Raw genomic sequence first — 49,607 nt, 5'->3', positions numbered from 1 at the left:
ATATTACCTATATATTTAGTAACATCTGTTCACAATTTGGTCAAATACTCCCATATTTTTTGTCGAATATTGTCTGTTATATTACTCCTGTAAATATCTTGAAATAAGAATGTTTTTTAGGAATAATGAATTAGAAGGAAGTAGTCCATTTGTCATTTTTTAATAGGGTTGGAAAAATATAACCAAAATTTACGTAAAACTTATATGTCAAAAATTACAATTTATAGGGCTTATTTATTATTTTTTAGTTTCTAACCAAAAATTAACATTGTCGAATAATGAAAGCGGTTTAGGGAAAACTAGTAAAACTGACCTAAAGAGTATTACCCGAAAAATGCAAAAAAACCGTTATCAGAGATGACAACAGTTTTTTTGCATTTTTGTTTATCGTTATTTACTATCTTCTTTGCTTCCATCACAGTAAGATGTGACAACTGCTGCCATAGCTTTCGCACTAATGATAAGACTTTTCTCATCAATATCGAATTTAGGATGATGATGTGGATAGGCTTCACCTGACTCAGGAGCCGCACCGACATAGAAGAAGCATCCTGGCACTTTTTCAAGATAATAAGCAAAGTCTTCGGATGGTGGCTGTGGCGGTGTTTCCAAAACAGCTTCAACTTCTGGAATAGATGCTTGTTCTAGAGCTTGATGTACATGTTCGGTTACTTCAGGGTCATTATATAGAACGGGGTAGTCATTCTTATATTCAAGAATAGACTTTACTCCATAAGAAGCTTCTAATCCTTCCGCAAAAGCACGCACACCTGTTTCTATGATATCTCGCGTCTCAGAAGACATGGACCGGACATCGCCTTCAATGGTCACGGCATCTTTAATGACATTGAATGTCCCTTTTCCATCGAAATTACCAATGGTAACCGAAGCTGTATCAAATGGGTTGATGCGGCGGCTAACGATTGTTTGTACATTCATGACGAATGAACTTGCTGCCACAATTGCATCATTTGCCAAGTGAGGGGACGATCCATGTCCACCTTTACCTTGAACAACTAATTTGAAATAAGATCGGCCTGTTTGTGTATTCCCGCTTCTATAATAAATATGACCTGTTTTCATTGTAGACATGACATGGATCCCAATGATTGCATCTACGCCATCAAGAACACCCGCTTTAATCATACCGATTGCGCCACCTGGAGGAGCTTCCTCTGCTGGTTGATGAATGACTCTTAACGTCCCTTTTAATTGATCTTTAAACTCAGCTAATGTCTCGGTTAATACCAACATGTAGGCTGTATGACCATCATGGCCACAAGCATGCATGACTCCTTCGTTTTTCGATGCAAAAGGAAGTCCCGTTTCTTCCTTGATTGGCAAGGCGTCAAAATCAGCACGAATGGCAATCGTTTTTCCCGGCTTGGAACCTTTAATGGTTACAACGATTCCACGCTGTCCTCCGAAATTAGTCTCTACTGAATCCACTGGTACTTCTTTATAAAAATCTGCTATATATTTAGCTGTTTGTTCTTCTTGGAAAGAAAGTTCCGGATGTTCATGAAGATAGCGGCGAATATCAATAATCCGTTCATTTTTATCATCTAACTTTTTCATTATTTCGTTCAGTAACATCAGTCTATTCTCCTTTTATTTAGTGACTAGGCTCTGGTTCCGGTTGACCAGGAGTTGGTATTTTTAGTTTTCTTGGCGTTTTTTCATTTCCTGTTTTTCCAGCATCCCCTGGTACCAAAAATATAATGGAAAGAATAGAAAGAACTCCGAAAATAACGTTTACGATAATCCCGGCTGATGCGGCCATTTCCAAACTTCCGGCTGCGGAAATGGCCCCATAAACAGTTGCTGATATCGAAACGCCGAACGCTCCGCCAAGAGAACTTGCCATTTTGTAAACCCCGGCAGCTGCTCCAACTTTATCTGAAGGTGCATTAGAGACTGAAGTATCCGTTGATGGAGTCGCATACAATCCAAGTCCAAGTCCGAATAGAACAAAACCAATGAAAACGGCTACTGTATATGGGAAATCAGGTAAGAAAGTGAGACCCATTAATGCTACACCAACAGTCGTGATGAGGGCTCCCCAAACCATTGGCTTTTTTGCGCCAATTCTCTGTAAAATTTTCTCTCCAACGCGAATCATCGCTAATACCACAACTAAATAACCAAGGGAAAGCATGCCTGATTGAAGAGCACTGAAGCCTCTGCCTACTTGAACATAAGTATTTGCCACGACAAGTGTTCCAGCAATTGCGTTTAACAGGAAATTGGAAATTGTCGCACCAGAATATGGTTTGTTTTTAAAAATTGAAAAGTCAATAAGAGCAATATCTTTACCTTTTTCAATTTTGATGAAAACCATAATTCCAATAATTGTTACAACTGCCAGAACGATTGTAATGAAGCTTGTCCAGCCTAAAGCAGATCCATAAGTAATAAATATGTTCAATGCAACCATAGTAATAATAAAAACGATTAACCCAGAGTAATCGAATTTAAAAGCACCTGTTGATTCACCTTTACTTTCTGGCGTATCTTTAATGAGCCACATACCAAGTAAAGAGAATATAATAGAAAAGATGAAAATCCATTTCCAGCCCATATACGTTGCGATGGCACCACCTGCGAAGGAAGCTGCTCCTGAGCCGCCCCAAGATCCGATGGACCAGTAACTTAAAGCACGCTGACGTTCTGCACCTTCAAAATAAGCTTTCATGAGAGCGATTGTGGCAGGCATAATACATGCTGCTGATAATCCTTGAAGTACACGACCAATGATCAGTAAAACAGCTCCTTGTGTTAATACAAGGCACAGGGAGCCGATAACACTTAGGATTAACCCGATATAGGTCATTTTTTTTCGACCAATTTTGTCTCCTAGCCCTCCAGCAGCAACGATGAATAATCCAGAGAATAATGCACTTAAACTTATGGCAATGTTTAATGTGCCAAGTGAAATGCCTAAATCTTTTTGAACAGCCGGAACTACATTGACCATCGACTGTGCAAATAGCCAAAACGCAATAACCCCAAATACAATACCGATAATCATTTTATTTGTACCTTTATAACTAGTTGCTTCCATAGTTTTTCCTCCTAATATTAGGATCATAAAGTGGCTCTAGCATAAGCTGAATTTTTTGGTTCACATTTAATATTTGAGATTTACTGCAAAATTATCATAAAATGATATATAAAAATGCAATAATCCTTAGCTTTGCTAAAGAAACTTCTTTCTTGGAAAAAGGAGACAGCCCGGGGTTTTCTTATCTTTATAAGATGGTTATTACTAAATAGATGTTTATCTTAAAATAAAAAATCACACTGCTTTATACTTTGCAGTGTGATTTTATCTTATTCCCCTACTATTTTTGCATCCTTCAATATTTCTTCAGTTAATGTAATCCCTTGAAGCTCAGCTGCCTTTTTATTAATGACTAGCTCTAAGTTTTCAGGGAAGCCAACTGGGATCTCACTTGGCTTTTTACCGTTTAAAATGTCTAATGCCATTTTTCCAGTAGAATAGCCAAGGTCATGATAGTCTAGCCCGTATGAAGCAAATGCTCCACGCTTTACGGAATCGCCTTCTCCAACAAACATTGGAATTTTCTTCTCATTTGCTACTGTGATAACAGATTCAAGAGCTGATACAACTGTGTTGTCCTTTGGAATATAGAATACGTCTGCTCTTCCGACTAAAGATTCAGCAGCCTGCTTAACTTCTGAGCTTGTAGATACAGATGTTTCCACAGCTTCTAGTCCTATTTCTGCAATAACCTTCTTTGCGTTTTCTACGTTAACGACTGAGTTTGGTTCACCTGAGTTGTAGATAATCCCAACTTTTTTGGCATCAGGGATGAATTTTTTAATAGCATTGATTGTATTTTTGATGGCGTCTGGATGTGTATCGGATGTACCCGATACATTTCCGCCTGGATTTTCAAAGCTTTCAACTAGTTTCGCGCCAACTGGATCTGTAATCGCTGTAAAGAGAATTGGAATCTCGTTAGTAGATTGGACAACTGCTTGTGCACTAGCAGTTGCAATTGCTAGAATGACATCGTTTTGATCAGCCACAAGGTTTTGTGCGATAGACATATTATTATTCATATCACCTTGGGCATTCTGATAATCAAGCTTCAGATTTTTTCCTTCCTCATACCCAGCATCCTTAATTGCCGCTACAAAACCTTCTCGAGCTGCATCTAGTGACGGATGTTCTACTAGCTGAATAATTCCAACTTTAACTGTTTTCTCTGCTTCTTTACTGCCGCCGCCATCCGAGCTGCTACTATCGCTGTTACTGTTGCTACTGCTGCCCCCACTGCTGTTAGACCCACAAGCCGCAAGCACGAGCAACGTACAGCATACTAGGGTCATCCAAATTTTTTTCATGCCATTCCTCTCCTCTACTCTACTTGATCTTATTAAACACCGGTTTCAAGTATTAATAATTGTTAATATTTCGATAATACCATGTCTATCTACTTATAAACAACTGAAAATTACAAAAAACTTTTAGGCTTTAAAGGGATAAAAAAATAGAGTAATAAAAAACACCTCTGTTTAAACAAAGATGTTAGTTTAGGTTATTTTAGCCAATGATCGGGAAACTTTAAGGAAGGAGGTAATTTTGTGTGCCTATCACCATTAGCCGAATTCACCTGTGCTTGAGTGAGAAATAGGCTTCCTGTCACATTAGCACCGCTTAAATCAGCATCTCTTAAGTCGGCGCCGATAAAATCAGTCCATCTCAAATCTGCTTGTCGGAGGTCAGCGGCTATGAGCAAAGCCCCCCGTAAATTAGATCCTCTCAGATTGGCACCTTTTAGCTTTGCACCAATAAGATCTTTTCCTCTGATCCATTTATTTGGCTTTGGATTTTTTGAAGTTTTTGCACGAACTAGTTCACTTGTACGCAGAAGCAGCTCATTAATAAGTGCTCGATGAGCTGTTACATCTATGTCTAAAATAGACTTCGAATTTAGATAGGTAAGGTTTTCGGTTTTTTCAATGGCTGTTTGTAATTCATCGTAGATGGATCTTGTTTCTTCTAAACGAATTGCTTCATATAAGTAATAAAGCATTTCATGAAGCTGCTGCATGATCGGAAATACGTCAAACATTTCTTTAGCTAGAGCCGGCTTGCCCCGCCATTCATTTCCGCCATATGTCACCTGAGAAACCTTTTGCCCAGCACCAAAACATTCATAAACAGTGCAGCCTCGAAACCCATTTTCTCTTAGATTGCTATGAATACTACAACGATAATCTGATTGTAGATTGGGACAAGGAGTACCCCCATCTTTATTATTTGCAAAATCTGCACACTTTGCATAAGGCAAAGCCACACAGCATAATGCAAAGCAATTTTCACAGTCTGCTTTTAAGCTTTTGTCATTCTTTAATAAATTAGACAAGACATACACTTCCTTAGAAACGATTAATATTCCCAAGATTGTATAGGATAAATGAGATTGGGAACGCAGCAGTCTATTGTTACTAATGAGATGATCCGTTCGTGAATCGTTAGGCGTAAGAACGTAAAGCGTAAGGCGGTTCCGTTCGCTTCACCAGTTGTAAAATGTTTAAATACTTTGTTACCCACAAAGCAATGGGTCGCTAACACTTCCCAACTCATTTGGTGCATAAGCACCCATGAAGGTATTGGCACAATACCCTCAAAGCTGCTCACGCCTCTAAATATTTACTTGCAAGTGGAACATCGATTTCAACAGTATAATTAACTCTATCAATTTTGCTAGACAGCAATTCCACTTGGCGTGATAGTTTATCAGATTGTTTTTTGAATTCAGCTGGATCAAATAAAGCAATTTGTTCCATTATGGCACCTGAATGGCGGTGAACTGTGAATTCGCGCTTTTTAGTTGTCGCAAGGGTTTTGAGAAGATTAAGACGTTCCCGCAGCTGCTTTGCAGTTTCAATCGCACGAATCATTGAAATGGAACAGCCATCCCATTCAACCAAATTACTTAAATTAGCTTGTTGGACGATTTCTTTCAATTCCAGTAAATCGGACTGAACCTCAGATAATTCTTTCAAAACATCTTCCACTGATCGTTCAAATGGAGTGTAAGTCTCTCCTTTTGGAACCTCAATTACGTGAACAGTGAAAAACTCACCTTGCAATTCATTGACCTTTCTATGCAGACTAGAAAGTAAATTAATCGCCTGTGCTAATGTAATTTTCATTTAATCCACCCTTTCTTTAGAATATTCATATTATGTACAAGAGTTTTCTACGAATGATAGATGATCACTTTTCTTATTCATTTTTTATATTATTGATTTTAACCCATTTATCTACTAAAGTTCTCGAAAAATGATTTGATTTCCTGTTTATTTTTCAACATAATAACCGTTTTAGAATCTCTGGCTTGAAATTCCTGAATTCGCTCAACCATTTTTTTCTTTCGTGGACTATAAGTGGTCAATATAAATTTGATAAAATCCCAATCTATTTTTTCCTTGCATCCCTTTCCCATATCCGGACGGGTCCTTCCTATGTTCTTTATCCATCTTTTCAAAACACGGTACAAACAGATATGCAGTGGAAGTTCTAAGTAAATGATTGTATCTGCTCGTTCCGTACGAACGCCAAAGGTCGGCGTGTAGTTTCCTTCTATTATCCACTGATCTTGATTGACGATTTCCTGCTGAGCCTCCGAAAATTCCTCTATCGAAGCTTGTACCCAATTAGGTTTCCAAAAGAAGGCATCTAAATGATAAACATTAATATCCAGTACTTCCCCTAACTTACGTGCAAAGGTTGATTTACCTACCCCGGAAGAAACACCAATCACCATAATGCGTTTCACAACTAATTAGCCCCCCTTTGCGTTTGCCTTTGTCTTATCCGAATCATCATTAGGACCTTAATCTAATTCCAATATAAACCAAGTGAGCACCAGCAGATAGCACTTCTTTTAACTCCATTCCACATACTTTCGTCCTTCGATAATCCAATAAGGGAAAAAAAGTCGCCCATTTGGACGGCTTTTTGTTCAAGGTAATAAGCACATTACATCATAATGGTAAATTTATATTATTCTTTAAATAATTTTTTATTGAATTGGTTGATAGAGTTTTGATTTAGTCAATCAATCCTAAAAAGTTTTTACCAAGTATATATTCCTTTTGGTTATCAGGAATTTGAAGCAAATCAATCCAACTTTTCTTTGCCGAATAGTCATATTTATTAAACTTTTCCATTCCATATGGTCCATCGCAACCAAAAAGAACTTTACGATATCCTAAAGATTCCACTGCCTTCTTTACAATAGATGGATTAAGATAATCACTTGATGTGTCAACAAATACATTCGGTTGATCCTTAATGTATTTCCATAGTTTTTTCCAAAATGGAAGACCGGCGTGGGCATAAATTAATTTAAGTTTAGGGTAATTTTCAGGTAAATATTTATAGGATTCTGGTTCTGAAGATAGATGAATAATCATAGGTATGCCTTTTGATTCACACATAGCCGCAACTGGATCAAGTGCCTTAATACTATATTCATGCATGAACGGATGTGCTTTCACTCCAATAAAACTAGGTTTATTAAGATATAATTCTACTTCTTCCATTGATTCAGGAATCATTGGATTCACTGCTACCCAGCCTAGAAACCGGTCTGGAAATCTATCAATTGCAGCAGCAACAATATCATTGCTCGGCTTGGTAAAAATCTTGTATGACTTGCCGTAAAGTTTCAAATAGCCACCTTTTACTAGACCATCATAAATTTCGAGCCCAATTTGAGGTGCATTTAATATTAGATACCGGACTAAGCGTTGTAAAATTCGTTGAAAAGTGCTATCCAATTCGAACATTGTTTCGTTCATGGGAGCAATTAGTGCTGTTTTAGTTACATCATTTTTATCCATACCCTCTATCATTTTTTCTAAAGTCAGCATTGTTTCATCCACATGAAAATGGCAATCAACAATCATATTAATCCTCCATTTCAACATAGAATCTGGTCGATAAGATTACCTACTTTTATAAGTTAAAATTTATGAAATTTTTCGCTTGATTAGACTTACTTAATTTGCTAATACAACTGAGGAAGGTTCTTAAAAAATTCGAGGTATTTTTTTTGAAAAGCACTGAAATTAAAGAGGCGGCTTTAAAATATTTTACAATTCGTATAGCATTTCGGTATAAGACATAACCATACTGCTAATCTCTGGATTGACTTTTTATCACGATTATTTCTTTAACCCTTCTAAAATTCCTCCTCTATCATTATTATTCTTCAGAAATAAAGAAAAGGCTTCCCGTAAGTTTACTCAACTCCTGGAAAACCTCTTGTTTTTATGTTCCTTTGAATTATTTTCTTTTGAAATGGCATTATAATTTTTCAGTTTTGAAAATGGTTTTTTCTTTTTTATGTACTTTTCATTAAGTACAATCACTTTTCCGTTTTCAGCAGTATTGTATTTTCGATATACAAATTTATATTTTTCAAATGCAAGGTGCCCCAAAATATAAATGGGTAAGATCATGAATAGGAGAATGACTATCTGCAGCATCCAATTGAATCCATTCCCACTGAAATAAATAGTCATTACAGCATTTACTACAAAAGCAGCCATTAAGATAATAATCACATTACATATATGAAAAGCGAACACATCTTTTTCTTCCCCGAACATCCGCTCTAGTTCAGACTTGATATAAAGTGTAACAAATATTGAAATCACAATGGCAATAAGGGTAACAAAATATGTAAGAACAGTGGACATTTTTTTCCGATCCCTTCACTTTCATAAATCCCCTAATATGAATGATATCACCATTGTAACACAAGAATTGAAAAAGAAGCTTATACACAATGCTTTATCCTCTATTGCTTTTTATACCCATCGATTTGATAGAGACTATTGAACATACGAATAAGAGCGTCTTAATAGGATAGAAAAAAGCTTTCAATTATAATGATGACTAGAATGCAAATAATTCTGCAGGAAAGTAGGACAATATATGCTATTTTATGTAATTGCAATCCTCGTTATTGTGATGGACCAGCTTTCTAAATATCTAATTCGTATTTACATTGACATTAATGAAAGATTTACATTGTGGGGAATACAATTCACACATATCGAAAATAGTGGGATGGCAGGAGGTTTATTTCAAGGCTATGCACGGCTCTTCGGAGTTGTCGCGGTGTTGTTCGTGATAGGTGTTTTATATTTTCGCAGAACTGGAGAATTTAATGGTGCTCTCATCGATAGTAGTTTTGGATTCCTAGTCGGAGGAGCCATTGGAAATGGCATTGATAGATTTTTATTCGGGCAGGTGACAGATTTTATCATTCGCTCTGGTGGAATTCTTAATTTGGCCGACCATGCTATCGAGATAGGGGTGTTACTGCTAATTATTTATGGAGTCATTAGCTGGTTGAGAAAAAGTAATAGATTCTCTTGGTAAAATGGAAATGGGTGCCTGACCCCATATAGCAATACCGTATTTGGGGTCAGAACTTTTTCAATCACCCTTCACGTTCCTTGTGGACGAGAGAATTTTTAAAACAACTCCCGTGCCAATAATCGATAAACATCTAGACGCTTCTCTTGTGAATGAGGAATGCTACAAATCATCGCTTCATCAAATCCATAGTGAGATTGCTCTTCTTGTAACAATGTTGCGATTTCATTTACTGCGCCCACTAAATGAATTTTACGATTTTCTTTAATGATCATGTGATCCATTTCCGTCAATGGATAATCACGGGCTTCTTCTGGTGTTAAAACTGACCCGATCCTGCCCCTCATAAACTGTAATCGCCAAATATCTTGAGGCTTTGCTTCAAATTCAGCTTCTTCTTTTGTTTCAGCTGTTGTCACCATATAAGAAACATTGATTTGCGGTTTCTCCATAAAAGCTGAAGGTTGAAAATTCCTTTTGTATGTATCTAAAATCTCTTTCGTCATTTCGCCATTGAAAAACTGTGCAAAGGAATAGCCTACACCTCTACGTCCAGCTTGAACAGCGCTATTGCCAGTCGACCCCAACAGCCAAGCTTCTGGCAAAATAACTTGGGAAGGTGTTGCGATTGTTTTATTATATAAGTCATCTTCGGGTACTTCATCGTTAATCAACTGCAGTGCTGTATCAAATTTTTCATACATATTATTTACCATTGGTTGGCGCCCTTCAGATAAAGCATAAATGGAATAGTTATCCCCTCCAGGAGCTCGACCAATACCAAAATCAATGCGGCCAGGTGAAAATGCACTTAACGTTTTAAACACCTCAGCTAGTTTCAATGGGGAATAATGCATCAACATCACTCCCCCGGTTCCGATACGAATATTTTTGGTTTTTGCAGCCAAATGTGCTGCCGACACTTCAGGAGCTGAACTTGCAAAAGTTGTGGTCGCATGATGTTCTGCCATCCACATTCGATAATAGCCTAATCCATCTCCTAAAACAGCCAATTCTTCCGCCTTTTTCAAAGCATCGGTAGCCGTATTCCCGCTTGTAATGGGGGCTTGATCCAATATACTTAATCTCATCCTATGAAACATCCTTTCTACTCGTTTATCCTATCAGCATATCGACTTTTTTGTCAGTCTGTCTATTTAAACTCATAAATTGTCGATATTTCCCCGGAAATTTGTTGAAATTTGAAATATATTGATTTCTTTTAATTGATTAGGTCGAGGGGGAAATTTTCAAAAGTATGAGATATCGCAATCTCTATTTCATTGGTTGCTTCTAATCTTTCTTTTTGTTGATTCACGAAGTCTTTGGTTGTATCGTCTTAGGGACTTGTTCGAATCGGGTAACGCTATAAGCGATCCGTTGTCTGATCGAACAAAGATACGCGGTTTGCTCTCTTTTAAGAACTTATATCCTTTCCACTCAAAAATGTGGCCATACTTTTGAATAGTGGGTGTCATGGAATAAAATGCTCGTTCATTCGATGTATATTATGTCACATATGAAATTCCCTTTTCTACAAGATGAAGGTTCTGAGGATTTTTTCGAAAGAGTATATCGCCCAGCGATACGAATCAAAAAAAGAACTGACCAGTTCCTTTCTTGAGGAACACTATTAAGGACATGATGAACTGTTGGAGCTGGGAAACCTTTATTTTAAACTTACACATATCGTTAATCAGCTGGATATCACTTCACAAGTGACTGAGAGTTTATTGGTTCATTCTAATCATTTTTTGTTGATTCATAAGGACTTTAGCTGTATCGTCTAGGAACTTGTCCGTATCGCGTAGCGCTATAAGCACTCCAATGTCAGATTGAACAAAGATACGTCAATCGCCATCTTTCAAAAACTCATATCCATTTCGCTCTAAGATTTGGCAATACTTTCGAACAGTGGGAGTAGCAATCCCAACTTCTTCATCCAGAATGCCCGTTCATTAGGTTGTATATCATCGCTTATCGGACCTCCTTTTCTATTAAATATGAAGTTTTTTAGATTTATTTGCAAGTTATATCGCCCAGCGATACGAAACAAACCTTTTTAAAAGTCTATGACTTATGAGAAGCTTCTTTTTTTGGTAAGGCGTTATTACATCATGCCACCCTTTAGGATGTTTTTTCCTATCCGTTCACATAGTCGTAATGTATTAGGCAATAAAAAGCTATAAAAATGACAGTAGCTTTTATAAATGTAAAAAGAGCCCAATTACGCAAGTAGTGTAAAAAAACTTGCATAATTTAGGCTCTTTATTTTTATTCCGTATTGTGTTAAAGCCCCCGATAGCAAAACTGGCCTCCACCTCTTGGATAGGTATGACGAAGGAATGAAAGGGCAAGACATAGGAGGGAAAGCCTCCAGGGGTGGCGTGGAGAATGTATATCACATGGTAAATCATGAGGTTTTATAATACTCCCTTATTTCACTATGCCTTCACTTGCATATATCGTATCTGTCCTCCCCTTCATTTAGTTCACTACTAATTATCAAGTTGTATGAAATCCTGCGAATAATTACGAATGTACGGTATCTGCATCTCTTGCTTTCTCCAAAATTGATATAATTTTACAATTTTTTTACACTACTATTTTAAATAGAATGCTATTCTAGTATCGACAGGCAGTCGGTCGATAACGAGGGGTGTGAAAATGAGAGTTGTCAAAAAGGCTGAGGAGCGCAGGAACGAAATACTGGATGCTGCAGATGAGCTTTTCGGTCAAAAAGGATTTGACGGGACAACGACAAAGGATATTCTCGATAAGGTTGGAATTGCGCGTGGAACGCTTTACTATCATTTTAAGTCGAAAGAGGATCTAATGGATGCGTTGATTGAACGCTATAATAACCATCTTTTAGGCGTAGCAAAGGAAATTTCCAAGGACAAACGAATCCCTATAATCGAGCGTATCGTTCTCGTTGTATTGTCCATGAATCTAAGGGGTGGAAGCAATAAGGAAATAATGGAGCACATTCATAAGCCACAGAATGCTCTTATGCATCAGAAAATACAAAAGGTCATTATTAACGGTATTACGCCAATTATGACGGAAATAATCCAAGATGGCATTGAACAGGAGATGTTCCAAACACCGTACCCATACGAGTGTATGGAAATGGTTGTGACCTATATGAATACCGTTTTTGATGATGATATGGTTGAAATGACTGCCGAGGAGCGTGCTTCACGGATTCATGCGTTTATTTTCAATGCAGAAAGACTTCTCGGAGCTAAAAATGGAAGTTTAATGGAAGTTATCCAGATGTTTGGCGGCGAAGAATAGGCCTCAGAATTCCATTATTGATAATAGGAAAAAAGCATAAAACAGAGGTGACTTATGTATAACAGAATAATTCGCAACGACATGTTAAAGAGCAAAGCAATAACACTGACTACCATGATATTTGTCGCTGCAGCAGCTATGCTTGTTTCACTCGCAGCGATTCTCGTTATCAATCTGACGGGAGCGCTGGATACACTTATGAAAAAGGCTGAAACGCCACATTTTATGCAGATGCATTCGGGTGAAAGCGATTTGAATCGGCTTACATCCTTTGCTGAGCAAAATAACAACGTCAAAGAATACCAGGTAGTTGAGTTTCTAGGCATTGACGGCTCGCAGATTATTTTAGGCGATAATTCGCTTACGAATAGTGTTCAGGATAACGGCTTCAGCATACAGAACGAAAAATTCGATTATCTTCTTGATCTTAATGGCAACATCATCAACGTATCTGACGGCGAGATTTATGTTCCAGTGGCCTATATGAAGGACAATACTACAAAGGTCGGTGACAAGGCCGTAATAAGTGGGAAGGAATTTACTGTTACGGGATTTCTCCGTGATTCGACCATGAATTCATCACTCTCCGCATCGAAGCGATTTCTTGTAAGCAGCAAGGATTTCGCGGAAATAAAAGACCTTGGAAGTATTGAGTATTTGATTGAGTTTAGATTAAAGGATTACTCAGGCCTCGGCGAATTTGAAACAGCTTACGCTTCCGCAGGTCTTGAAGCAAACGGACCAACGGTTACCTTTATGCTTTTCAAAACGATGAACGCCATTTCAGACGGGATGATGATTGCAGTTATTTTTCTTGTAAGCGCACTTGTCGTTGCAATTGCATTTATGAGCATACGCTTTACCCTCCTTGCGAAAATTGAAGACGACTACCGTGAAATTGGTGTTATGAAAGCAATAGGGCTTCGTCTTTCCGACATAAAGAAGATTTATCTTGCGAAATATGCAGCTATTGCAGCGGCAGGTAGTATTCTTGGGTTTATTCTTTCGCTTATGATCCAAGGTATGCTTCTTGAAAATATACGTCTTTATATGGGCGAAAGCGAAAATTCTTCTTTTGCCTTAGTTTTAGGAATCATTGGCATATTACTTGTATTTCTTGCAATTGTTACTTATGTAAACTTAGTTTTGAAACGCTTTCGAAAAATTTCCGCTGCGGAGGCTATACGTTTTGGTACTTCACAGGAAAAGAAAGCTGGTGTTAAGCGTTTTACCTTAATTAGAAACAGACTGTTTAGCACGAATATTTTTCTAGGAATTAAGGATGTTCTCGCAAGAAAAAGACTTTACGCCACAATGCTTGTGGTACTGGTGATTTCAGCCTTTATTATTATTGTTCCGCAGAACCTATACAACACGATTTCCTCAAAAAGCTTCATTCAATATATGGGGATTGGGAACTACGATCTGCGCATTCAGACCAATAACCTTGATAAAACCGGTGAAATTGTAAAGACGATTGAAAACGACAGGGACGTTTCAAAATATGCTGTTCTGACAACAAAGATTTTTAAAGTAAAAACGAGTAATTGGTCAGAGGAAAACATAAAAGTTGAACTCGGTGACCATTCGGCATTTCCTATAGAGTATTCTGAGGGCAGAGCGCCTACTACAGAAAACGAAATCTCACTATCGACTATAAATGCTGATGAGATGAGCAAAAAGGTCGGTGATGTCATTACACTGGTAATGGAAGGAAAGGAGCGAGATTACACAGTAAGTGGAATTTATTCCGATGTTACCAATGGTGGCAAAACCGCAAAGGCAATATTCACTGACAATTCGGCGAATGTCATGTGGACCATTGTCTGTGTTGAACTTTCAGATAAATCTCTCGTTGACAGTAAGGTTGTAGGATACTCGGAAGAATTTGATTTTGCAAAGACTTCAGATATCGATGAATTTGTTTTGCAGACCCTCGGCTCGACAATAAGTTCCGTCAAAACGGCTTCCTACGCAGCAATTGCGGTTGCACTGGTCATAGCGGTACTGGTTACATTGTTGTTCATGAAAATGCTTGTTGCCAAGGATAGATATTCCATTGCCGTTATGAAGGCGTTCGGTTTTACAAACTCTGATATTAAGGTGCAATATGTTTCCCGTTCGGTTTTCGTTTTGATTGTCGGAATTGTTCTTGGCACACTTCTGGCAAATACAGTCGGAGAAATGCTTGCGGGTGCAGTAATCTCCTCGTTTGGAGCATCAACGTTTAACTTTGCAGTCAATCCGCTATCTGCGTATCTGATAAGTCCATTGATGATGATATGCGTGGTGCTTATTGCAACAGTGATTGGCACAACACGTGCAGGGCAAATAAAAATATCCGAAAATATAAAGGAGTAAGGATATGAATAAGATTATTATTGGTGATTACATAGTTAAATCCTTCGGAGTGGGAGATGAGCAACGAAATGTTCTCGATGGAGTCTCTGTAGAAATAAAGGAGGGCGAGTTCGTTTCGGTTATGGGACCTTCTGGCTCTGGAAAATCTACACTAATGTTTGCACTAAGTGGGATGGATGGTATTAATAGCGGAAAAGTTGTTTTTGACAACAAAGATTTATCGGCAATCGGAGAGAAGCAGCTTTCAGATATACGCCGAACAGAAATGGGATTTATTTTTCAGCAGCCGACTATGCTAAAAAACCTAAACATTCTTGACAATATCATCCTTCCGTCAATAAAGGGCAATAGAAAGAACACCGTAAAAATTTTGAAAAAGGCAAGAAACCTTATGGAAAGAGTAGGTATTTCAGAGCTTGAAAAGCGTGATATTACCCAGGTTTCGGGAGGGCAGCTTCAGCGTGCGGGAATATGTCGAGCACTTATGAACAATCCGAAAATCATCTTTGGAGATGAGCCTACAGGGGCGCTCAACTCGAAGTCTGCTCAGGAGATTATGGATATTTTATCCGAGATTAACTCAGATGGTACTGCAGTTATGCTTGTGACCCATGATGCAAAGGTTGCAGCTAGGACGGAACGTATTATGTTTATGCGTGACGGAAATATCGTAAGCGAAATGAAACTGCCAAAATTTGATGGTTTGGATATAGATGGCAGAGTCGAGAAGGTAACAGCGAAAATGTTGGAAATAGGAATATAAGCTTTTAAAAGATGTTTGTGGTCTTCACTGAACCACAAACGTCTTTTTGCATTTCGCTAGCACGGAATCAATATTTGTGTATGAAGCAAGTACATGAATCATTAAATTACTAAAAAACTCAGAGAGAAACAAACGGTAAATGTTTTAAAATGTAAGAATGAGTTAACGAAGGCTTACAAGCTATAACCAACCTAGGAGTGTACAAAAATTAAAAAAAAAGACTTTAAAGCATTATTTTTTATTATCCAAGACAATTCCCTCTAACACTTATGTTTTACAATCTACTATATTTTAAATTCAGATGTTATTTAGGCAACTGGAATCGTTATTTGATTAACCTGCCCCGTTTGTTCGTATCGGGTAACGATATAAGCGATCCGTTTTCTGATTGAACAAGGATACGCGGTTTGCTCTCTTTTAAGAATTTATATCCATTCCACTCTAAAATGTGGCCATACTTTTGAATAGTGGGTGTTGCAATCACACTTCCTTGGAAGAGAATGCTCGTTCATTCGATGTATATTATGTCACATATCAGACTTCCTTTTCTTCAAGATGAAGGTTCTGGGGAATTTATTGAAAGAGTATATCGCCCAGCGATACGAATCAAAAAAAGAGCTGACCAGCTCATTTCTTGAGGAACACTATAAGGACATGATGAACTGTTGGAGTCGAGAAACTTCACAAGTGGCTGGGAGTTCATTGGTTCATTCTAATCATTCTTTTTGTTGATTCATAAGGACTTTAGCTGTATCGTCTAGGGACTTGTCCATATCGGGTAACGCTATAAGTACTCCGATGTCGGATTGAACAAAGAAACGCGGATTGCTCTCTTTTTAGAACTCATAACCATTTCACTCTAAAATGTGGCAACTACTTTTGAACTATGGGTGTTTCATTCCCACTTCATTACACAATTACGCTTAAAAATCTTAAACAGTCACCTTATTTTCGGAATATGGAGAAAAGCCCTCCCCATTTTTCTTTAGGCTTTTGTATCGCTTCTTCTAAACGTTTATTAAAGTCATTTTGTGAACTCCATTCTTTTTTCTGTTCATCCCGCATATTTTGTATTTCTTTTTGCAAGAGTTCACTTTTTTGTTTTTCTTGTTGCAGCAATGTTACGTAATGGATATTTTGTTGTTCGGTTAATTTTTCAATTTTAGAATTAGTTTTTTGAGCTGAATTTCCAATGCTAGAACTAATAACATGATGATCTTGCTGAAGTCGGGAAACCTTTGTTTTAAGATCTGACATATCGTTCGTCAGTTGAATATTCATTTCACGTGTAGCTGCGAGTTCATTGACTAAAAACGTTAAGACCTCTTTTAATTGATTGGGGTCATGAGGTAAATTTTCATATGTATCGGTTATCGCAATCTCTGTTTCATGCGATCCTTCTAATCTTTCTTTTTGTTGATTCACAAGGTTTTTAGCTGTATCGTCTAGCGGCTTGTCCGTATCGCGTAGCGCTATAAGCACTCCAATGTCAGATTGAACAAATATACGTCGATCGCCATCTTTCAAAAACTCATATCCATTCCGCTCTAAGATTTGGCCATACTTTCGAACAGTGGGTGTTGCTATCCCAACTTCTTCTGCCACTTCCTTAGTTGAGAAAGCTCGTTCATTCGGTTGTATATCACGTCGCATATCGGACCTCCTTTCCTATTAAATATGAAGGTTTTTAGATTTATTTGCAAGTTATATCGCCCAGCGATACGAAGCAAAAAGAGCTGATCTACACCCTTTTTGAAAAATCCGAACTCATCTTCTTAATTCTAAGCTTGTTATTTGTGTATTAGATAGCAGTGTTAGCTGGTCCATCATGTATTCCTTGCTGTAGCTGAAATTTGATTTTATCCAATAGTGGAATAGGCTAAGTGTTGCCTTTGTTTGATAATGGATAAAAATATCATAATTTAGATTGTCTTGCGGTGATTTCGTCTCTATATAGATTTTTTCTGTAAATATTTGATGGAATAATTTTTCTAGCCGCTTCTCAAAGTCCCTGTGACTCATAGATAAAGCGTAGAATGCTTGCTTATGGTCTTCAAAATATTGAAAAATCACTTCTGTAGTTGGAGTGAGCTTGTCAACGTTAATTTTGTTTTGATGACTAAAAGCACGCAATATCGCATTTTCAAAGCCAGCTAAGAGCTCGAAAAGCATTTCCTCTAGAAAATCCTCCTTATTTGAAAAATGTGTATAAAATGTCGCCCGATTAATGTCAGCCTCATCTGTAATCATGGATACGGTAATTTCATGTTCTTCATAATTTTTCATCAGTTGGAGGTAAGCATTTTGCAAGGCTGTCCTTGTCCGCTGCACTCTTCTATCCCGCTTCATGAACATCCTCCTTACAAATAATCAACAATTCTATTATAACTGTTGTTTAAACATCATTGAAATGATTTGTGTTTATCGGCTTTTCTCCTCTAAATGATACAGTAAATATGAGAGACAAGCCTTTTTTATGATTTTGTGAAAGGGCTTACTGATACTAGGAGGGATTTAAATTGGCAGAAAAAATGAAAGCAGCCGTTTGGTATGGAAATAAAGATGTTCGTGTAGAGGAAAGAGATGTCAAGCCAGTTAGAGACAATGATGTAAAAATCAAAGTCAGCTGGTCTGGTATTTGTGGAACAGATTTACATGAATATGAAATTGGACCTATACTTGTTCAGGTTGACAAGCCAAATCCTCTAACAGGAGAAAAGGCACCACTTGTATTAGGACATGAATTTTCAGGCGTTGTTGAAGAAGTTGGTAAAAACGTAGAAAAATTCAAAAAAGGTGATCGTGTTGTTGTGAATCCTGTCGTTACTTCAGGCAACCATTCACCGAAAATAGATAGATACTATCAGTTTTATTCTGCGGGACTTCATACAGATGGTTCCTTTGCTGAATATTTTGTAGCAAATGAAGATAATGTAGTTCCAGTTCCAGATAGCATATCCCTGGACAAAGCTGCATTAGTAGAACCACTTTCTGTAGCTGCTCAAGCGGTGAAGGAAGCAGAAGTTAAGGAAGGAGACTCAATAGCCGTATTTGGTGCTGGCCCAATCGGTTTATTCACAATCGTTGCGGCCAAAGCAGCCGGTGCTAAGGATATTTTAGCATTTGATTTGTCTGATGAGCGTTTAGCAAAGGCAAAAGAGGTTGGAGCGACTGAAGTATTAAATACGAAAGAAAATGATGCTGTTGCCTTTATTAAAGAAAGATATCCAAATGGTGTAGATGCATCACTTGAGGTTGCAGGTGTGAAACCGACATTTGATTCAGCAATCAGATCTACAAAACCTAAAGGAAATGTTGTTGTTGTAGCCATCCATGCGCGTGATTTTGAATTTAACCCCATCACATTAATGACATCCGGGGTAAAATTATCTTCTTCACTTGGCTATGAACATGAAACATTTAAAAAATCAATTGAAATTTTAAGTGATGATCATAACAATGTTGAGCCAATCATGACGAAGAAAATTAAGCTGGATAATATCGTTGAAGAAGGATTCCATACTTTGTCTAGTGACCTTTCACAAGCCAAAATTCTTGTAGAAATCGGTGGGGAAAAATAATAAAAGCAATATCAAAAGCTGCGTGAGAAAATATTCTCCGCAGCCTTTTTAATAGAATATATTTTACGATTTTCTTTAATGATCATGCGATCCATTTCTGTCAAAATTCACAAGATCTTTAGGTTTATCGTTTAGGAACTTGTCCGTATCGGGTAACGATATAAGCACTCCGATGTCGGATAGAATAAAGATACGCGGTTTGCTCTCTTTTAAGAACTCATATCCGTTTCACTTTACAATAAATTAACATAAAATTTATTGTGTTTTTTCAAAAGTCTTGCCATCCCCTATTGCATTAGTCCTAATTTCACTTTGTTTCTTATAAAACCACTGAAAACATACCAATTATTCATGAAATATTTTAGAACCAATTACTCATTTTTATTAGTATTCTAGAACATTTACATTTTCATAACCTTCAATTTACACACCCTACTTATACTTTAAGAGAAATTAAGAGATGAAACAAAAATCGGAGGAATGAAAATGAAAAAAGCAAAATATGTCGCTCCATTATTAAGTTTAGCAGTTTTATTTCCTACAGCTACGAATGTATTGGCAGAATCTAATAAAAACATTCCAGTGGAAAAAGTAGAGTTTATTGGAATGGCTGCACCTGACACAAATGAAGAACGTTCCAAAATGTACAGTGAAGCTTCTGTTAAGGTTACATACAAAAATGGCACTCAACAAACTATGCCGCTAGAGTACAAATCCTTGTTTACACCTGGCGATGAAATTAACGGAAAAATCGCAGGTGCAACATATGATGTAAATGGAAATATGATAACAAAGGCTGATGGAACACCTTATATTTCTTCATCTCCAGATAGCAACACACTTTTAAAGGTAAATGGAAAAATATATATGGTGAATCATTATGAAAGTATCCCTTCGAATCAAGTGGGAAACATGCCGGAAACAATGATGTTAAATACAATCGAACAAAATAAGGAAACTGGAGAATTAACAGTAACTGATATGATTCCAATTGATTTTTCTTCTGATGGCGGAATTTGGACTCCTTGTGCAGGTTCTTTATCTCCTTGGAATACACATTTAGGAAGTGAAGAATATGAGCCTGACGCAAGAGCACATGAGGCAAATCCTGAAAAATCTTCCGTTACTCAGTTTGCACGTAATTACTATCAAGATCCAACAGCCATCGGTAATCCTTATCTTTATGGCTATGTTCCGGAAATCTCAATTGATAATAAAGGAAAAGCAACTGCGGTAAAACACTATAGCATGGGGCGGCTTTCCATTGAAAATGTAAAGGTAGCACCAGATAATCGTACTGTTTATTTTGGGGATGATGGCAGCTACACGATGGCATTTATGTATATTGCTGATAAAGCAAAAGATTTATCGGCAGGCACTTTATATGCGGCTAAATGGATTCAAACAGGTGAAGAAAATGGCGGGTCTGCGAAGTTAGAATGGATTAAATTAGGACAGGCTACTGATCAAGAAATTAAAGAATTAGCACAAAGCACTAAATTCAGCGATATGTTTGAGACGACTACAGATGCGGAATACGCAAAAGCAAATGGATTCACAAGAACAAAAGCAGGTGGCAGAGATGAATGGTTAAAGGTTAAACCTGGAATGGAAAAAGCAGCAGCCTTCCTAGAATCTCGCCGTTATGGGGCCATCCAAGGAGCAACCGCTGAATTCAACAAAATGGAAACAGTCGAAATGAATAAGGCAGATAATAAAATATATATGACCATGTCTACAATTAGTGGTGGAATGTTAGCTAACCCTAATGATCCTACTGATGATATCCAAGTTCCTAAAATCAACGCTGGTGGAATCTATGAAATGAATTTAGCTGAAAATCAAAAAGACCGAGATGGGAATAAAATTAACAGTAAATATGTAGCAAATGAAATGGCTGGTCTGATAATGGGAGAAGACCTTCTTGTAAAAGATGCGGATGGCAACAAAGCAAACGTTGATAAAATTGCTAACCCAGATAACATTGTATACTCTGAAAAAATGAGAACTTTATTTATTGCTGAAGATAGCGGCAATCATGTCAACAACTTTGGCTGGGCATATAATATTGATACTAAGAAACTGTCACGTATTCTTTCCGCTCCAGATGGCGGAGAAGTAACAGGAATCCAAGCAATTGATAACTTAGATGGTTTTACTTATTTAATGGCTGGTTCTCAAAATCCAGGTAATGTAGGTTATATTTCTGGCCTGCCCGCTCTAGGTAATAATGGAAAAGATATAAAAGATAATAATTAACTTTCTATAAATATCATTCTTTATGGAAACCTATCCAACTTTTATAGATAGGTTTCCATTTTTTAACAACATCCATCAGTTAATAAAACTTAATAAGCAAATTTCAACCAATAGAAAAGACTAAGATTGAGGTACGATCTTCCAATCGGTCACCCCATGAAGAGAAAACGATCCTTGTTTTATAACAGATCTGTTCATACCAAGGAGAATCAACAAGCAGAGCATAAGGACATTAATACAACAAAACAATGAACATTTATGCTCATTTGACTGCAACTATATAAAAAAAGGCCTCCCACCAGTTCAGTAAACTTATGAAAGACCTTCTCTGAGATGCTTATAAAATTTATCTATCTCTTTCCTTTATCATAAATTTCACCTAATGCTCTCGGAGCGCGATTTGATTTAGAGAAAAAGATTAATAACAATAACGTTAATACATACGGTAAAATCATGAATAAATCGGTGAAACTACTTGGTAATGCCATTGACTGAGCAATATATGCTCCACCAGATTTTGCAAAACCAAATAATAGACAAGCAGCTAAAGTAGGGAGAATCCTCCAATTACCAAAAATTAATGCAGCAATGGCTAAGAATCCATATCCCATATAAATATTTGAAGAAAAGTTAGCTGAAATGGAATAGGCAAAACAAATGCCGCCTAGACCTGATAATAGACCCGATATTAGAACCGCAGAAAACCTAATTTTCGATACATTTACACCTGCTGCATCAACTGATTGAGGATTTTCCCCGCTCGCTCTTAGGCGCATGCCAAATTTAGTTTTATATAAAAGATACCAAGCAAAAATAGCAATCACTACGATAATCACTTCGAACGGATACATATTCGTAAAGACCGCACCAATCACTGGGATATTGCCTAAACCTTCAATCGTAAACCGCTCCGATACACCTAATCGAAACTTGTCCGAAGCCGCTCCAAATACAAGTGCATTTATTTGTGTCGTTAAGAAAGTCGTTAATGCTAACGCTAAAATATTTATCACGACACCACTGATCACTTGATTGGCTTTAAACTTAATACATAGCACAGCATGAATAATGGAAAAAGTCATCCCGCCAATCATCGCAAATAGTAACGCCACATAAAATAGACCTTGAATATCTGTACCGGTAGCATTTGCGATTAAAATAGCTGACAGCGCTCCGATGAATGCTCCAAAACCTTGAAAGCCCTCAAGTGCTAAATTGATAATACCGCTCTTTTCACTATATATTCCGCCTATTGCCAAAATAAAAAGAGGCAGAGCAAAGGATAATCCATCAATAATTATTGTATCCATTAGGATTCACGCTCCTTTCGATCCACTTCTTTTTCCTTCAGGCGTCTGACTTTATATTTCATGTATTCACCACATGCACTAATCAATAGGATTAACCCAATGATAACAGAAGAAATTTCTTGTCTAATTCCAGACTGTGAACTCATATACGTGCTTCCTTGATCGATAATTGATACTAAAAATGATGAAAAAATAACACCAATTGGATGGGAGTTTCCTAATAGTGATACAGCAATTGAATCAAAACCGATACTTGATAATACTTTTGGCTGTATGGAAGAAAAATAACCTAAATAATAAGTGACACCTGCAAGACCAGCCAAGCCTCCTGATATAACCATGGCTAAGACTGTATTTCTTCCAACATTAATTCCTGAGTATTTTGCTGCATTACGGTTGGAACCTACCGCTTTAAGTTCAAAACCAACTACTGTTTTGTCCATGACAAACTTTACTAAAATAGCGGTAATGATGGCTAATATAAAGCCCAATGGAATATCCATTTTCAAGTTGGCTATTTCTACATTTACTAAAGTTAATCTTGCTGCTTCTGAAATATATTTAGATTGTCTTGAAACAGGATCTATATAGTACATCTGAATAAAAAAGCTGATGACATATTGGGCAGTATAATTTAACATAATCGTAGATACGACTTCATTAATGTTAAATTTATATTTTAACCACCCTACTAATCCTCCTATTAATCCTCCAGCGACAAATCCGATTATCAAAACAAGCGGCTTTGCGATTATGGCATCTAAACCACTATAACCAACTATAATCGTCGCTATAAAACCAGAGACGAGCATTTGACCGGAAACCCCAATATTAAATAGACCCGCTTTAAAAGCAACAGCAACTGCCAAGCTTGCAAACACAAGTGGGGTCATGGCATTTAGCAAAATCAAAAAGTCAGTTAACATGCTCTTATAGCCAGCATAAGAAGGCTTAGGCAAGATTCCTGCCCCTTGGAATAAGTTATAAAATGCCTGTAAGGGATTTTTGCCAATTAATAGGATAACAACAGCCGCAGCTATAAAACTTATGATTATGGATATTAATGGAATGGTGATAGGCTGCCATTTCTCATTTCTTATTGGTCGAATAAGACTATCACTTAAGTTTTTTTTCCTTTTATCTTTACTCATGCTTTGCCCCCATCATATATTCGCCGACTTCATTCGTTGTTAAGGATTCACTGCTAGCAATTTTTTGAAGTTGGCCATTATATATAACTCCAATGGTATCCGCTACATTCATAATTTCATCTAATTCTAATGAAATAAGTAAGATCGCTTTTCCTTTATCTCGTTCTTGAATCATCATTTTATGAATATTTTCAATCGCCCCAATATCTACTCCCCGTGTTGGCTGAACGAAAATCATAAGCGGCGATTGTAACTCGATTTCGCGAGCAATAATGGCTTTTTGCTGATTACCGCCACTCATCGAACGAACTTGCGTCTTAATACCTTGTCCACTTCTAATATCATATTTATCAATCAAATGACTGCCAAATTGCTCAAATTCCTCTTTATTTAAGATTCCCTTACTAGAAAAGGGCTCCCTATAGTACTGCTTTAATGCTAAATTAGTTGATAAATCAAAATCCAAAAATAGTCCAAAGCTTTGTCTATCTTCAGGTATATAAGATATTCCCGTTTCTGTTCTGTTTCTTATACTTTCACTCGTAATGTCCTTACCCTCGAGGAGTATTTTCCCACCGCTAACCTTTGTTAATCCAGCAATGGCATCCGCTATTTCAACTTGACCATTATCTGCGACTCCAGCAATTGCAAATATTTCGCCGCTGCGGATGGTAAAGGATACATCTTTCACTACTTCAAATCCATCTTCATTTTTAACAGTTAGATGTTCTACCTTCAATACTTCCTCTTTAAACTGAGCTGGTACTTTTTCAGATTCAAAACTAACCTCTCTACCTACCATTAATTGAGCCATAAGATTAACCGATGTTGTCTTTACATCCAACACATCAATTAATTTACCTTTGTTCAATACAGCACATCGATTGGCCACTTTCTTAATTTCTTCTAGCTTATGTGTAATTAATATGATTGTTTTTCCACCGTTCCTTAAGCCTTCGATAATACCGAGCAAGTAATCAATTTCTTGTGGCGTTAAGACTGCAGTTGGTTCATCAAAAATAAGGATTTCTGCTTCACGATAAAGCACCTTCAAAATTTCTACCCGTTGCTGCATCGAAACAGTAAGATCAGCTATCCTTTTCGTAGGGTCCACTTCTAAACCAAATTTTTTAGACAGTTCTTCAATTTTACGATTGGCATTTCGAATATCTACGTATGGAAAGAGACCTGCGAATTTTTTCATAGGCTCTACACCTAATATGATATTCTCTGTAATCGTATAATCAGGGACTAACTTAAAATGCTGATGGACCATTCCAATGTTCAGCTTTGCCGCATGGTTCGGTGAACTAATTTGTACTTTATCTCCCCGAATATAAATTTCTCCTTCATCCGGTTCATACATTCCACTCAAAATACTCATCAGAGTTGATTTACCTGCACCATTTTCTCCAAGCAAGGCAAAAATTTCTCCTTTTTTAATACCAATGGATACATCATCATTCGCTACTATTCCAGGAAATCGTTTGGTTATATGTTTCATTTCTACAATATAATCAGACATCTTTCGTCTCCTTTTTCAGGAAAAATAATTTAAAAGAAGTTCATCATTCCCTAGTTTTACTTAAATTAGGAAATGATAAACTTCTAATGGTTCATTTCATTACTTTTTTCTATTTAATGTTATAACCCTGGAAACTTTTCTGGAGTATGGCCATTAAAATTAGATGCAGGTACAATTTTACCTTCTTGAACTAACTTGTAAGCTTCATTCATTTTACTAAGTGCATCCTCTGATAATTGATGACGGCCTTCTTCTTTTATAAAACCAGTTGAATCTGTATCTGCATAAAGAACGACATTTCCACCTTTAAAGCTTCCGTCAGCAACAGAATTTAATACCTTTTCAATATTCATAGCCATGAACTTTACCGCAGATGTTAATACGATATTTTCAGAACCATTTACACCTTCATCAAATTGGTCAACATCCACACCAATGACTTTAATATCGCCTTTAGCTTCCTTAACTGCTGTGAATACCCCATTACCAGTACCACCTGCAGCAACAAAAATGATATCTACACCTTGTTTCATTAACGCATTTCCAATAACTTTACCAGTTGCTTCATCTGCAAAAGATCCTGCGTAGTTACCACCCACATCGGCACCAGTTACATCCGTCCCAGCATAACCTGATAATTCAACCATTTCAACATTTTTTCCATATACTGCATTTACATAATTTACACCAGATTCAAAGCCAAATTGATAATTTACATTTGAAGGATAAGCTATCCCATTTACAACCGCTACTTTATTCGATTTTGTTTCAAGTGCTGCAGCCATTCCTGCAAAAAAGCCACTTTCTTGTTCAGCGAAATTCATCGCATATACATTATCGAATTCCTTTTGATCCCCTACAGGTGCAGGCTCTGAGTCATTTAAAATAAAAATTTTATCAGGATTTTCTACAGCAATACTAGAAACTCCAGCAAATTGAAACCCAGGTGTGATAATAACATCATAATCTGCCACAATATCAGCAACAGCTTGTATAGACGCTGCAGGATCGCCACTTTCTTCTCTAACAGCCTTTACTGTTGCTGTTGGATGCTTTTCAATAAAGCTCAAAATACCTTTATAATTATCTTCATTAAAGCTGGCATCATCAACACCTGAAGGGCTTGTTACTATGGCAATTTTTAATCCTTCTTCTCCTTTTCCAGACTTAGCTTCATTGTCATTAGCTGAGTCATTTCCGCATGCTGCCATTACTGCAGTCATTAAAGCTATAAATAATATCATTACAATTTTCTTTGTGCTTTTTGTCATTGAAATAATCCTCCTAAGTTAATCATGTTGAATTGCTGCTTGTGTAAAAATAAAAAAGCACCGATTTACACCGGTGCTTGACTTTAGGAAGGTAGATAATGGAGTTTATTTCCATACTTATATACACAACCTCGTAGTCAAGCTATTCACGGTAGCTTGGTAGAAACTTTCGGGCCACATCCCCAATATTATACGAGAATAACATTTATTTTATACTAACCCATAGTAACATCAGAAAATCCAACCGTCAATAAAAACACGAATACTTTTTTAAAATAAATCATTAATGTTCGGAAATTGAGTGAGTAGTGCGAATTATTAGCTAAGAATAAAAAATATTGATAACCACAATCCTTGTTGCAATCGATCAGGAAATATAATAAAAAAACAAAAAGCCGCGTGAGAGTCTATTCTCCGCAGCCTTATTAATATAGTGGGGCAATAGAACGTGTCCCGATTTTCCCAAAATACTTTATTAGCATAATAACTAAGCTTTAATTTTCCATTAAGACGGGTGCTCGGGACTTTCTGAGTAATCTTATCTTACAGTCATATTCAACAGCCATGGAGACATACATGTCCAAAGGGAAATTTTCCAATAAAAAGCTTCTCAAAAGTCTAATGACTTATGAGAAGCTTCTTTTTTCTGGTGAGGCGTTATTACATCATTCCGCCCATAACACTAAATACTGTAACATCTTTAACGATAGTTAACAAAACGGCTTTGTTATGCGGTTTTAGACATATCTATCTGTAACATCTTTAACGATGATTTACATCTTTTTATTACCTTGCGTTACCCTTATGTTACCTTTTAGTTACTCTTTTGCGATTGCAACCACCTATCAAAATCACAAGACAATACTCTCTTGCTTTTGCCAATAATGATAACTGGCAGTACTTTTAGATCCAAAATATTAGAAGCTTCAAAATATGAAATTTGTAAAATGTTCTTAATGTGTCGAGCATTCAATAATTTCGGTGGTTGCGATGCATACATTTAATTCTCTCCCTTTTTATATTTGAATCCTTGCATAATGGAAGATATAATTTAAGCAACTGTGCAAGGAGGAAAACTATGGCACTCCACAGAGGGAGATGCCGTTTGTCTTCACTACTTGGCGATATGAGCCAAGCAGAGTTCGCGCGAAGAATGGGTGTTAATGAATCAACTGTTTCGCGCTGGATCAAAAATCAACGAGACATGCGTTACGAGAATACTGTTATGGCTGCTAGAATTCTCAATTGTCACGCAGAAGACTTCTACGAATGGATCGATCAAAATGAAGAAGATACACGGCGCTAGGTGAGGCACCACTCCTCACTCTCCCGTGGAGTAATCCTTGCCATATAGGCAAGTTTTATTACAAAATTTTTTTCAATTACCAATATTATACTTGTAATACTTTTTACTTATCAACTGGTAAAATAATACTTCTAGAATTCGTAAAATATTCGAATCTCGTTAGGGATTTTCTCACACCATTGAGCAAAGTCCCTTTTTTCTTTTTTTGCAAAAAAAGTGAGTATCCGTCTATTTCTTAGATCTACAATTGCTACAGGTCTTTCTTGATCTGTTCTTTACTTTGAATGAATCTGGATTTTTGTGTACTCCACACTTCTCACAAAGCTTATATTCTACTTTTTCAATCATGATTTTTACCATTATTAATCCACTCCCTTATGAATTAATTTTTATTTTAACTTATTGAGATTACCCCCTTGTGGAAGGAGCAACTTTCAAGGAAGATAAAAACTTACCAAATGATTCCGCTTGGAACACTTGAAATGGGTAATCTCCATCGATCCCGTAGCGCTGATCACTAAGAATCAATACATGTGGAAAAGGTGCTGCCATGATTCCGCTATTATATAAATCGATGTATCTATCTAACTTGTCACTCATTAACTTATCCGAGTAAACCGTCCTTTGAACTTCAATGAAGAAATTAGTTTTTCGATATTTGCAGAATACGTCCGGTTCGGCGCTGCCTTTTTTTGCGTACTTAGGTTCAACCAGGAATGTTTCGAGGTTACCAAGCTTCTTTAATTCCTTATAAACATTTAAGATAGCTAGGAAGTGTCCTATCTTTTGTGAATTTTGCTTTATATTAACGTCAGGCCCGAAATACACATAAGGAGAAAAAGCTGTTGACCGCTGTATTTCGCCATCACGTAGCAATCTAAGCAACACACTATTAGCACCATAGGTGGGATTTTGCAAATTAGAAAAGTATAGCTCAGCGATAGAGTCACGATCCATTACCCTAAATTTATTCAAATCCTTTATTATTGCTTTATCACGTTTGGTCAATGGCATCAGCGAACACATCCTTTTCGGTTAATGCCGGTTGTTTTTGTTCTGCAGGCGGTTCAATTGGTTCAATTTTATAATTGTGATTCTTCCAATCTGCTTTTTTATACGGCTTTAATATCAGCTCGGTTTTATCCTCATTTAAATATGGAGCTCTTAATTCTGCCAATTCATCAAGGTTTAAAAGAAATGTTCCGGGCTGATCTTTACTAATTTTTTCACTTCCCGGGGTTTCCCCAATCAAGGCATTCCGCTTATCAACGGTTCTAAAACCCATTCTTACTGATAATAGACCTCTAACATCTGTGGAAAGAATACGGTGTGAAGGACGCTGCATAGACAAGATTAGATAAATACCATATGCTCTTCCAAGACTTGCAATTTGGAGCAAATCGGTCATTATATCGTCATCTTTAATCATTACAAACTCATCCACACAAAGAACAATGTAAGGTGGTTTCTGCCTATCTGGTAGCTTGTTAATATGTCTTACTTTGTAGTCCTTGAGTAATTGACCACGTTTAGTTAATTCCTTTTTTAAATGGGTTAAAGCCGGTGCAAAATCCTTCGTAAGATAGCTAATGCTTTTTAAATGCTCAACTCCTTCATAAAGGTTTAACTCACTCATTTTAAAATCAGCTAAATACAATTGAATCTGATCAGGCGAATAGTATTGAATCAAAGTAGACAAGATAACGTGTAAGATGGAACTTTTACCGCTGCCCGGTTCGCCGTATATCAAAAGGTTAGGGCTATTGGTTGCATCATAAATCCTAAGCTTTTCGTTTTCATCTCCTCCACAGACAATGGGCAGCGCAATATTTTCTTTTTTGATGATTTCGAGAAGTTTAGGGTAGTCATAATTAATTTCAGGTATTTTCTTGCTTTCCTTAATTGTTAGAGTGAATTTTTTAAACTCCCCATCTAGGTATACACCATCACCGAATATCTGCTGGAAGACATAGAATTTCTTTTTTAATAACTTTGGATCTACGCCATTTGGAAGTGTAAAAACGTAATAATCGTATTCGTCATTTGGAATTTGATGAATTTTAGGGAATATCTTTCTTTCATCTGTTCCAATGGTTTTATATAGTCCACTTTCCTTAAATGCTGTAATTAGCTTCTGGCGGGCTTTAAGGTTCTTAAAAAGCTTCACCTTAACCACCCCAAAATAGGATTAGTTTGTAGAAAGTAAACCCCAAGAGCCATCCCTGCTATTGGTACCGCAATTCTTAAAACAGTTCCTAACCAAAGATAACCTGAATCCTCTAACGTTTTATCTACTATCGCAATTATGACCGTTGCTCCAGCTGAGAGTAATAATCCCGTTGAAAACATATCGTATCCCCCCCATTTTTATTTTTTAGTCCTCTCTTACTTCATCAATGCAGCAATCGCAATAATAACCATCTGCAGAATTGACATAACACAAATGCGTTGTTGGTAATTCCTCACCGCATGAGCAACATTCTTTAATGGATGCCAATTATTTCACCTCCACTCCATTCTTCACTTCGTTCATCATTTCGTTCTTAACAAATTTTGTTTTTGGTTCCATTATTGGATTTCTTCTTGTACAAGTGTACCTAGAGTGACGATTAGTTAATGATCCAAAATAGTTTTTCAAATCATCAAGAAATGATTTACGGATGATCTGTTAATAATCATATGGGCGAATGACTAGAAAAATATCTTGTCCATCAAAAATATTTGATTTTTTAATCCATTTTTTTATAACAGGAATTTGTCCTTTAAAGTCGAATAGGTATCTAGGAGTAGGTGAATACATATGTTTGAAAATAAGATAGCTTATTGGGCTGATGTCAAAGGGATGAAACATAAAGCTTTAGCAAAGCAATGCGGGGTGTCCCCTCAAACTTTTTCAAACTGGGTACGAAATATAACACAACCCGATCTGGAACACGCTGAACGTCTAGCCCGTATATTTGGTATCACAATTGATGATTTAGTTAAAAGAGAGGAAGAAGATTAATGGCCAAAAACAAAGTAATTGCAGGAGATCATCAAGGAAAAAAGATTATGACCACTTTTGGAATAGTTCAAATTCCTGGGGGTTTTACGTCAAAAGGTATTGAAATTAATCAAGATACGGTTGAAGAATATGAAATAATTGACGAGAAAAGTAGGAAGAGTGCTGCCAGCGCGGTAGGAAGAGCGTTTGTTGGTGGGGTTATTCTTGGACCTGTGGGATGGTTAGCTGGATTATCTGCAAAATCTAAAGGAACACATACATTAGCGATTCAGTTTAAAAACGGGGAAAGAAGTTTGATAGAAGTTGATGATAAAATTTATTCCTCGTTAATGAAGAAGCTTTTCTAAGATTAAGTGAAGATATTATGAAAGTAATTATTGAAACACATACAAGGGTTGAAGGAACCGGAAACATGCGCCGCGGCGAGTTTTTTGTTAATGATCAGGAATTCAAAGAGGATCCCGACTTTACTGTCGGGGTTGTGGCTTATGAATGGATTGAGCAGCAGAAGCGAGAAACTGGATTTAGAGACACTGATATTGAAAAGGTAATCTGGAATGAGGTTAATGATATTACCGAGCTTGTAAAACAAATCAAGCCTATTGATCCTGTGGATGACTTACCATTTTGAGGTGATTAATATGAATATGCCTCCAAGAGTACCATACCGATTTAGAGAAAAATCACTCTGGAAGCTACCAAAAGTACTTACTCTGTATTATGGCCAAAACAAAACGGTGCAAGAAATATCGAATGAATTAAAAATGGATCCCATGACTGTAAGTAATTTATTAAAAGAATACGGTAAAGGTTTGAGACCTAAAAATACTGGTATTCCATCACACCACTAAAAAAAGCCCCTCTCAAGTGAGAAGGGCTTCTACCATTACTTCAATTTCTTTTCAAGCTCCTCTACTCTTCTAGCAAGAGGAATCTGTGATGACCACAGATACATTCGGTTTATATCACCAAATGGATCCTTACCATCAGTAATTCCTAATCTAATAGCTTCTTGTCTAACTTTTTCTTGTTCTGGAGTTAGTTTTTGTTCCCCTATTACTATATCCGCCTTTTGATTTAATGGCTTATACATTACTCCTTCGTCCCTACAAATAGCACGGACCACACACTCATACATACCCTCCCGATAAGCCTGGTCTTTAATCTTTTCTGCTTGAGGGCCGTCCACAAAATCATATTCAATTATTGTTGTTCGACAGTCACCGGTGCGCCTATGCATGTAATAAAAATCTTGTTTTGGATTGTTTGGAAGAGACCTAAAGAATACAGGTCTAGGTCTCACTGGATAGCCAGCTGCTCTAAATTCCTCAATTAGCAAGTGCTCAAATTTACCATCGGAGTATATCGAATGAATGACTTCTATTCCACTACCACCACCAGCATTTAGATGGTGAGACATACACTTGTTAAACTTTTTAACCTTGGCCACTCTTTGATCTTCATCTAAAGTTTCATCTTTGTATCTGGAGCACTCACTTTCAATTCCGTGATCTATTAAACGCTTATTTACGTATAATGCCGCTTCAAGAGTATAGACTTTCTCGATATTTCCCTTTGCTACTGCTCCAGGATCTTTACCGCCATGACCTGCATCTTGTTTCCATTTGGTCATTTACGTTCATCCTTTCCCTTTAAAACAACAATGGCATTTTTAATCTGTTCTGGAACTGGCAAGCCGATTCTCCCTGCATTTTCTGTAATACTTAAAATTTCATTTACAGCATAAAACACAATAACCATTGTCATTACCAATGCTTTTGTTTCTAATCCGCTTTCAATAAGAAGGAGATCTATAAGATGAGCAACAGCTACCATAAGAAAGATAAATACTTTTCGTGCGATTCCAATCATTCCAATTTTACTTTTCAAATTACCTTCAGCAAATGATGCAGCAATTCCACTAACAAAATCAATAATCGTTAAAGCTAATAAAATGGTTAATAGGATAGTCCAATCTCCGTACAAGAATTGAATCCCCCCTGCAACAATTGCCGTAATTACTTGGAAAAATTTATCCATATCCTTTCCCTCCAAATAAAAAGAGGACTCATTGAGCCCTCAAGTCATAAAAAATACACCTACTTAAAAGTGGTGCTTGTTGCGCATTATCGTCCTATGGTGCAGTAGGTGGTTGATAATCACCAGCTAAAAACTCAACACCACTGTCTTTCAAGTGCTCGTATACTCCAGGCTTTAAACTATTTGGAACATCCTCAAATGCTGTTTTCCCTAAAATCACTCTTTGTGCGAATAGTAATGCCATCATTTCATCATCTCCTAATATTTTTATAATAAAATTTATGAAAAAACGGACTATCATGGATAAACAAACATCGCTAGCTCTGCGATCAGTTCCTCATGAAAGTCCGTTCGTTCTATTAATGCTTGATTTTGTGCTTTTAACAAAATGTTATCTTGTTGCAATTTTTCTAATGGGCTAGGTTCTGCCGGTTGATCGTCATTCACTTTTTCATTCCCGAAAACAATTTCGCCGTTTACGATTGTAAATTCATATTTGCTGAATTTCTTGTAAACTTCTTCTGATACTTCGATATAATCATAATCGGATTCTGTTCCGCCAAAACTAGGAATAGCGCTTCTTAGAATCTCATCTTGTGGCGTATCGCCTTCTAATACTTCACCACATGGCAGATTTGTTATTTTGCTATATACGATTGTTTTCATTAGGATACCTCCCAAATGAGGCCTGTATTGGTCCCCGGTGTTGGTGATAAATTAAATGTCGCAGGAGTTGTGGTAGACCTATTTTTAAATTCTAGCACTAGTTCATTTTTTGCACCGTCTATCCATGCCCCAACTAGTTGTATATTTACGCCAAAAAAGACATTTCCCTCACCATTCCCAAATATGTCTCCACCACTGCCATCAAGACCAACGTACGTAGCGGAAGAACTACCATTGTCAATCCTTACACCGACTGTTTCTGCCCTAATCGTTGTAAATTGCGCGAAGAGGAAATATTGTCTTGATGACCTAATCAATCTTAATGTTCCTCTTTTAGGATTCCCTGTTAATGGTATTCTTTTCGTGTATAGCGCTAAAGGTTGGATAGTGGTTGTCGTGTCTGTGTATACCCCTGTTTGGCTTGTCCCTGCATTTGCCAAGTTTTCAGCAGATACCGCCTTATCGTGTGCTATTTTTACAGCATTCGCAGTGGCTGCTTGCACTGTACTTGTACTTGTTACGGTATTGTTTAATGCTGGTATCGTTGGTTTATTCGTTAAATCATTATAGCTCCCTGAAAAGTTTGATTTGCTATTCCAAGCAGTTCTTTCAGCCGCAGTAATATGATTTACTTTATCCGCCAAATGCGTAGCAAGCTCTTGCTTAGTTGCAAGATCACTTGTGTCTACACTTAATTGATCAGCAGGAACCTTCCCTGTTTCGGGATCAAGTAACGCAGCCCTTTGATCTATCTTATCCCAGTTGTCATTTAGCATGGTTTGAATGTTGAATGTGTCGTTTCCATCTGTTGCAGGATCTTTTTTCAATAATCCTAACCGCGTTGTATTATTTGCCAATCCTATGCACCTCCTGCAAATTTATTAAGAGGGATTTGGTCCATTTCGATTAGTGTTTTTACATTATGAATTTCTTTGATCAATAAATAATTAAATTCATACTCAATGGCCAAATGTGCTGGTTTAATATCTTCTAGTGCGTTTTTTACGTCCTCTAAATTTGGTGGGATCCCATAAAGAGAAGTAAATTTAACAACAATACGGCCATTAAACGAAACAACTACATCCCCATTTGAATAGGCATCAGCAACAAGTTTAATCAAAATGTGATCAACCTTACCTGATCCCCTCAGTTTGGATTTAATAACAGATCTTCTTTCCCCTAAAGGTTTGTTAAGGTCTGTTTTTATCTTTAATTCCTTTTCATAAATGGCCAATCCCCAGGTTGCCGTATCGATTAACAGCTGCTTCTTTATATCCTCGATACTGGCATTAAAAATATCTATTTGCCGACTATCAGCTTTGAATATTTCTTGATAAATATTGCTTTTACGCATATCTAAAGAGAGATAATCAATCAATAGTTATCACTCCTAAGACTGGCACTTCTTCATCATTAATCAGGATATTAGATGTACCGCCATTTATTAATAGATTCGAATAATCCAAGATACCATCGGAAGATAGGATTAACGCCCCTATCTTTGCGTAGCTTAATTGGGGATCCACAAATGCAATTTCATTTAAATATTCATTAACCTTAGCTTCCACACTTATTTGCCTTTGTTGATCTGTAAATGCTGGATCTTTAACTGCAGAAAAAGAAATGTTTATTGCTAATCCAGCCGCACTAACTACTGTACAAAAAGCACCGATACCCGCCTCCCCATCTCCTAAACCTGTAATGCCTGGATCAATATGGTCTTGAACATCAGCAACTAGATCCTCACTTGCAGGGGATTTGTTTGAATCAATAATCACAACTTTTACTGTATTATCACCAGCCCAGAGAGGGAAAATCTTAGCTTCACCTACACCATTAACCTCTTTAGCCCAGTTCTTATAATGGGCCTTATTTCCGCTTGTTGGTGGGGTCTGAATACGCTCGTAATATCTCTTTAGTAACTCGGTATCGGACTCGGCTTCATAGCCATTTGTTACCGACTCTTTATTTGTCACTGATGTTAGACCTTGTAAGGTAATTGGGAAGGATTTAATACTGTTAGCCGGTGCATTACCAATTGTGCCAGCTACATCACACATGACTAATACATCAACTTCACCACTAGAAGTGATGACCTTAGATTCTTGAAAGCTATAATTAACAGTGTCAGAGGATACTTTATCACCTATATTAATAACTGCACCTTGTTGTCCATTTACAGTGACCAAAGAAGTTGCAAAAGTAGCCTTTTTACGAGTTGTTCCAGTACGCTCATTGACTCTTTTTTCTAATTCCTCACCTGTTAAATTATCGATACTTAATTTACTAACAACGACATCTAAATTCTTATATCCCTTGCTCATCTGGTCAGCCACAGGCTCGGTAGAATCATAAATAAATGACCCTAATGTTTTATCATAGTTATCTGAAACTGTTTTGAGCATTTCAGTGTGGATGGTTTCTTTTGTTTTATTTTCAAACATTATAGATCAGCTCCTGTTCAAACTCACTTCCACCTATAAGGTTTACTGTGAACTTTACAGTTAAGTTCGAATTATTCTTTTCAAGATCAAAGTTTGAAACACTATCAATTATTGGATGCCGTAAGAGACTTTCATTTATTTCTCGCTGCAATTCACTTTCCACAAAAGCAGGCGGTAAATTCTGCCCAATTAGATCCTCAAGGCTAGTTCCGTAATCTGTGCCTTCATAGACTTTGAATCTATATTTTTCAGTTCTTAAAGTTTTTTCAATCCATACCTTTAAAGCTTCGATTCCTTCAACCTTGACAGGATTTCCATTGACCAGGACGAAATCACCCTTTTTGAAGTCAAATAGAAAAGACGGCTTGATCTCTGGAAGCTCGTCTTGGTTATTTTCTATTGGAATGTTCTCAATGTTGACGATCTCCGGAAACACTAGAACCTCACCGCCTTGTCTATTAAATAATAGGTTTGTTCATCAGTAGATGGAATTAAAATAACCTCATCCCCTGTTTTCAAATAATCATTAAATTTTAGCTTTCCATCTATTTTTGTGATAGAGGATGCTGCAGTAGTCGTTGCCCCATCAATTGTGATTTCTCGTGCATATCCAGAAAGAACACTTGCAGCAATAACTAAATGGTCATTATCAAGAATGATCTTGTCTCCAAGTTGAACTTTTAAGCCAGGTGGTGGAGATATTACTTTACCTACTTGCGGGCCAAAATATGGTTTGTTTTCTCTATCTTTAAATAGTTGTGCAAGCTCAGTCATACTCATTTATATCACCCTCAATTGCAAGGACATTCTGTGTATTCCTTTATCTAATGTGTGATTCACAGACTTTATTAAGCACCTACCAGACATGCCTGTCTTAGGTTCGTTAATTTCAATTAATCTACCAGCTCTAACCTCATCATTTCCCAACATATCCAATGAATTTTCTTCTAAAACTTTTCCTAATTCCTTTAGAATATTATTGGCAATATTCTTTGCTTTTGATTTTTCATCATCGTTTACGCTATGAACCTCCTGCAACAGCCCATATTTAGATATCAAACCTTCATCCCTTACCGTGGTAACAACCTTATCATTATTTATAATTTTAATAGAGTTTTTCATTTCCTCGATGCTTCTTTTTCGTGATGGATTAGAAATACTCTCGTTCAAATCATATTCAATGCCAGCAAGAGTAAAAGTGCCCTTAACAATTAAAGCAGTTTGTTTTTCAATAAATAATTTACCTGATCTCATTTCAAATCGGTATTTTATGCCCAACGTATTCTCTGCTATTTCAAGAATTTCTTTAATAATTGCTGATATTTCACCGTTAAAGATTTTCTTGATAACGGCCGGAATCGAAACAACATTACCAATCGGCACATTAAACATGTTACATAATTGCTTAATGGCTACATCAGCCCGAACCTTATTGCATTGGAAAATTTCTTTTGATTTATTTAGATAAAAAGCAGGATCAAAGCAAGTGAACACTCTTTCAAACTGTCCGTTCCTTTGTTCCGTTACCATCGTTCCCCTAAAGATTTCATTCTTATTTTTTAATAGAATGGTATCTCCCGGCTCAATGCTGACCTGTGGAAAATATCGTGTGTCATTGTAAGCTGTATTAAAGGTTAATTGCTGACCTAACGTGTCAACGTCATCTGACCAAGAAATTGAGCCAACAATAGGAGTAATATCGATGGCTTGAGAAACGTTAATCCTCCACAATTCATGAGCCATTATATATTCCTCTTTCTTAGTGGTAATAATTTAAATTCACTTAGGGATAAGGTGTAATAGATATCAGTCGTACCGTCCTGTGAACCGAACTCAATGTTTTCAATTGCGCAAAGCATATTCACCATCGCAGCCTTTTTCCCTGTTATAACGAGCCGAATAGGTTCCTTGCTTGCCTTCCAATTTTCTATCATGTGGACATATCGCATACCTTTATAGCTCCGGTCCTTAGCAAAGGGATAACTCTCAAAGGGGAAGAATGAGGAAAAGCTAAGTCCTCTTAGACCCGGTGGACCTATTAGCTTTATATCACCTTGTGAGATTGTAGAATAAATCTCTGTTTGTCCCGGTGAACTAATCATTATTTCTTTAGGGATAATCGGGAGTTTAATAAGTTGTTTTCTATCCATCGTACTAAGAAAAATATCCACTTTTAACTCCCTCCTTACATATTGGACAATGCTAGTTTCAAAGCAGGCACCATTTCATTGACAATATCATTTGTGGACTTTCCTACCCCGTTAATATTTATCGTGATTGGGTTCCCTTTTGACTCATTCCTTGCCATCTGAACCGATTTGTCATGTGGGTATATCCTTGAACCATTTGGCAAGTCTACAATCTCTCCGCCTCGTTCATGAATAAGAGTAGGGCCTCCTGTGAAATAAGATGTTCCCATAGCGTTTTTTGGTAAATTTTCTTTTCCCCAATTTACTTTTCCGACCGCTTCAATCTCGACCCCTGGAATTTTATTGATTAAACTAATAACTCCGTTTACCTTGTCGATCATAAAATTAATTGCTGAACCCGCTGCACGTTGAACAGCTTGCCAAGCACTTGCAAATCCTTTTTCTATGCCTGACCATACCTTCTTCAACCATTCCCATAGTTGCCCTGCTTTTTCTATCACTGTATCCCAGTTTTTCCATAAGAGAATACCTGCTGTGACTACTACACCAATCGCAATAGCAACCCATCCAAGTGGTGATATTGCAAGTGTACCATTCAATAGGGCAGTCGCTACTTGCACCGCAGTTGTTACTGCCGTCCATGTGGTTTTTACAGCTGTAATAGCAACAATACCCATTTTAAGAGCTGCTACTGACGCTGCCACTCCGGCAATAACTGGACCAATCAATGACCAATTATTTTTAATAAAGTTGAACGTTCCGACAGCTGCATCTTTTACAAAGGTGATACTACCGGCTATTGTTGTTTTCAATAATTCAGCAAATGTGGCTATAAGGTCACTTGTCCGTTCAGAAAAGCCCATGTTCTGCCACAGATCAGATACCTCGCCTGTGTCATAATAAAGGGACATGATTGTTTCCTTAACAGTCCCGATTCCTCTAGCTACTGTCCTCAACACTTCACCAAAAGACGCTATATTGTCACTTACGTTTTTAGGTAGGCCTAAGTTTTGCCATAAGTCTGAGACTTCCCCGGTATCATAATAAAGGGACATAACACTTTCTTTGATTGTCCAGAAAACATCCTTTACTGTTTTACCGAACTTTACGGACTTTTCCAGAAATGAGGTAACAGGTTTAGGGTCAAAGTTCAAAACAGCTGTTGTCATACCTTGCAATACTTTCACGACAGGCTCCAATATGGCTTGACCCATGTTCGCTTTCAAATCCGCCCAACTTTGCTTTAAGTTCCCGATGACGTTCTCAAATCCGTCACCCTCACGGGAAGCTTGACCCATTGCACCGGATAATTTGTTTCCATCCTCGACCATTTTTAATAACGTTTCTTGTTTTTGTAACTCGGTTAAATCCTTATACTTCTTTCCAAATAAATCCGCAGCCGCTGCGTTCCTCGTCATTTCTGTTGCTGAAATACCTAATGCAGCATCGTTAGCAAAGTTACCCTTCAAGAATGACTGTAAGCTCTCGGTTACTTCTTCAATTGACTTATCATAAAACGCTGCTCCATCAGCTGCCGCAAGTGTTGCCCGTTCTGCGATAGATAACGCTTTTTCTCCATCAGCTCCGGCTGTCTTAGCAAATGCAGCCATACTGATAAAACTGCCTTTTAATCTTGAAGGTAATACTTGTGTTTCCTCAGCCACTCGGTTCAGTGCATTTTCAGCATTTGATTGTATACCAGTGAACACTTGCTCGAACTGTGCTTCAGTTGCTTTTGCTGCCGCTGCTAGTTCAATCATGTCTGTCGTAAGGTCTTTGACCGCGCTAAACCCCATGTAAGCAGCAGCTAAACCTACCACGCTTTTTGCGACATTGGTAAAACTGGAAGTTGCTGATCTTCCGAACCGTCCAATAGTGTTACCCGCATATCTGATTCTTTGCTCTAATTCCCTAGTATTGGAAGCAGCTTGACTTGCTGTTGATGAGAAGTTCCCATCCCTTAACGTCAATACTGCCGATATGACCCTATCTGCCAATCAATCTCACCGCCTTAATAAAAAAGAAGAAAAAGCTAGGTGGTTCCCCACTTTGCCTTTTCTTCCTCAAAATGCACTTCCATACTAGCTTGCATAAACATTTTTTCTGTTGCTGGCAAGTTCAATAGGTATTCTAGTCTTTCTCCTTTTTGAAGGTAGTGATGAAGTAAATAAAAGTCTTCATCACTCTTGATTAGTTTTTTAAATCATCCACCGGAGTAACTTTACTATTGTAGCCAGCAAGGTTCATGGCTTCCTTTGCAATTCCTGTGATTGTCCCAACATCGAAAATCTTTGAAACAATGTCCACTGGTTCTTTACATTCGTAAATTTTTTGTAGCTCTGGATCCTTTAAATTTGGTTCCACTACGATGTTATATACTAAAAAGTCATCAGGGTTTCCCTCATAGCTGTTGTCATTTGACAAATCAATGCTATCCAATACCAGCGACCTTTCAGGTGCTTCAATGGTGATTGTTCCACCTAATTGGTCAATGTATAGTTCCCTAGTTTTCTTTTTAGATTTTGTTAATTTCTCTTTTTGTTCAATTAAATCGGTGATCGTAAGTTTTTTCTTAGACATCCAATAAATCCTCCCTTTATGCAAGAATAAGATCAATTGGGTCAAAGTCCGCAAAGTTAAACGGCAGCTCTTCTGTCCCAAGTGACTTTTGTTCAAATTTCATGAGCATAAATTCATTAAAGGTGATTTCGCTGATGGTTACACGCTCTTGACCAAATGCATCAGGATCCGCTAATTTACCAACAATGCTGATGTCAGGCATTTGTCCCGTTTTAACGGCCACTGCCATTAATGATGCCCCGCGGCTATAAACCTTTTTAACAGACATTGTGCCTTCGCCAGCCCAACCTGTCATTTTCTTGTGGGTTGCCAAATCTTCCGCCATATTTACATCTTCATAGTTGATAGTAACTTTAGCCTCAAAGCTTTGAACGTCCATCCATTTTTCTCCGTTTACCCACACAGCACCAAATGTTCCATTAATCTGTTTATTACTTTTTACCTTTGTCATTCTTTATCCCTCCTTAAATAGCAATCTGGAAGTCTAGGTCTTCCATAGCATCGATAATTTTGATGTTTCCAGCTGCAAACACCTTTGATTTAAATGACATATTTTTTACTTTTTGATCATCCCAATCAGTTGTCTCTGTTCCAATACTCTCCCAGGCTAAACGCTGTGCTTCAACGTTTACAGTCGCTCTGTTTTCAAAGGAAGGATCCAGAATATCGTCACCCGCAAGAGTCTTGAAATAAGCATTGACAGAGGTAAAGAAAAGGACTTGATTGTCGTACGTATTCGGTACTTTACCAACATACTGATTGTTAAAAGTATCCCGGATATCATCAAGAACCATGTCCATAACTTCAAGGATTTTGATTTTCTTAAAGTCCTCTGTCTTTTCAATCGTTGTGGACGTTAAGCTGTTTACTCCACGACCGATTTTGAACTTGTCACCGTCATTGACTAGGATTAATTCCCCAGCATCAATGGCAGCATTCGGGTCAGCTGCTTCTGTTATGGCTTCAACTTCTGGAAGCACATAATATGTCGCAGAACGAGTGAAAGGAAGTCCAGCAAGGATTCCAGCAATGCGAGCTGTATATTCAGAAGCTGAATATGTTTTCCCAGCTACAACGATATTTTCAGTCGTGAAATTAATAACACCCTCATGATCTGCTTCGATGTTTGGAAGAACTGCTTTGAAAGTTTTCTTGTCATTATCACGCTTGGATTTAATCCAAGAAACAATGTCAGACACTTCAAGAGCTGCAATTCCTGGGATAGCAAGGTAATTCCACTTCTTACTGTTCAATCTTGCTAATGCTTCAGTATAATTCAGTGCATCAGCATCAAGTCGTTCCACAATAACTTTTGATGGTGTGCCGTCTAATGTCTTTTTAATGTAATCCACATTGTCAGCACTCCAATCAGCTTCAACTAAATCACTGATGTCTCTATATTCTTTTGAATCAAAGGTTCCTTTATCGTCTTTAAGGATTAAAGCAACGATTCCCAAAGCGGAACGGGATATAGCACTTACAGCCTTACCTTTAAATTCAATATTAATTTCCGGTAATCCCATTTCATTCACCTCTCACAATTTCTAGTTCTTGCATTTTTTCAGCTTCTTCAACTTCTTTACCGTCAAAGAACTCAATATCAAAGGAAAACTCCAATACTCCGTCAGTAACAACGCTCTGGACTTCGTTAATATTAATTAATCGGTCCAAGACAGGTAACTTTAGATCAAAGACGGTTTCTAGTTTCTCGGTGATATCCAGTATTTCGAGAGCGTATTCATAACGGTCAGAAGGGAAATAATTAATTCGAATAGTCAAGGACCTTTCGATTTGGTCGAGGTTGGAGGACTTGTTTTGGTTATCAAAAGACACAAAAAAAGAAGGTCTATGAAAACCTTCAATCACGTCAGTGCTCTGAATTTCAATTTCAAATTCATCATCCAGCTTCTTGACAATAGCCGTTTTTATATCCCTGTAAGTAATCACAACCTTCCACTCCTTAACAAATCATCAAGCCAATCAGACAGCATTTCGGTTGCTGTTCCGCTGTCATCAAATTCCCTCATGGCTTTTTCTAAAGGCTTTTTACCCTGAACAAATCCAACTTCTCTACCGTCTTTTGTCACCATCCTGTGACCGTGTTCAAGTAAGTGGGCATGCGGGCTGGCGTTGTAAACACGGACAACAAATTCCCCACCATGGCCTTTAAAAACCTTTCCACGTTTCCACTTCTTGTGATAACCGCCCGTTTTCTTCTTGACCAATTGACGCGCTTTTTTAGCGACTTGTGTCCGCGCCTTACTGCCAATTTTACGCATAATTTTTGGAGATTCTCTTGGAAGTTTTTTTTGTGCAACATCCAATAAATCACGCTGGAATTCGCTTAAACCGTTCAATTGCATCACTCAATCACTTCCTCGCAGAAGATTTCAAGGGTTTCATTCTTAAAATAAGGATTGAGAATGTACTTAATGTCGAATCTTTTTCCAATAAACATGATGTACATGTCTTGGGTAATATCTTTATCAGACTCATAACGGACAATCACTTTATGCGTAACATTAGACAAAATAGTTTCAACCTGTTGTTTTTGTAATCTACCTGTTTGAGGGATGATAGCTGCCCAAGTGGATTTGATTTTTTGGTATTTATAAGTTGTTTCATTTAATTCATTTTTTGTTTTTACTTTTCCATATAGATCTATCCAATGTCTTAATTGCCCAGTGTTCAATTTAGGAACGTACTTAAACGGTTGCATCTGGCTCACCGTCCACAATTATACTTTCGAGTGCTTTGTTGAGATTTAGATTATTGATCTGCGTTAAAAAATTAGTATGGAAGTATTCTAATGCATCGTTATAAACATATCTTGAGCGCTCGAAAACTAATTCTTTAAAATCTTCATCGGTATTTATGTCATAATCCCCGCAAATCCTTTTTAAGTCTTTTAAAGACGCAGAAAGGATGCGTCTCAGGTTATCATCTTCATGACCTCCTAAGTGCATCCTTTCCTTGAATTCATTTAAAACAATGTCCGTGATGCTCATTCACATCACTCCTTGGTTTCTTTGCTAGCTTTAGCTTCTTCAAGTTTTTCTCTTAGCTTTTCAAGGCCTGTGTTAGGATGAAAAGAGACACCAATAGATTCCAATTCAGCCTTGATTTCCTCTTTCTCCTTTTCTTCTAAGTCAGTCTTATCGTCGCTTGCAGCTTCAATGAAAACTCGTTTGTATTTTGGATGGACGGAAGACAGTTGCTCAATCCGCGCTCCTATGGGTTTGGAGTCTCCCTTCGGATAATCCTCCCCTACTTCGTAGACTTGCCCATCATTATCTCTAAATCGACTGATTACCTTATACATCAATTCAATATCCTCCTAACTTTATGGTGCTGGCGTGAAATCCAATGTATAAATAGCAGCTACTTTGTTATCACGAGGCTTACCGAATGCAAATGTTTTCGCAACGTGTAAGTTGCAATCTTCAATCGCTAAGGTTTGGTCGTATTCCTTCACTTCAACACCACCACCACGATAAGCATCGTAACGGTCTGAAACGAATGCAATAACCTCTCCTGCTGTAGCAAATAAAGAAGTGATGATTTTAAAATCAAATGGAACGTTTGTGATATAAGCACCTTGCGCGTTACGAGTAGTGAACTTTTTACGTAATTTCCAAGAGTCTGTAGGATTGATGATTAACGCTACTTTGCCATCTACATTTAATGGTTTACCATCTTGTTTCACAGATAACAGTTCACCAATTCCGGCAAATTCATCGATAATTGTTTCATCGTTAGCTAAAGTTAATGTGCCTGTTACAGCTTTTTTGGCATGACCATTTGTTGGGTCCACCGCCGCTTGTAAATCACGAATTAAACCGATTGGTTGATGCTTAATAGGACCAGCACCATTAATTACGGCAGATTCTAAAGCTACTGCATATGTTTCTGTGATTTGAGCTTGTACATACGCCTTCACCCATGTTGGGCCAAATTTAGCAAGGTCTTTCGGCAATACAACAAATGCTGTTAATTTAGATTGTGCGATGTTTTCTTGCTTGAACGCTGCATCTAGCTGACCCTTGATATCCCCAAAGATTGGACCCCATACAGCTGCACCCTCATACTCTGATGTGATTGTTGTTAATGTAATTGTACCTAGGTTTTGGAAGTTGATAACTGATAATAAAGGATGTTCAGATTTTAAGTCCTCGTAAATTTTTTCTGTTACTGTTTCAGGTAATACTAAATCATCTGTGAAACCGTCAGATTGCACTACTGCATTGAAGAATTTATTTTCTTCAGACGTCATAACGTCCACGCCACGATTTGTTAAAACCACTTGGTCTACTGTGTTAGCAGCAACTTGATTTGTAATTTGTGTTGTTAAGGAATTTACTAACGCATCTTGCATTTCAGTCCAAGCTTTTTCGATTTGTTCAGGTGTTGATTCTTCATTTTTAACAACTGCAGCATAATTTAATTTTGCATCCTCATAAGACTTAGTGTGATTGTTTAATTTAATAACCATTTAATTTCATCCTCCTAATTTTAGGTATTAAAAAATGAACCCTCTACGCTTACTAGGTTCATTTTTGAAAGTAATATTTTGTTTGAATCTTTCAGTTACTTGATTGACGATATAATCCAATTGATCATTTGAGATACCGGAGTTCATTTTCATCATTTGTCGAGCTTTATCTACTACACTCTGTGGAAGAATCCCTGAATTTACTGATGCGACAAATTGAGTTTTCTCGTCAAACAATATCCTATCTGCGAAATTATACTCAACTGCTTGTTGAGCATTTAACCAGGTTTCATCATTCATCATTTGAAGAATGTCTTCTTCAGTCTTACCAGTTTTCAAAGTGTAGGCTGTAGCAATCGCTTTGTTATAGTTTTCTAAAACCTGCGCTTCTTTAACATGTGATCGATAATCACCTTCGCTTAATCCAGAAACATTATGGATCATGAACTGAGCTGTAGGAGCAATTAAAGTTTTACCCCCGTTATTACTTGCCATTGCAATTATGGATGCTGCGCTTGCCGCTAAAGAATAAGTTTTAGTAGTTACTTCACCTTGATACCCTTTAAGACGTGCATAGATTTCATTCCCTGCATCAACATGTCCGCCACCCGAGTTAATAATAACTTCAACAGGAGAATTATCTTTTGGAAGTTGATTAATAACATCATTTGGAGAAGTACATTCATAGCCAAACCACTCATAGACTTCTTTGTAATCATTCAAGACGATTACACCTTTAACTTCGATTGTCTTCACTAGCTTTCACCTCCTTCCATAGAATCTGCAGATTGATAGTTTTTCGTGATTACATATTCATCTAGTGCTGGATTATCCACTCGTTCATCCCCTAACTTCTCACGGATTTCATTACCGTTATAAACCCCGCTTGCTCGCAATTTATCAACTGCGTTAGCAACTTCAAGTGGATTCAATTCTGCGATGCCCCGTATTTGAATTTTATCGCCTTTTAAATAGTCTTCTTTTTCAATCAACTTTGCATTAAGCTCATCACTAATCTTTTTATTTAATGGATTAATACAAAATTTCAAATAAGCTTTAATACTAGTCTCATAATCCGAAAGTTCACCATGTATCAAAGCGTTAGGAATACCCAAAATATCTGCCACATCATCTATTAAAGATTTTTTAAGTTTAATGATTTCATCGATGGATTTTCCATTTACATCACCTTTAGAAACCTCGGTATAATCAAAGCCTTTTAATTTGGGGACAATTGCAACTAGATTATTCTTAAATGAGTTGAACAATTTATCGATAAAATTTTGTAATTTTTTTTGATTTTTTTCATCAAGAGGTTGGGTGGAATCAATATCAACTGTTCCCCGAATCTGATTAGCCCTCTTGCTTGTTTCAATCATCCTACTAAACAAATCGCCAAAGTCCTCAAACATACCTTCCATAAACTTTGATAGTTTTTCATTGTTGTAGGTAAGATAAAGAACTTCATCCATCTTGAATGAGCGTTTAAAGGTATGCTCCTTAACGGTAACATCCTTGAATATATCCGGATAAACGGCATATTCCACACGAGTGAAACTATCAGCAATCAATAGATCGTTATTATCCGTTAGGATAACTAAAACCTCATTTTCGTTTATCAACTCATAAACAAACTTCTGCCAAAAATCTGATGCTGACTGATCTGTGTTTGGCCTAACATTCATTAAATAATGCCAATCATCAAGTTGCCGCTTTCCATTTTTCATAAATCTAAAATCAGACTGGCTAATTGTTCGACCAATGAAATTGATACATGTTTCTAAAGCCATCTTTTTTAAATAGGCTCGATGCGGAACATTTTCGGAAAATAAATCAAGATCAAACATAGATTCAAGTTCCTTATTGCGTCTTAAAACCGTGTCCAAAAATCCCATTTTACATTTTCACCCCCTCCCTAGAAATTAAGTGCATCTAGTATATCTAAAGCATCTGAAGCATCGTAATTATCTAAATCTCTTGATGCCCATACACCATATAAAAACATCATAAAACCATCCGTTTTGCGTTTGACTGGCTCTTTTTTGCGATATAACTTATTGCCCTTATTATCAATAACAACCAATACATTATTTGTGTACCAGCGCATTACTGGATTATCTCCGAAAATTACATTATGGTTGTCGAATGCTAATTCGATTTTTGGTGATAACAATGCACTAGCTGCATCTGGATTACGTATTACTTCAACCTCAAAACCTTCCGCTTCAAATAAAGGTCTTAAAATTTCCATTCGGAAATTATCCCCAACAATCTTAATGATGTTCCAACCTTCGTCCCGTTTATCAACAAACCATTTAACAATTAAGTGAGGATCCATCGTGTCCTTGTGGAGGACTGTTAAAAATCCATCTTCTTCCCATTTCTTAATAGGAGCAAATTTACGATGGTCTTTTTTATTGTTTCCTTCTGCTTTATTGCCGCTATACGCATAATGCTTATCAGCAAATGGTTTACACACAAATGATTGCGTTAATTCCACTGGTAAGATAAATTTATCGCTTTCCACAAACAACAACCCATTTGCCACAAAGTCGCGAATAGAAGCATAGTCAACACAACCAATACATTCACGTTGTTTTAATTGCACTAAATCATATTCCTGATTTGTTGCTTCGATTTTCTCCCAGGATGTTACTGACTTTTCTAAATCAACTTTCGGCAAATTCATTCTCTTCGTAATGAAGTTTTCGTAACCTGATGAATCGTTTTGAAGTTTGCGATATTGTTTCAAAACTTTTTTGTACAGCGTCTTTGCATAAGCAGATAATGGTGGATGGAACATTGGATTAGCTTTTTGCCACATGTTCATATCGTGCATTTCTTCTTCATCATCGATGCAACACATGAACGGGAATAACGAATCTTCTTTAACCGATACTTCACGTTTTAAAATACTTAATGCACGTTCTTTTAAACGATCGATAAACCCATCACGCACGAAACCATCTGTTCCAATAAAAAATTCTCGGCTGTCTTTGACTTTACCAAGACCTCCCGAGAATACATCGACTACATCATTATTTTCATATTCATGCACTTCATCATAAACCACACAACCATCACGCAAACCATCTTTTGTGCTGGCATTAGACGTATGAAACTGAAAGATTGATTTCGTATCAACTGATTCAATGACAGCCTTTTGATGTTTGAAATATGCTTTCAGATCATCATTCATATCAATGGTATTAAAAACTTCTGTGAATGATGTTTTCGCTTGTTTTTCACTGTTGGCCACAATTGAAACATTATAAAAATCAATGCCATGAAGCTCGCTAATCAAATAATTAACAAGTGCTGAAATAAAACCATTCTTACCAGCACCACGAGCCATGTATATAAGAAACTCATCAAACACTAAGTCATCTGAATCCTTATAACGCAAAAAAATGAAGCAGGTTAAAAACTTTTGGAATGGCTCTAAGGGGAAATACCATTTGTTAGCAAACTGAATGAAGTTTTCAATCTGTTCACTATCAAAATATATATCCTCCATCGTCAGGATGTCTTGTTCTAACCATTCGATGAGCATTATTCGCTCTTTATTTAAAATGATTTCGCCTTCTCGCCACTGACAAATATATTCTTCGATGTACGGATAACTAATCAAATTAAACTACCACGCTTCGGTTTGTCTTCCACAGTTGATGCTGCAGGGGTAGGGGCTGCCTTCAATTTAAATTTAATCGATTTTTCCAATGCGATTTTTTGAGCGTTGATTTTCATTTTTTCATTCATACTGGGATGACTCTTAATAAATTTTTGTGAGCCATTTTCGATTACAATACTTACTCCGTCACGATCAATTACTTTATCGCATTGTGCATCTAATTCATGCAGCCTAATTAAATCGTTTACTTTTTTTACTTCCAGCAAATCTTCAGTATCAATACGTGCTAATAATTGATTTCTTAATTCATCAAAATTTACTTTTTCCATTATACCCCTCC

Annotated in this window: 53 protein-coding genes and 1 riboswitch; of the genes, 10 read left to right on the top strand and 43 right to left on the bottom strand. The window is 37.1% G+C overall.

Features of this window, described 5'->3' with window-relative positions; all coding sequences use genetic code 11:
• Positions 1–390: 390 nt before the first annotated feature.
• The 8 genes from V7164_RS05430 to V7164_RS05395 all read right to left on the bottom strand — a co-directional run bounded on the left by V7164_RS05430 (position 391) and on the right by V7164_RS05395 (position 8,598).
• Positions 391–1,596, bottom strand: a complete 1,206-nt coding sequence (locus tag V7164_RS05430; protein ID WP_335346208.1) for a M20 family metallopeptidase — start codon at positions 1,594–1,596, stop codon at positions 391–393.
• A gap of 19 nt (positions 1,597–1,615) precedes the next feature.
• On the bottom strand, positions 1,616–3,064 hold the full coding sequence (locus V7164_RS05425; RefSeq protein ID WP_335346207.1) for an MFS transporter: 1,449 nt from the start codon (positions 3,062–3,064) through the stop codon (positions 1,616–1,618).
• 269 nt (positions 3,065–3,333) lie between these two features.
• Positions 3,334–4,374 carry an ABC transporter substrate-binding protein gene (locus V7164_RS05420; RefSeq protein WP_335353564.1) on the bottom strand — a complete coding sequence of 347 codons (1,041 nt, stop codon included), beginning with the start codon at positions 4,372–4,374 and terminating at the stop codon, positions 3,334–3,336.
• Between the two features lie 194 nt (positions 4,375–4,568).
• Positions 4,569–5,399, bottom strand: a complete 831-nt coding sequence (locus tag V7164_RS05415) for a pentapeptide repeat-containing protein (protein WP_335346205.1) — start codon at positions 5,397–5,399, stop codon at positions 4,569–4,571.
• Between the two features lie 271 nt (positions 5,400–5,670).
• Positions 5,671–6,192 carry a DIP1984 family protein gene (locus tag V7164_RS05410; protein ID WP_335346204.1) on the bottom strand — a complete coding sequence of 174 codons (522 nt, stop codon included), beginning with the start codon at positions 6,190–6,192 and terminating at the stop codon, positions 5,671–5,673.
• A 107-nt stretch (positions 6,193–6,299) separates the two neighbouring features.
• Positions 6,300–6,818 carry a topology modulation protein gene (locus V7164_RS05405; protein ID WP_335346203.1) on the bottom strand — a complete coding sequence of 173 codons (519 nt, stop codon included), beginning with the start codon at positions 6,816–6,818 and terminating at the stop codon, positions 6,300–6,302.
• 274 nt (positions 6,819–7,092) lie between these two features.
• Positions 7,093–7,953: an amidohydrolase family protein gene (locus V7164_RS05400; RefSeq protein WP_335346202.1), complete on the bottom strand. Its 861-nt coding sequence runs from the start codon at positions 7,951–7,953 to the stop codon at positions 7,093–7,095.
• 339 nt (positions 7,954–8,292) lie between these two features.
• Positions 8,293–8,598, bottom strand: a complete 306-nt coding sequence (locus V7164_RS05395; RefSeq protein ID WP_335346201.1) for a hypothetical protein — start codon at positions 8,596–8,598, stop codon at positions 8,293–8,295.
• Between the two features lie 388 nt (positions 8,599–8,986).
• Here V7164_RS05395 and lspA point away from each other — a divergent pair, with 388 nt between their 5' ends.
• The gene (lspA, locus tag V7164_RS05390) at positions 8,987–9,436 is read left to right on the top strand and encodes a signal peptidase II (protein ID WP_335346200.1); all 450 of its coding nucleotides are present in this window, start codon (positions 8,987–8,989) and stop codon (positions 9,434–9,436) included.
• A 95-nt stretch (positions 9,437–9,531) separates the two neighbouring features.
• Here the strand turns inward: lspA and V7164_RS05385 are convergent, their stop codons facing one another.
• On the bottom strand, positions 9,532–10,524 hold the full coding sequence (locus V7164_RS05385) for an LLM class flavin-dependent oxidoreductase (protein ID WP_335353563.1): 993 nt from the start codon (positions 10,522–10,524) through the stop codon (positions 9,532–9,534).
• A gap of 1,576 nt (positions 10,525–12,100) precedes the next feature.
• Here V7164_RS05385 and V7164_RS05380 point away from each other — a divergent pair.
• The 3 genes from V7164_RS05380 to V7164_RS05370 are packed head-to-tail and all read left to right on the top strand — an operon-like array spanning position 12,101 to position 15,857.
• Positions 12,101–12,733 (top strand): TetR/AcrR family transcriptional regulator, encoded by a 633-nt coding sequence (locus V7164_RS05380; RefSeq protein ID WP_335346198.1) that lies wholly within the window; start codon positions 12,101–12,103, stop codon positions 12,731–12,733.
• 54 nt (positions 12,734–12,787) lie between these two features.
• The gene (locus V7164_RS05375) at positions 12,788–15,094 is read left to right on the top strand and encodes an ABC transporter permease (RefSeq protein ID WP_335346197.1); all 2,307 of its coding nucleotides are present in this window, start codon (positions 12,788–12,790) and stop codon (positions 15,092–15,094) included.
• 4 nt (positions 15,095–15,098) lie between these two features.
• The gene (locus tag V7164_RS05370) at positions 15,099–15,857 is read left to right on the top strand and encodes an ABC transporter ATP-binding protein (protein WP_335346196.1); all 759 of its coding nucleotides are present in this window, start codon (positions 15,099–15,101) and stop codon (positions 15,855–15,857) included.
• A gap of 945 nt (positions 15,858–16,802) precedes the next feature.
• On the opposite strand, the gene V7164_RS05365 is transcribed toward V7164_RS05370, so the two are convergent.
• The gene (locus V7164_RS05365; RefSeq protein WP_335353562.1) at positions 16,803–17,510 is read right to left on the bottom strand and encodes a hypothetical protein; all 708 of its coding nucleotides are present in this window, start codon (positions 17,508–17,510) and stop codon (positions 16,803–16,805) included.
• A gap of 114 nt (positions 17,511–17,624) precedes the next feature.
• Positions 17,625–18,206, bottom strand: coding sequence for a TetR/AcrR family transcriptional regulator (locus V7164_RS05360; protein WP_335346194.1), 582 nt, complete (start codon positions 18,204–18,206; stop codon positions 17,625–17,627).
• A 182-nt stretch (positions 18,207–18,388) separates the two neighbouring features.
• Between V7164_RS05360 and V7164_RS05355 the strand changes: the two genes are divergently transcribed.
• Complete coding sequence (locus tag V7164_RS05355; RefSeq protein ID WP_335346209.1) at positions 18,389–19,438, top strand: 2,3-butanediol dehydrogenase; 1,050 nt, start codon at positions 18,389–18,391, stop codon at positions 19,436–19,438.
• A gap of 486 nt (positions 19,439–19,924) precedes the next feature.
• A complete protein-coding gene (locus V7164_RS05350) occupies positions 19,925–21,697 on the top strand; it encodes a PhoX family protein (RefSeq protein ID WP_335346193.1) in 1,773 nt (590 codons plus the stop codon).
• Between the two features lie 350 nt (positions 21,698–22,047).
• Here the strand turns inward: V7164_RS05350 and V7164_RS05345 are convergent, their stop codons facing one another.
• The 4 genes from V7164_RS05345 to V7164_RS05330 all read right to left on the bottom strand — a co-directional run bounded on the left by V7164_RS05345 (position 22,048) and on the right by V7164_RS05330 (position 26,954).
• Positions 22,048–23,007 carry an ABC transporter permease gene (locus tag V7164_RS05345; RefSeq protein WP_335346192.1) on the bottom strand — a complete coding sequence of 320 codons (960 nt, stop codon included), beginning with the start codon at positions 23,005–23,007 and terminating at the stop codon, positions 22,048–22,050.
• Positions 23,007–24,158 (bottom strand): ABC transporter permease, encoded by a 1,152-nt coding sequence (locus V7164_RS05340; protein ID WP_335346191.1) that lies wholly within the window; start codon positions 24,156–24,158, stop codon positions 23,007–23,009. Before V7164_RS05340 ends, V7164_RS05345 begins: the two co-directional genes overlap by 1 nt.
• Positions 24,151–25,683: an ABC transporter ATP-binding protein gene (locus tag V7164_RS05335; RefSeq protein ID WP_335346190.1), complete on the bottom strand. Its 1,533-nt coding sequence runs from the start codon at positions 25,681–25,683 to the stop codon at positions 24,151–24,153. Before V7164_RS05335 ends, V7164_RS05340 begins: the two co-directional genes overlap by 8 nt.
• 119 nt (positions 25,684–25,802) lie before the next feature.
• Complete coding sequence (locus V7164_RS05330) at positions 25,803–26,954, bottom strand: BMP family lipoprotein (protein WP_335346189.1); 1,152 nt, start codon at positions 26,952–26,954, stop codon at positions 25,803–25,805.
• 114 nt (positions 26,955–27,068) lie between these two features.
• Positions 27,069–27,170: riboswitch (purine riboswitch) on the bottom strand.
• A gap of 889 nt (positions 27,171–28,059) precedes the next feature.
• Here V7164_RS05330 and V7164_RS05325 point away from each other — a divergent pair.
• A complete protein-coding gene (locus tag V7164_RS05325; RefSeq protein WP_335353561.1) occupies positions 28,060–28,260 on the top strand; it encodes a helix-turn-helix domain-containing protein in 201 nt (66 codons plus the stop codon).
• 408 nt (positions 28,261–28,668) lie between these two features.
• On the opposite strand, the gene V7164_RS05320 is transcribed toward V7164_RS05325, so the two are convergent.
• From V7164_RS05320 to V7164_RS05310, 3 genes are read right to left on the bottom strand one after another with little or no spacing between them, the layout of a single operon-like run.
• Positions 28,669–29,274 (bottom strand): hypothetical protein, encoded by a 606-nt coding sequence (locus tag V7164_RS05320; protein ID WP_335353560.1) that lies wholly within the window; start codon positions 29,272–29,274, stop codon positions 28,669–28,671.
• Entirely contained in the window at positions 29,255–30,427 is a 1,173-nt protein-coding gene (locus V7164_RS05315) for an FtsK/SpoIIIE domain-containing protein (RefSeq protein ID WP_335353559.1), read from the bottom strand. Before V7164_RS05315 ends, V7164_RS05320 begins: the two co-directional genes overlap by 20 nt.
• Positions 30,424–30,609, bottom strand: coding sequence for a hypothetical protein (locus V7164_RS05310; RefSeq protein WP_335353558.1), 186 nt, complete (start codon positions 30,607–30,609; stop codon positions 30,424–30,426). The genes V7164_RS05315 and V7164_RS05310 overlap by 4 nt, the downstream gene beginning before the upstream one ends.
• Before the next feature lie 451 nt (positions 30,610–31,060).
• On the opposite strand from V7164_RS05310, the gene V7164_RS05305 reads away from it, so the two are divergent.
• From V7164_RS05305 to V7164_RS05295, 3 genes are read left to right on the top strand one after another with little or no spacing between them, the layout of a single operon-like run.
• A complete protein-coding gene (locus V7164_RS05305) occupies positions 31,061–31,264 on the top strand; it encodes a helix-turn-helix transcriptional regulator (protein ID WP_335353557.1) in 204 nt (67 codons plus the stop codon).
• Positions 31,264–31,611 carry a hypothetical protein gene (locus tag V7164_RS05300; protein WP_335353556.1) on the top strand — a complete coding sequence of 116 codons (348 nt, stop codon included), beginning with the start codon at positions 31,264–31,266 and terminating at the stop codon, positions 31,609–31,611. The genes V7164_RS05305 and V7164_RS05300 overlap by 1 nt, the downstream gene beginning before the upstream one ends.
• A 17-nt stretch (positions 31,612–31,628) precedes the next feature.
• Positions 31,629–31,895, top strand: a complete 267-nt coding sequence (locus tag V7164_RS05295) for a hypothetical protein (RefSeq protein WP_335353555.1) — start codon at positions 31,629–31,631, stop codon at positions 31,893–31,895.
• 255 nt (positions 31,896–32,150) lie between these two features.
• Here the strand turns inward: V7164_RS05295 and V7164_RS05290 are convergent, their stop codons facing one another.
• From V7164_RS05290 to V7164_RS05170, 25 genes are all read right to left on the bottom strand, one after another.
• Positions 32,151–32,897 (bottom strand): N-acetylmuramoyl-L-alanine amidase, encoded by a 747-nt coding sequence (locus tag V7164_RS05290; RefSeq protein ID WP_335353554.1) that lies wholly within the window; start codon positions 32,895–32,897, stop codon positions 32,151–32,153.
• Positions 32,894–33,304, bottom strand: a complete 411-nt coding sequence (locus V7164_RS05285) for a phage holin family protein (RefSeq protein WP_335353553.1) — start codon at positions 33,302–33,304, stop codon at positions 32,894–32,896. The genes V7164_RS05290 and V7164_RS05285 overlap by 4 nt, the downstream gene beginning before the upstream one ends.
• A 94-nt stretch (positions 33,305–33,398) precedes the next feature.
• Entirely contained in the window at positions 33,399–33,551 is a 153-nt protein-coding gene (locus V7164_RS05280; protein WP_335353552.1) for a hypothetical protein, read from the bottom strand.
• A gap of 50 nt (positions 33,552–33,601) precedes the next feature.
• Positions 33,602–33,970: a hypothetical protein gene (locus V7164_RS05275; RefSeq protein WP_335353551.1), complete on the bottom strand. Its 369-nt coding sequence runs from the start codon at positions 33,968–33,970 to the stop codon at positions 33,602–33,604.
• Entirely contained in the window at positions 33,970–34,827 is an 858-nt protein-coding gene (locus tag V7164_RS05270) for a tail fiber protein (protein WP_335353550.1), read from the bottom strand. The genes V7164_RS05275 and V7164_RS05270 overlap by 1 nt, the downstream gene beginning before the upstream one ends.
• A 2-nt stretch (positions 34,828–34,829) precedes the next feature.
• Entirely contained in the window at positions 34,830–35,348 is a 519-nt protein-coding gene (locus tag V7164_RS05265) for a putative phage tail protein (RefSeq protein ID WP_335353549.1), read from the bottom strand.
• Entirely contained in the window at positions 35,341–36,414 is a 1,074-nt protein-coding gene (locus V7164_RS05260) for a baseplate J/gp47 family protein (RefSeq protein ID WP_335353548.1), read from the bottom strand. The genes V7164_RS05265 and V7164_RS05260 overlap by 8 nt, the downstream gene beginning before the upstream one ends.
• Positions 36,407–36,850, bottom strand: coding sequence for a DUF2634 domain-containing protein (locus V7164_RS05255; protein WP_335353547.1), 444 nt, complete (start codon positions 36,848–36,850; stop codon positions 36,407–36,409). Before V7164_RS05255 ends, V7164_RS05260 begins: the two co-directional genes overlap by 8 nt.
• Positions 36,850–37,194, bottom strand: coding sequence for a DUF2577 domain-containing protein (locus tag V7164_RS05250; RefSeq protein WP_335353546.1), 345 nt, complete (start codon positions 37,192–37,194; stop codon positions 36,850–36,852). The genes V7164_RS05255 and V7164_RS05250 overlap by 1 nt, the downstream gene beginning before the upstream one ends.
• Positions 37,195–38,157: an XkdQ/YqbQ family protein gene (locus V7164_RS05245; RefSeq protein WP_335353545.1), complete on the bottom strand. Its 963-nt coding sequence runs from the start codon at positions 38,155–38,157 to the stop codon at positions 37,195–37,197.
• The gene (locus V7164_RS05240; RefSeq protein ID WP_335353544.1) at positions 38,157–38,585 is read right to left on the bottom strand and encodes a hypothetical protein; all 429 of its coding nucleotides are present in this window, start codon (positions 38,583–38,585) and stop codon (positions 38,157–38,159) included. The genes V7164_RS05245 and V7164_RS05240 overlap by 1 nt, the downstream gene beginning before the upstream one ends.
• 14 nt (positions 38,586–38,599) lie before the next feature.
• Positions 38,600–40,561 (bottom strand): hypothetical protein, encoded by a 1,962-nt coding sequence (locus tag V7164_RS05235; RefSeq protein WP_335353543.1) that lies wholly within the window; start codon positions 40,559–40,561, stop codon positions 38,600–38,602.
• Between the two features lie 193 nt (positions 40,562–40,754).
• Positions 40,755–41,144 (bottom strand): phage tail assembly chaperone, encoded by a 390-nt coding sequence (locus V7164_RS05230; RefSeq protein WP_335353542.1) that lies wholly within the window; start codon positions 41,142–41,144, stop codon positions 40,755–40,757.
• 16 nt (positions 41,145–41,160) lie between these two features.
• Entirely contained in the window at positions 41,161–41,595 is a 435-nt protein-coding gene (locus tag V7164_RS05225) for a phage tail tube protein (RefSeq protein ID WP_335353541.1), read from the bottom strand.
• A 13-nt stretch (positions 41,596–41,608) separates the two neighbouring features.
• Positions 41,609–42,667: a phage tail sheath C-terminal domain-containing protein gene (locus V7164_RS05220; RefSeq protein WP_335353540.1), complete on the bottom strand. Its 1,059-nt coding sequence runs from the start codon at positions 42,665–42,667 to the stop codon at positions 41,609–41,611.
• Between the two features lies 1 nt (position 42,668).
• Entirely contained in the window at positions 42,669–43,091 is a 423-nt protein-coding gene (locus tag V7164_RS05215) for a phage tail terminator family protein (protein WP_335353539.1), read from the bottom strand.
• Positions 43,088–43,507: an HK97 gp10 family phage protein gene (locus tag V7164_RS05210; RefSeq protein WP_335353565.1), complete on the bottom strand. Its 420-nt coding sequence runs from the start codon at positions 43,505–43,507 to the stop codon at positions 43,088–43,090. Before V7164_RS05210 ends, V7164_RS05215 begins: the two co-directional genes overlap by 4 nt.
• On the bottom strand, positions 43,507–43,863 hold the full coding sequence (locus tag V7164_RS05205) for a phage head closure protein (protein ID WP_335353538.1): 357 nt from the start codon (positions 43,861–43,863) through the stop codon (positions 43,507–43,509). Before V7164_RS05205 ends, V7164_RS05210 begins: the two co-directional genes overlap by 1 nt.
• Positions 43,850–44,152 (bottom strand): hypothetical protein, encoded by a 303-nt coding sequence (locus tag V7164_RS05200; protein ID WP_335353537.1) that lies wholly within the window; start codon positions 44,150–44,152, stop codon positions 43,850–43,852. Before V7164_RS05200 ends, V7164_RS05205 begins: the two co-directional genes overlap by 14 nt.
• Before the next feature lie 5 nt (positions 44,153–44,157).
• Complete coding sequence (locus tag V7164_RS05195) at positions 44,158–44,469, bottom strand: hypothetical protein (protein ID WP_335353536.1); 312 nt, start codon at positions 44,467–44,469, stop codon at positions 44,158–44,160.
• 18 nt (positions 44,470–44,487) lie between these two features.
• Entirely contained in the window at positions 44,488–45,636 is a 1,149-nt protein-coding gene (locus V7164_RS05190) for a phage major capsid protein (protein WP_335353535.1), read from the bottom strand.
• A gap of 27 nt (positions 45,637–45,663) precedes the next feature.
• Entirely contained in the window at positions 45,664–46,392 is a 729-nt protein-coding gene (locus tag V7164_RS05185; protein ID WP_335353534.1) for a head maturation protease, ClpP-related, read from the bottom strand.
• Positions 46,392–47,531 (bottom strand): phage portal protein, encoded by a 1,140-nt coding sequence (locus V7164_RS05180; RefSeq protein WP_335353533.1) that lies wholly within the window; start codon positions 47,529–47,531, stop codon positions 46,392–46,394. The genes V7164_RS05185 and V7164_RS05180 overlap by 1 nt, the downstream gene beginning before the upstream one ends.
• Positions 47,532–47,551: 20 nt before the next feature.
• The gene (locus tag V7164_RS05175; RefSeq protein ID WP_335353532.1) at positions 47,552–49,267 is read right to left on the bottom strand and encodes a terminase large subunit domain-containing protein; all 1,716 of its coding nucleotides are present in this window, start codon (positions 49,265–49,267) and stop codon (positions 47,552–47,554) included.
• Positions 49,264–49,607: hypothetical protein (locus tag V7164_RS05170; RefSeq protein WP_335353531.1), on the bottom strand; the 344-nt coding region annotated here is incomplete at its 5' end. The genes V7164_RS05175 and V7164_RS05170, both read right to left, overlap by 4 nt.

This window comes from Bacillus sp. JJ1474 (assembly GCF_036965225.1).
In the GTDB taxonomy this organism is placed as follows: Bacteria; Bacillota; Bacilli; order Bacillales; family Cytobacillaceae; genus Cytobacillus.
The sequence above is the reverse complement of the archived record's forward strand: the minus strand, read 5'-3'. Positions and strand labels throughout refer to the sequence as shown.

Bases quoted from the DNA above. Each gene is read 5' to 3' on its own strand.
- V7164_RS05180 (WP_335353533.1), bottom strand. From the start codon at position 47,531: ATGGGATTTTTGGACACGGTTTTAAGACGCAATAAGGAACTTGAATCT.
- V7164_RS05345 (WP_335346192.1), bottom strand. From the start codon at position 23,007: ATGGATACAATAATTATTGATGGATTATCCTTTGCTCTGCCTCTTTTT.
- V7164_RS05285 (WP_335353553.1), bottom strand. From the start codon at position 33,304: ATGGATAAATTTTTCCAAGTAATTACGGCAATTGTTGCAGGGGGGATT.
- lspA (WP_335346200.1), top strand. From the start codon at position 8,987: ATGCTATTTTATGTAATTGCAATCCTCGTTATTGTGATGGACCAGCTT.
- V7164_RS05230 (WP_335353542.1), bottom strand. From the start codon at position 41,144: ATGTCTAAGAAAAAACTTACGATCACCGATTTAATTGAACAAAAAGAG.
- V7164_RS05335 (WP_335346190.1), bottom strand. From the start codon at position 25,683: ATGTCTGATTATATTGTAGAAATGAAACATATAACCAAACGATTTCCT.
- V7164_RS05305 (WP_335353557.1), top strand. From the start codon at position 31,061: ATGTTTGAAAATAAGATAGCTTATTGGGCTGATGTCAAAGGGATGAAA.
- V7164_RS05275 (WP_335353551.1), bottom strand. From the start codon at position 33,970: ATGAAAACAATCGTATATAGCAAAATAACAAATCTGCCATGTGGTGAA.
- V7164_RS05430 (WP_335346208.1), bottom strand. From the start codon at position 1,596: ATGTTACTGAACGAAATAATGAAAAAGTTAGATGATAAAAATGAACGG.
- V7164_RS05295 (WP_335353555.1), top strand. From the start codon at position 31,629: ATGAAAGTAATTATTGAAACACATACAAGGGTTGAAGGAACCGGAAAC.
- V7164_RS05245 (WP_335353545.1), bottom strand. From the start codon at position 38,157: ATGGCTCATGAATTGTGGAGGATTAACGTTTCTCAAGCCATCGATATT.
- V7164_RS05250 (WP_335353546.1), bottom strand. From the start codon at position 37,194: ATGAGTATGACTGAGCTTGCACAACTATTTAAAGATAGAGAAAACAAA.
- V7164_RS05210 (WP_335353565.1), bottom strand. From the start codon at position 43,507: ATGCAATTGAACGGTTTAAGCGAATTCCAGCGTGATTTATTGGATGTT.
- V7164_RS05375 (WP_335346197.1), top strand. From the start codon at position 12,788: ATGTATAACAGAATAATTCGCAACGACATGTTAAAGAGCAAAGCAATA.
- V7164_RS05205 (WP_335353538.1), bottom strand. From the start codon at position 43,863: ATGCAACCGTTTAAGTACGTTCCTAAATTGAACACTGGGCAATTAAGA.
- V7164_RS05290 (WP_335353554.1), bottom strand. From the start codon at position 32,897: ATGACCAAATGGAAACAAGATGCAGGTCATGGCGGTAAAGATCCTGGA.
- V7164_RS05220 (WP_335353540.1), bottom strand. From the start codon at position 42,667: ATGGGATTACCGGAAATTAATATTGAATTTAAAGGTAAGGCTGTAAGT.
- V7164_RS05330 (WP_335346189.1), bottom strand. From the start codon at position 26,954: ATGACAAAAAGCACAAAGAAAATTGTAATGATATTATTTATAGCTTTA.
- V7164_RS05425 (WP_335346207.1), bottom strand. From the start codon at position 3,064: ATGGAAGCAACTAGTTATAAAGGTACAAATAAAATGATTATCGGTATT.
- V7164_RS05225 (WP_335353541.1), bottom strand. From the start codon at position 41,595: ATGACAAAGGTAAAAAGTAATAAACAGATTAATGGAACATTTGGTGCT.
- V7164_RS05260 (WP_335353548.1), bottom strand. From the start codon at position 36,414: ATGTTTGAAAATAAAACAAAAGAAACCATCCACACTGAAATGCTCAAA.
- V7164_RS05395 (WP_335346201.1), bottom strand. From the start codon at position 8,598: ATGGCTGCTTTTGTAGTAAATGCTGTAATGACTATTTATTTCAGTGGG.
- V7164_RS05350 (WP_335346193.1), top strand. From the start codon at position 19,925: ATGAAAAAAGCAAAATATGTCGCTCCATTATTAAGTTTAGCAGTTTTA.
- V7164_RS05200 (WP_335353537.1), bottom strand. From the start codon at position 44,152: ATGAGCATCACGGACATTGTTTTAAATGAATTCAAGGAAAGGATGCAC.
- V7164_RS05360 (WP_335346194.1), bottom strand. From the start codon at position 18,206: ATGAAGCGGGATAGAAGAGTGCAGCGGACAAGGACAGCCTTGCAAAAT.
- V7164_RS05300 (WP_335353556.1), top strand. From the start codon at position 31,264: ATGGCCAAAAACAAAGTAATTGCAGGAGATCATCAAGGAAAAAAGATT.
- V7164_RS05340 (WP_335346191.1), bottom strand. From the start codon at position 24,158: ATGAGTAAAGATAAAAGGAAAAAAAACTTAAGTGATAGTCTTATTCGA.
- V7164_RS05380 (WP_335346198.1), top strand. From the start codon at position 12,101: ATGAGAGTTGTCAAAAAGGCTGAGGAGCGCAGGAACGAAATACTGGAT.
- V7164_RS05190 (WP_335353535.1), bottom strand. From the start codon at position 45,636: ATGGTTATTAAATTAAACAATCACACTAAGTCTTATGAGGATGCAAAA.
- V7164_RS05355 (WP_335346209.1), top strand. From the start codon at position 18,389: ATGAAAGCAGCCGTTTGGTATGGAAATAAAGATGTTCGTGTAGAGGAA.
- V7164_RS05400 (WP_335346202.1), bottom strand. From the start codon at position 7,953: ATGATTGTTGATTGCCATTTTCATGTGGATGAAACAATGCTGACTTTA.
- V7164_RS05280 (WP_335353552.1), bottom strand. From the start codon at position 33,551: ATGATGGCATTACTATTCGCACAAAGAGTGATTTTAGGGAAAACAGCA.
- V7164_RS05320 (WP_335353560.1), bottom strand. From the start codon at position 29,274: ATGCCATTGACCAAACGTGATAAAGCAATAATAAAGGATTTGAATAAA.
- V7164_RS05370 (WP_335346196.1), top strand. From the start codon at position 15,099: ATGAATAAGATTATTATTGGTGATTACATAGTTAAATCCTTCGGAGTG.
- V7164_RS05420 (WP_335353564.1), bottom strand. From the start codon at position 4,374: ATGAAAAAAATTTGGATGACCCTAGTATGCTGTACGTTGCTCGTGCTT.
- V7164_RS05365 (WP_335353562.1), bottom strand. From the start codon at position 17,510: ATGCGACGTGATATACAACCGAATGAACGAGCTTTCTCAACTAAGGAA.
- V7164_RS05410 (WP_335346204.1), bottom strand. From the start codon at position 6,192: ATGAAAATTACATTAGCACAGGCGATTAATTTACTTTCTAGTCTGCAT.
- V7164_RS05385 (WP_335353563.1), bottom strand. From the start codon at position 10,524: ATGAGATTAAGTATATTGGATCAAGCCCCCATTACAAGCGGGAATACG.
- V7164_RS05310 (WP_335353558.1), bottom strand. From the start codon at position 30,609: ATGTTTTCAACGGGATTATTACTCTCAGCTGGAGCAACGGTCATAATT.